This is a genomic window from Paenarthrobacter sp. 10L412 (assembly GCF_056395565.1).
The window spans coordinates 227,753-284,386 of sequence record NZ_JBFTJT010000007.1; the positions used below are offsets into that span (position 1 = coordinate 227,753).

General features: G+C 61.3%; 53 protein-coding genes, 1 tRNA gene, 1 other RNA gene and 1 riboswitch (2 of these 56 only partly in view). Of the genes, 31 read left to right on the forward strand and 24 right to left on the reverse strand.

Going from position 1 to position 56,634, the window contains the following annotated elements:
- A protein-coding gene (locus tag AC1DD7_RS11305) for a GH25 family lysozyme (protein WP_477515037.1) crosses the window boundary here: on the reverse strand, window positions 1–1,112 show its 5' end (the start). The gene continues 1,609 nt to the left of window position 1, outside the view; the window shows 1,112 of its 2,721 coding nt (coding positions 1–1,112); it begins with the start codon at window positions 1,110–1,112; the stop codon falls past the left edge of the window.
- Window positions 1,113–1,398: 286 nt separating this feature from the next.
- Here AC1DD7_RS11305 and AC1DD7_RS11310 point away from each other — a divergent pair, with 286 nt between their 5' ends.
- The 14 genes from AC1DD7_RS11310 to AC1DD7_RS11375 all read left to right on the forward strand — a co-directional run bounded on the left by AC1DD7_RS11310 (window position 1,399) and on the right by AC1DD7_RS11375 (window position 13,052).
- A complete protein-coding gene (locus tag AC1DD7_RS11310) occupies window positions 1,399–2,622 on the forward strand; it encodes a CpaF family protein (protein ID WP_477515038.1) in 1,224 nt (407 codons plus the stop codon).
- Window positions 2,622–3,479: a type II secretion system F family protein gene (locus AC1DD7_RS11315; RefSeq protein WP_477515039.1), complete on the forward strand. Its 858-nt coding sequence runs from the start codon at window positions 2,622–2,624 to the stop codon at window positions 3,477–3,479. Before AC1DD7_RS11310 ends, AC1DD7_RS11315 begins: the two co-directional genes overlap by 1 nt.
- On the forward strand, window positions 3,476–4,417 hold the full coding sequence (locus AC1DD7_RS11320; RefSeq protein ID WP_477515040.1) for a type II secretion system F family protein: 942 nt from the start codon (window positions 3,476–3,478) through the stop codon (window positions 4,415–4,417). Before AC1DD7_RS11315 ends, AC1DD7_RS11320 begins: the two co-directional genes overlap by 4 nt.
- Before the next feature lie 128 nt (window positions 4,418–4,545).
- Window positions 4,546–4,749, forward strand: a complete 204-nt coding sequence (locus AC1DD7_RS11325) for a hypothetical protein (RefSeq protein WP_477515041.1) — start codon at window positions 4,546–4,548, stop codon at window positions 4,747–4,749.
- 45 nt (window positions 4,750–4,794) lie between these two features.
- Complete coding sequence (locus tag AC1DD7_RS11330) at window positions 4,795–5,217, forward strand: TadE family protein (protein WP_477515180.1); 423 nt, start codon at window positions 4,795–4,797, stop codon at window positions 5,215–5,217.
- Window positions 5,218–5,278: 61 nt separating this feature from the next.
- Window positions 5,279–5,752, forward strand: a complete 474-nt coding sequence (locus AC1DD7_RS11335; protein ID WP_477515181.1) for a hypothetical protein — start codon at window positions 5,279–5,281, stop codon at window positions 5,750–5,752.
- A 70-nt stretch (window positions 5,753–5,822) separates the two neighbouring features.
- On the forward strand, window positions 5,823–6,233 hold the full coding sequence (locus tag AC1DD7_RS11340) for a pilus assembly protein TadG-related protein (RefSeq protein ID WP_477515042.1): 411 nt from the start codon (window positions 5,823–5,825) through the stop codon (window positions 6,231–6,233).
- Between the two features lie 86 nt (window positions 6,234–6,319).
- Window positions 6,320–7,435, forward strand: a complete 1,116-nt coding sequence (prfB, locus tag AC1DD7_RS11345; RefSeq protein WP_431115685.1) for a peptide chain release factor 2 — start codon at window positions 6,320–6,322, stop codon at window positions 7,433–7,435.
- Window positions 7,436–7,614: 179 nt separating this feature from the next.
- Window positions 7,615–8,379, forward strand: coding sequence for a cell division ATP-binding protein FtsE (gene ftsE, locus AC1DD7_RS11350; RefSeq protein WP_216924001.1), 765 nt, complete (start codon window positions 7,615–7,617; stop codon window positions 8,377–8,379).
- On the forward strand, window positions 8,376–9,290 hold the full coding sequence (gene ftsX, locus AC1DD7_RS11355) for a permease-like cell division protein FtsX (RefSeq protein WP_224164730.1): 915 nt from the start codon (window positions 8,376–8,378) through the stop codon (window positions 9,288–9,290). Before ftsE ends, ftsX begins: the two co-directional genes overlap by 4 nt.
- 55 nt (window positions 9,291–9,345) lie before the next feature.
- Window positions 9,346–10,758, forward strand: a complete 1,413-nt coding sequence (locus AC1DD7_RS11360) for a peptidoglycan DD-metalloendopeptidase family protein (protein WP_431120266.1) — start codon at window positions 9,346–9,348, stop codon at window positions 10,756–10,758.
- Window positions 10,759–10,841: 83 nt separating this feature from the next.
- Complete coding sequence (gene smpB, locus AC1DD7_RS11365; protein ID WP_026540087.1) at window positions 10,842–11,312, forward strand: SsrA-binding protein SmpB; 471 nt, start codon at window positions 10,842–10,844, stop codon at window positions 11,310–11,312.
- 131 nt (window positions 11,313–11,443) lie between these two features.
- Window positions 11,444–11,812: a transfer-messenger RNA gene (gene ssrA / locus AC1DD7_RS11370) on the forward strand.
- A gap of 226 nt (window positions 11,813–12,038) precedes the next feature.
- Entirely contained in the window at window positions 12,039–13,052 is a 1,014-nt protein-coding gene (locus AC1DD7_RS11375) for a S1C family serine protease (RefSeq protein ID WP_477515043.1), read from the forward strand.
- A 24-nt stretch (window positions 13,053–13,076) separates the two neighbouring features.
- On the opposite strand, the gene AC1DD7_RS11380 is transcribed toward AC1DD7_RS11375, so the two are convergent.
- Complete coding sequence (locus AC1DD7_RS11380; RefSeq protein ID WP_477515182.1) at window positions 13,077–13,406, reverse strand: hypothetical protein; 330 nt, start codon at window positions 13,404–13,406, stop codon at window positions 13,077–13,079.
- Between the two features lie 88 nt (window positions 13,407–13,494).
- Between AC1DD7_RS11380 and AC1DD7_RS11385 the strand changes: the two genes are divergently transcribed.
- Window positions 13,495–14,949, forward strand: a complete 1,455-nt coding sequence (locus tag AC1DD7_RS11385; protein WP_477515044.1) for an MFS transporter — start codon at window positions 13,495–13,497, stop codon at window positions 14,947–14,949.
- Window positions 14,950–14,967: 18 nt separating this feature from the next.
- Here AC1DD7_RS11385 and AC1DD7_RS11390 read toward each other — a convergent pair whose 3' ends face one another.
- From AC1DD7_RS11390 to AC1DD7_RS11420, 7 genes are all read right to left on the reverse strand, one after another.
- Window positions 14,968–15,681: a metal-dependent transcriptional regulator gene (locus AC1DD7_RS11390; RefSeq protein ID WP_477515045.1), complete on the reverse strand. Its 714-nt coding sequence runs from the start codon at window positions 15,679–15,681 to the stop codon at window positions 14,968–14,970.
- Window positions 15,682–15,690: 9 nt separating this feature from the next.
- Window positions 15,691–16,446 (reverse strand): class I SAM-dependent methyltransferase, encoded by a 756-nt coding sequence (locus AC1DD7_RS11395; RefSeq protein WP_477515183.1) that lies wholly within the window; start codon window positions 16,444–16,446, stop codon window positions 15,691–15,693.
- Between the two features lie 149 nt (window positions 16,447–16,595).
- Window positions 16,596–18,005 (reverse strand): aminotransferase class V-fold PLP-dependent enzyme, encoded by a 1,410-nt coding sequence (locus tag AC1DD7_RS11400; RefSeq protein WP_477515046.1) that lies wholly within the window; start codon window positions 18,003–18,005, stop codon window positions 16,596–16,598.
- Window positions 18,006–18,037: 32 nt separating this feature from the next.
- Window positions 18,038–18,151: riboswitch (SAM riboswitch) on the reverse strand.
- A gap of 182 nt (window positions 18,152–18,333) precedes the next feature.
- Window positions 18,334–19,146, reverse strand: coding sequence for a histidinol-phosphatase (hisN, locus tag AC1DD7_RS11405; protein WP_477515047.1), 813 nt, complete (start codon window positions 19,144–19,146; stop codon window positions 18,334–18,336).
- A 54-nt stretch (window positions 19,147–19,200) separates the two neighbouring features.
- Window positions 19,201–20,316 carry a ribosome small subunit-dependent GTPase A gene (gene rsgA / locus AC1DD7_RS11410; RefSeq protein ID WP_477515048.1) on the reverse strand — a complete coding sequence of 372 codons (1,116 nt, stop codon included), beginning with the start codon at window positions 20,314–20,316 and terminating at the stop codon, window positions 19,201–19,203.
- A 2-nt stretch (window positions 20,317–20,318) separates the two neighbouring features.
- Complete coding sequence (aroA, locus tag AC1DD7_RS11415; RefSeq protein WP_477515049.1) at window positions 20,319–21,707, reverse strand: 3-phosphoshikimate 1-carboxyvinyltransferase; 1,389 nt, start codon at window positions 21,705–21,707, stop codon at window positions 20,319–20,321.
- Between the two features lie 6 nt (window positions 21,708–21,713).
- The gene (locus tag AC1DD7_RS11420) at window positions 21,714–22,229 is read right to left on the reverse strand and encodes a DoxX family membrane protein (RefSeq protein WP_477515050.1); all 516 of its coding nucleotides are present in this window, start codon (window positions 22,227–22,229) and stop codon (window positions 21,714–21,716) included.
- A 193-nt stretch (window positions 22,230–22,422) separates the two neighbouring features.
- On the opposite strand from AC1DD7_RS11420, the gene AC1DD7_RS11425 reads away from it, so the two are divergent.
- Window positions 22,423–23,235, forward strand: coding sequence for a sigma-70 family RNA polymerase sigma factor (locus tag AC1DD7_RS11425; RefSeq protein ID WP_431115672.1), 813 nt, complete (start codon window positions 22,423–22,425; stop codon window positions 23,233–23,235).
- On the forward strand, window positions 23,232–23,492 hold the full coding sequence (gene rsrA / locus AC1DD7_RS11430; protein ID WP_216923992.1) for a mycothiol system anti-sigma-R factor: 261 nt from the start codon (window positions 23,232–23,234) through the stop codon (window positions 23,490–23,492). The genes AC1DD7_RS11425 and rsrA overlap by 4 nt, the downstream gene beginning before the upstream one ends.
- Window positions 23,493–23,619: 127 nt before the next feature.
- Here rsrA and AC1DD7_RS11435 read toward each other — a convergent pair whose 3' ends face one another.
- The 5 genes from AC1DD7_RS11435 to AC1DD7_RS11455 form a co-directional block, all read right to left on the reverse strand.
- A complete protein-coding gene (locus AC1DD7_RS11435) occupies window positions 23,620–23,694 on the reverse strand; it encodes a 50S ribosomal protein bL37 (RefSeq protein WP_369299106.1) in 75 nt (24 codons plus the stop codon).
- Window positions 23,695–23,785: 91 nt separating this feature from the next.
- A complete protein-coding gene (locus tag AC1DD7_RS11440; protein ID WP_477515051.1) occupies window positions 23,786–24,400 on the reverse strand; it encodes a PadR family transcriptional regulator in 615 nt (204 codons plus the stop codon).
- Window positions 24,400–25,248, reverse strand: coding sequence for a DUF4097 family beta strand repeat-containing protein (locus tag AC1DD7_RS11445; protein ID WP_477515052.1), 849 nt, complete (start codon window positions 25,246–25,248; stop codon window positions 24,400–24,402). The genes AC1DD7_RS11440 and AC1DD7_RS11445 overlap by 1 nt, the downstream gene beginning before the upstream one ends.
- Before the next feature lie 83 nt (window positions 25,249–25,331).
- Window positions 25,332–25,931, reverse strand: coding sequence for a GDSL-type esterase/lipase family protein (locus AC1DD7_RS11450; RefSeq protein WP_216923989.1), 600 nt, complete (start codon window positions 25,929–25,931; stop codon window positions 25,332–25,334).
- Between the two features lie 141 nt (window positions 25,932–26,072).
- Window positions 26,073–29,891 carry a multifunctional oxoglutarate decarboxylase/oxoglutarate dehydrogenase thiamine pyrophosphate-binding subunit/dihydrolipoyllysine-residue succinyltransferase subunit gene (locus AC1DD7_RS11455; RefSeq protein ID WP_477515053.1) on the reverse strand — a complete coding sequence of 1,273 codons (3,819 nt, stop codon included), beginning with the start codon at window positions 29,889–29,891 and terminating at the stop codon, window positions 26,073–26,075.
- A gap of 486 nt (window positions 29,892–30,377) precedes the next feature.
- On the opposite strand from AC1DD7_RS11455, the gene AC1DD7_RS11460 reads away from it, so the two are divergent.
- The 5 genes from AC1DD7_RS11460 (at window position 30,378) to AC1DD7_RS11480 (ending at window position 35,787) form a co-directional block, all read left to right on the forward strand.
- Window positions 30,378–31,730, forward strand: a complete 1,353-nt coding sequence (locus tag AC1DD7_RS11460) for a hemolysin family protein (protein WP_477515054.1) — start codon at window positions 30,378–30,380, stop codon at window positions 31,728–31,730.
- The gene (locus AC1DD7_RS11465; RefSeq protein WP_477515055.1) at window positions 31,727–32,800 is read left to right on the forward strand and encodes a hemolysin family protein; all 1,074 of its coding nucleotides are present in this window, start codon (window positions 31,727–31,729) and stop codon (window positions 32,798–32,800) included. Before AC1DD7_RS11460 ends, AC1DD7_RS11465 begins: the two co-directional genes overlap by 4 nt.
- Window positions 32,801–32,955: 155 nt before the next feature.
- Window positions 32,956–33,906: a metal ABC transporter solute-binding protein, Zn/Mn family gene (locus AC1DD7_RS11470; RefSeq protein ID WP_477515184.1), complete on the forward strand. Its 951-nt coding sequence runs from the start codon at window positions 32,956–32,958 to the stop codon at window positions 33,904–33,906.
- Window positions 33,907–34,059: 153 nt separating this feature from the next.
- The gene (locus AC1DD7_RS11475; protein WP_477515056.1) at window positions 34,060–34,893 is read left to right on the forward strand and encodes a metal ABC transporter ATP-binding protein; all 834 of its coding nucleotides are present in this window, start codon (window positions 34,060–34,062) and stop codon (window positions 34,891–34,893) included.
- Window positions 34,894–35,787: a metal ABC transporter permease gene (locus tag AC1DD7_RS11480; RefSeq protein ID WP_477515057.1), complete on the forward strand. Its 894-nt coding sequence runs from the start codon at window positions 34,894–34,896 to the stop codon at window positions 35,785–35,787.
- Here AC1DD7_RS11480 and AC1DD7_RS11485 read toward each other — a convergent pair.
- Entirely contained in the window at window positions 35,784–36,251 is a 468-nt protein-coding gene (locus AC1DD7_RS11485; protein WP_477515058.1) for a Fur family transcriptional regulator, read from the reverse strand. The two genes, AC1DD7_RS11480 and AC1DD7_RS11485, sit on opposite strands and share 4 nt — an antisense overlap.
- Window positions 36,252–36,345: 94 nt before the next feature.
- Here AC1DD7_RS11485 and AC1DD7_RS11490 point away from each other — a divergent pair, with 94 nt between their 5' ends.
- Window positions 36,346–37,023, forward strand: a complete 678-nt coding sequence (locus AC1DD7_RS11490) for an MBL fold metallo-hydrolase (RefSeq protein WP_477515059.1) — start codon at window positions 36,346–36,348, stop codon at window positions 37,021–37,023.
- Here the strand turns inward: AC1DD7_RS11490 and AC1DD7_RS11495 are convergent.
- Window positions 37,020–38,102, reverse strand: a complete 1,083-nt coding sequence (locus AC1DD7_RS11495; RefSeq protein WP_477515060.1) for a PLP-dependent cysteine synthase family protein — start codon at window positions 38,100–38,102, stop codon at window positions 37,020–37,022. The two genes, AC1DD7_RS11490 and AC1DD7_RS11495, sit on opposite strands and share 4 nt — an antisense overlap.
- A gap of 97 nt (window positions 38,103–38,199) precedes the next feature.
- Between AC1DD7_RS11495 and AC1DD7_RS11500 the strand changes: the two genes are divergently transcribed.
- Genes AC1DD7_RS11500 through AC1DD7_RS11510 form a run of 3 tightly spaced genes read left to right on the forward strand, consistent with a single transcriptional unit; the run spans window position 38,200 to window position 40,747 of the window.
- Window positions 38,200–39,129, forward strand: coding sequence for a sulfurtransferase (locus tag AC1DD7_RS11500; protein ID WP_477515061.1), 930 nt, complete (start codon window positions 38,200–38,202; stop codon window positions 39,127–39,129).
- Complete coding sequence (locus AC1DD7_RS11505) at window positions 39,126–40,322, forward strand: NAD(P)-dependent alcohol dehydrogenase (protein ID WP_477515062.1); 1,197 nt, start codon at window positions 39,126–39,128, stop codon at window positions 40,320–40,322. The genes AC1DD7_RS11500 and AC1DD7_RS11505 overlap by 4 nt, the downstream gene beginning before the upstream one ends.
- Window positions 40,319–40,747 (forward strand): HIT family protein, encoded by a 429-nt coding sequence (locus tag AC1DD7_RS11510; protein WP_477515063.1) that lies wholly within the window; start codon window positions 40,319–40,321, stop codon window positions 40,745–40,747. The genes AC1DD7_RS11505 and AC1DD7_RS11510 overlap by 4 nt, the downstream gene beginning before the upstream one ends.
- Window positions 40,748–40,750: 3 nt before the next feature.
- On the opposite strand, the gene hrpA is transcribed toward AC1DD7_RS11510, so the two are convergent.
- Both hrpA and AC1DD7_RS11520 read right to left on the reverse strand, forming a co-directional pair.
- Window positions 40,751–44,758, reverse strand: a complete 4,008-nt coding sequence (gene hrpA, locus AC1DD7_RS11515; protein WP_477515064.1) for an ATP-dependent RNA helicase HrpA — start codon at window positions 44,756–44,758, stop codon at window positions 40,751–40,753.
- Between the two features lie 252 nt (window positions 44,759–45,010).
- Window positions 45,011–45,181 carry a hypothetical protein gene (locus AC1DD7_RS11520; RefSeq protein ID WP_223946385.1) on the reverse strand — a complete coding sequence of 57 codons (171 nt, stop codon included), beginning with the start codon at window positions 45,179–45,181 and terminating at the stop codon, window positions 45,011–45,013.
- 81 nt (window positions 45,182–45,262) lie between these two features.
- Between AC1DD7_RS11520 and AC1DD7_RS11525 the strand changes: the two genes are divergently transcribed.
- Window positions 45,263–46,231, forward strand: a complete 969-nt coding sequence (locus tag AC1DD7_RS11525) for a GlxA family transcriptional regulator (protein WP_477515065.1) — start codon at window positions 45,263–45,265, stop codon at window positions 46,229–46,231.
- Here the strand turns inward: AC1DD7_RS11525 and AC1DD7_RS11530 are convergent.
- From AC1DD7_RS11530 to AC1DD7_RS11555, 6 genes are all read right to left on the reverse strand, one after another.
- A complete protein-coding gene (locus AC1DD7_RS11530; protein WP_223946383.1) occupies window positions 46,228–46,530 on the reverse strand; it encodes a protealysin inhibitor emfourin in 303 nt (100 codons plus the stop codon). The genes AC1DD7_RS11525 and AC1DD7_RS11530 overlap by 4 nt on opposite strands.
- 83 nt (window positions 46,531–46,613) lie before the next feature.
- Entirely contained in the window at window positions 46,614–47,630 is a 1,017-nt protein-coding gene (locus AC1DD7_RS11535; protein WP_477515185.1) for a M4 family metallopeptidase, read from the reverse strand.
- Window positions 47,631–47,838: 208 nt separating this feature from the next.
- A tRNA-Arg gene (locus tag AC1DD7_RS11540) sits at window positions 47,839–47,911 on the reverse strand.
- Between the two features lie 121 nt (window positions 47,912–48,032).
- On the reverse strand, window positions 48,033–49,535 hold the full coding sequence (locus AC1DD7_RS11545; protein WP_477515066.1) for an FAD-dependent oxidoreductase: 1,503 nt from the start codon (window positions 49,533–49,535) through the stop codon (window positions 48,033–48,035).
- Window positions 49,532–50,404, reverse strand: coding sequence for an FAD:protein FMN transferase (locus tag AC1DD7_RS11550; RefSeq protein WP_477515067.1), 873 nt, complete (start codon window positions 50,402–50,404; stop codon window positions 49,532–49,534). Before AC1DD7_RS11550 ends, AC1DD7_RS11545 begins: the two co-directional genes overlap by 4 nt.
- A gap of 5 nt (window positions 50,405–50,409) precedes the next feature.
- Window positions 50,410–50,886, reverse strand: a complete 477-nt coding sequence (locus tag AC1DD7_RS11555; RefSeq protein WP_477515068.1) for an FMN-binding protein — start codon at window positions 50,884–50,886, stop codon at window positions 50,410–50,412.
- A gap of 219 nt (window positions 50,887–51,105) precedes the next feature.
- Here AC1DD7_RS11555 and argS point away from each other — a divergent pair, with 219 nt between their 5' ends.
- The 4 genes in view from argS to thrC are tightly spaced (at most 4 nt apart) and all read left to right on the forward strand, a layout consistent with a single transcriptional unit that may run on beyond the window.
- Window positions 51,106–52,755: an arginine--tRNA ligase gene (argS, locus tag AC1DD7_RS11560; protein WP_477515069.1), complete on the forward strand. Its 1,650-nt coding sequence runs from the start codon at window positions 51,106–51,108 to the stop codon at window positions 52,753–52,755.
- Between the two features lie 4 nt (window positions 52,756–52,759).
- The gene (lysA, locus tag AC1DD7_RS11565) at window positions 52,760–54,244 is read left to right on the forward strand and encodes a diaminopimelate decarboxylase (protein WP_477515070.1); all 1,485 of its coding nucleotides are present in this window, start codon (window positions 52,760–52,762) and stop codon (window positions 54,242–54,244) included.
- Window positions 54,237–55,553, forward strand: a complete 1,317-nt coding sequence (locus AC1DD7_RS11570) for a homoserine dehydrogenase (protein ID WP_477515071.1) — start codon at window positions 54,237–54,239, stop codon at window positions 55,551–55,553. Before lysA ends, AC1DD7_RS11570 begins: the two co-directional genes overlap by 8 nt.
- Window positions 55,554–56,634: the 5' portion of a threonine synthase gene (thrC, locus tag AC1DD7_RS11575; protein ID WP_431115644.1), read on the forward strand. The gene runs 23 nt beyond the window's last position; the window shows 1,081 of its 1,104 coding nt (coding positions 1–1,081); its start codon is at window positions 55,554–55,556; its stop codon lies off the right edge, out of view.

The following is a 56,634-nucleotide window of genomic DNA, read 5'->3' on the forward strand; positions in this document are numbered from 1 at the left end:
GTGTAGTCGCCCCAGCTGGCGGGCAAGGATCCAGGAGAGTTCGTGGGGTTGTTCCAGTATGAGGCGATCCACAGCGGGTAACTCCCGAACGTGGAGTTGCCTACGCACGTATTCCACCAATCCGTGGTGCTGTAAATGACCGGAAAGCGCCCCGTCAGGGCTTTGACCGTGTTGCCGAAATCGGCAGCCCACTGTCCAAGTTGTGCCTTGGACATGTTGTAGCAGGTGTTGCCGAAGTAGAAGCCGTTGATGGTACGTCCGGCGTAGGGGTTGTATTCGATGTCCAGGACTGGAGGAAGTGTGTAACCGTCAGCTGTCCATCCGCCGCCATTTGCCACGAAGTATCTCGCTTGGTCCGCACCCGAAGACCAGTTGGGGATGGCAAAGTGATAGGCGCCTCGAACCATGCCGACGTTGCGGGAGCCGTCATATTGCTGTGCATAGTTTTCGTTCAGGTAATAGTTGCCCTCGGAGGCCTTTACGTAAGCCCAACGGGATCCTTGGTTCCATTGGCTTTGCCAGTTCACGTTGCCCTGGTGCGCGCTGACGTCCTGTCCATGGATACCGATGGTTGGCCTCCAGTGACCTGGATCGGCGTCCATCGGCACCACCTGTCCCACGGTGCGTGAGCCAGCAGGCCCTGAATTTCCGCTGCCTTGCTTTGCCGCTATGACCCTGGGTGAGCGCTGACCCATTTCTGCCCCGCCCGCCGGAATCGCAGCGCGCATTGCTGCCTTCATGGTCTCGGCATCCGGAGCATTGCCAGGCATCACCTTGGTGCTTGGCAGCGCAGCTGGATCGTCCACAGCCGGGCCGACGGCCGGCTGCGGAGCGACAGCAGGTGAAGGCTCGACGGCGGTGGGCACCTGCGGCTGGTTGGTCACCGTCCGGGCGCTGTCCTCGGGGACGGCCCCGGAGTCCGTCGATGGTTGAAGTGGACTCGGCGCTGGCGACTTCTGTTCGGCGATGGGGGCTGGCGCTGGCCGGGGGCCGGAATCCTCCGCCCATGCAGGACCGCCGGGAAAAGTCCCTGCAAGGAGGGCCAGGCAAAGGGCGATTCCAGTCCTTGCCAGCGGCATGCGATGGACCGACTCTATGGGGGTTCTTGTCATATCCAATTCCGGCCCTGTGCCGCGGTTCAGCGGCGCATGGTGTGGCTTGCTGACAAGCTCCGGGGCGGGCGCCTGCGCATGGGACCAAAGGCCAGCTCCTAACGGGCTTTACCCTAACATTCGGAAACTGGAGTGACTAGTGGTACAGGCGATGCTGGAGGGACTCTTGTTCCAATAGTTATCCACAAGCCCCCAAGCAGGACTTGGCCCTCGATAGCGGCTCCCTTAGCGTAGGTCACTCGAGATACGCCTCTCGGATACGGACACGAAGGTTTTTGGGGGAAATATGGAGGCCGTTGGGATTGTGGAGGGTGAGGTCCGCGAACTTATCAGACGCCGCGGCTTGGACCCCTTCGAACAGACCGCGGAAGTCCGACGCTTGGTTGAGGACGCGGTCAACGACTACGACGAAAGGGCTCTCCTTGGACCTCTTCCGCCATTGGGACATCTGGAAACCGCCCGCAGGCACGTCTTTGACGCCGTAGCGGGATTCGGTCCGCTGCAGCCGTTCCTGGATGATCCTGGAATTGAGGAAATTTGGATCAACGCGCCCCACGAAATTTATGTCGCGCGTAATGGGGAGTCCGAGCTGACGGGAATCACCCTGAGCGAGCAGCAAATCCGGGACCTCGTCGAACGGATGCTCAAGAGCTCGGGGCGGCGGCTGGACTTGTCGTCACCGTTCGTGGATGCGGCCCTGCCGGACGGGTCACGGTTGCATGTTGCTATTCCGGACGTGACCAGGAAGCACTGGGCTGTCAACATCAGAAAGTTCATCGCCAGGGCGAACCGGCTTGAGCATCTCGTCGAGTTGGGAAGCCTCACACCCCAATCTGCCAGGTTCCTTGGTGCAGCCGTTGCAAGCGGACTCAACATCCTCGTTTCCGGTGCCACCCAGGCAGGGAAGACCACTATGTTGAACTGCCTTGCAGCAAGCATTGGCTCACGTGAGCGCGTAGTAACCGTTGAAGAGATCTTTGAATTGCAACTCCCTCTGCGCGACGTCGTGGGTCTCCAATGCAGGCAACCGAACCTGGAAGGTCATGGAGAAATTCCGTTGCGAAGGCTCGTTAAGGAAGCCCTTCGCATGAGACCTGACCGCTTGGTGGTTGGCGAAGTCCGCGAAGCCGAAAGCCTGGACATGCTGATTGCGTTGAATTCCGGGCTGCCTGGCATGTGCACAGTCCATGCGAATTCGGCCCATGACGCCGTCACCAAGATTTGCACCCTGCCTTTGCTGGCCGGGGCGAACATTTCCAGTGCATTCGTCCTTCCCACAGTTGCCTCGTGCATTGACCTGGTGGTGCACTGTGCCCGGCAGGCCAATGGGCGCAGGCAGGTAACGGAAATCCTGTCGTTGGGGCGCCGCGTGGAAAACGGGGTCATCGAATCCTCGGTGGTGTTCCGCATGCTTGAAGGGCAGCTGCAGCCCAAAGCCAACTCCATGCCGGCGGTCGATAAGTTTGCCGTGGCTGGTTTTGATGTTGCCGCGCTGCTGGAGCTGAACTGATGGCCCCGCTATTGGGGATCCTTTGCGGCGGTGGAGCAATGCTTATCTGGTGGTCCACCTGGGAGCATCCGCCAAACGTCCGGGCCAGAGAACCCCGGCCACGACGACTGGAACTTCTCTTGCTCTCGGCGGGCATAGAAAAGGTCACTGGTGCGGGCCTCCTTCTCAGTTGCACTGGATGCGGAGTCATTGCGATGCTCCTGTTCTTCGTTGTGACCGCGTCATTGCCCGTCTGCCTTTGTTTCGGACTCTTTGGCGCTTGGATTCCTTTTGGCCTCGTGCGTCGACGGGCGCGGAAACGCCGTGCCAGCCTCCGCCAACTGTGGCCCGATGTTGTTGACCACCTCAGATCCGCCATTCGCGCAGGCCTGGCTTTGCCAGAGGCCTTGATCCAACTTGGGCACAACGGGCCGGACGAACTGCGGGGCCTGTTCCTGGATTTTGGTGCCGACTATAGGTCGGGCGGTCAGTTCGATGCGGCTGTAAACAAACTCAAGGACCGCCTGGCAGATCCGGTGGCTGACCGGATCATCGAGGCACTACGCATGACGCGGGAAGTGGGTGGCTCCGACCTTGGGCGGATGTTGGGTACGTTGGCAGGGTTTCTTCGGGAAAGCGCCCGGACGCGCAGCGAACTCGAGGCCAGGCAGTCCTGGACCGTAAACGGTGCCCGGCTTGCTGTCGCAGCACCCTGGATAGTCTTGGTGGTCATGGCCGGTAGACCTGAAGCCATGCTTGCCTACAACTCCGGAATCGGGGCCGTGGTGCTGCTCGGCGGACTTCTTGTCTCGGTTTTGTGTTACGCAGTCATGCTGCGTATTGGGGCATTACCCGAGGATGAACGGGTCCTGCGATGAGCACTTCGACCGCCACCGCAACACTCCTCGGATTACTCCTGGGCGGAGGGACATGGTTGATTCTGGTGCGGCTTCCCTTCATGCGCGGCAGGACATTCGCGGAGCGCATTGACCCTCAGCTTAAGTCGCAGAATCTCGAGTCGCGCCTCCTCCGGGCGCCTACGCATAATCTGACACCCTTTGGACCATTGGAACGCATTCTCCGCCCAGTTATCCAAGACGGAATTGGCTACTTGTCCCGTTTTAACAGTGGCGGCCCAGCCTTGCGAAAGAGACTGGCTCGAGCCGGGTCCGCGAAAAGCGTGGTGGATTTCAGGGCGGAGCAACTGGTGTGGGCCGCAGGCGGCTTCCTGCTTGCCGTGATCGGCGTAGGGCTGGGTGCTGCCTCCGGACGATTCAGCCCGCTTCCATCACTGGTGTCGGTAATCGGGGCTGCCTTTTGTGGATACGTGCTCCGCGATTTCGTGCTTGGCCAAAAGATTAAGCGCCGCGAATCGGTGATTCTCGCGGAGTTTCCCAGCCTTGCCGAACTCATGGCCCTGGCCGTCGCCGCCGGAGAGAGCGCAGTGGGCGCGATGGACAGGATCTCCCGTACCTCCACCGGCGAGCTCGCCAAAGAATTCACCGCGGTTCTGTCCGATACGAGATCAGGAAAATCTCTGGTCCAAGCACTCCAGGCGTTCTCTGCCCGAACACAACTGCCGCCCCTCGTCCGATTCGTCGACGGATTAGTGGTGGCCGTGGAGCGGGGGACTCCGTTGGCCGATGTACTTCGGGCACAAGCTGCCGATGTTCGCGACGCTGCGAAGCGGGAGCTGATGGAATCAGCCGGTCGAAAAGAAATCGGCATGATGGTGCCCCTGGTATTCGGGGTCCTTCCACTAACGGTCATTTTTGCGGCGTTTCCTGCACTCGCCGCTTTGCAGTTGAGCCTTTGACGGGACCAAGCCGGGTTCATTAGCCCATGACCTTTGTCCGCCCGTCGCACATTGCCAGCAATACAAACACACACACATTGGGGAAAATAATGAAGAAGTATGGACGATCGATTTCTGCCGCAAACACGATGACTTGGCCCTTTTTCTCCTGGGCCTTCGCCGTGCAGGCGCGAAATGCGGCATCACAGCTGGAACACGGTGAGCGCGGTGACGTCCCCGGGTGGGTGATGATCACCTTGATGTCCGCAATATTGGTCGCGGGGCTCCTCGCAATTGCATCGCCAGCATTGGCGGACCTCTTCACGCAGGCCATGGCCAAGGTGGGCAGCTAGGAGATGGGGCAGGCGTGGTCCCGCAGGCAAAATCACGCACTCTGCCTGCCCTGTGCATTTCAAAATCCCTGCGCATTTGAAAGTCCCTGTGCACTCAAAAGTGGGGAACGAGGTTCCGCCGTTATCGATTTCGTGATGATTGCTGCGCTGCTGACGTTGCTGTTCATGGCGATCGTCCAGCTCACGCTTGTCCTTCATGTCCGAAACACACTTGTTGATGCCGCCGCGTCCGGAGCGCGATATGGAACCCTTGCCGATCGAACGGCTACGGACGCGGAGGCCAGGACTTCCGAACTGATCGAAACGGCGCTCAATGGAGATTTCGCGGCAGACGTGACCACCGCTGAAAGGAATCTGGAGGGAATTCGGGCATTGGAAGTGACCGTGAGGGCGCCTATGCCAGTCGTGGGGCTTATCGGACCGGGCGGAGTCATGGAGGTTGCCGGACATGCTGCCCTTCCAAAGTGATGTCCTGACTCCGGCGCCGTTTCCCGCTTCGACAATGAACCGCCGTAGGCATCGACTGAAGATGGCTTTGCAGTTGGTGTTCGGACCATATCAAGACATATCTGCAGTGGGTGCCGACGTCGAAAGGCAACGCGGCAGTGCCATCGTGGAGTTTACGTTCCTGGCACTGTTGCTCATGGTCCCGGTTGTCTATTTCCTGGTAACCGTGGGCCAAATCCAAGGCGGATCCTTCGCGGTGGTGGGTGCGGCGGATCAGGCGGCCAAGGTCTTTGTGTCCCAAACTGAACCCGCCCTCGCGAGGACCAGCGCAGAACAGAGCGTCCTCCTGGCGTTGAAGGATTACGGCTACCCGGCGCAAGCGGCCGAAATGGAGATCACGTGCGACCGGTCAGACTGCCTTTCGGCTGGCGCAGCAGTGACAGTTTGGGTTCGACTGACTGTCCCTTTGCCGATGGTTCCGTTTGGCGACTCGCTACAACTTAACGCTGCCGTGCTCAATGCCTCTGCAACACAAGTCGTGGGCCGCTTTCAGTGAATCGTCAACGTGAAGAGGAGCCGTAAAGATGGCGATGGGGCGGATAGGGCGCAAAGAGGAAGAGGGACAGATGACCGTGCTGATCGTAGGCTTCGTACTTCTGGCACTCCTGTTGGCCGCGGTGGTGATGGCTACTTCGGCGATTTACCTGGAGCACAAAAAACTTCTGTCCTTGGCCGATGGCGCCGCACTTGCTGCTGCAGATTCGTACGTCGTGGGTGACATCGAAGGAAGCAGTGTGCCCTCGGCGTCGCTGGTGGACGAGCGGGTGCTGGGCGCGGTTGATCTGTACCTGGGAAACAGCGAAGCCTTCTCCGTGCACGATCACTTGGAAGTTTCTCCTGAAACGGGAAGTTCACCCGGCGGTACGGCGGTGGTGGTCTTAAGGGCGATCGCCCATCCGCCCTTGGTCACCTTCCTGCTGCCTGAGGGAATCCCTGTTGAAGCAAGATCCACGGCCAGATCCCGGCTCACCCAATAACGACATAACGCAATGACGCAATCATACGGACGCAATGACGGCGCCCAGTCGGGGGAGTCCGGCTGATAGCGTACGCTGGAAAGACCATGGCTGAGATTGATTTTCCCGCAGAAATCCGCGCGCTTCGCGCCACTTACAGTTCCATCGAGAACGTCACCGATGTTGATGCCTTGAAGGCAGAAATCGCCGAATTGAGTGAGCAGGCTGGCGCGCCGGACCTTTGGGATGACCCCGCATCGGCGCAAGTTGTCACTTCGCGCTTATCCCACCGGCAAGCAGAAGTGGAGCGCTTGTCCAAGCTTGCCTCACGCATTGACGACCTCGAAGTACTGGTGGAGCTCGGCCAGGACGAGGGCGACGAAGCCTCAATGGCCGAGGCAGCCAAAGAGCTGGCTTCTATTCGCAAGGCCCTCGCCGAGCTCGAAATCGTCACCCTGTTGTCCGGCGAATACGACGAGCGGGAAGCCGTAGTGACCATCAGGGCAGGAGCCGGTGGTGTCGACGCTGCCGACTTCGCCGAAATGCTGATGCGTATGTACCTGCGGTGGGCGGAGCGCCACGGATACCCCACTACCGTGATGGACACGTCCTATGCTGAAGAAGCAGGCCTGAAGTCCGCCACGTTTGAGGTCAAGGCGCCGTACGCATTCGGCACCCTCAGCGTCGAGGCGGGCACACACCGCCTGGTCCGTATCAGCCCCTTTGACAACCAGGGCCGCCGGCAGACCTCGTTCGCCGCCGTCGAAGTCATCCCGCTGATTGAACAGACCGACTCAATCGAGATTCCGGACAACGAAATCCGCGTGGACGTCTTCAGGTCTTCAGGACCAGGAGGCCAGTCGGTCAATACGACCGACTCCGCCGTGCGCCTGACACACATTCCCACGGGCATCGTCGTGTCAATGCAAAATGAAAAGTCGCAGCTTCAAAACCGGGCAGCTGCCTTGCGTGTGCTCCAGTCGCGGTTGCTGCTTGTTAAGAAGGAACAGCAGGACGCTGAAAAGAAAGCCTTGGCCGGTGATGTCAAGGCGTCTTGGGGAGACCAGATGCGCTCCTATGTGCTCAATCCTTACCAGATGGTCAAGGACCTGCGCACGGAACACGAAGTAGGCAACACTTCGGCTGTCCTGGACGGCGACATCGATGACTTCATCGACGCCGGTATCCGTTGGCGCACTGGCAACCGTAACGCTGCCAGCTAGGGTCTCAGTCCGCGTTCCGGGGGCGTCGGATTCCACGACACGCCCCCGAAACCCCCGGAATCCCGGCTGCTGCGTGCGTATAGTCGAGTGGCCGGTGCTCTCACTTCCCCCATCGAAAGCCCGCGCTCCGGCTGTTGGACTGGGCGAGTACGTCATGTCCGGCGGGGTTCTAAAGGGCCATGATCAGATTTGAGAATGTCACCAAGGTCTACGAGCAGAATGCCCGACCGGCGCTCGATTCTGTCAGCCTTGAGATCAACCGCGGTGAATTCACCTTCCTGGTGGGCGCCTCAGGCTCAGGAAAATCCACCTTCCTGAGATTGATCCTGAAGGAAGACAAAGCATCCTCAGGTTCGGTTTACGTTGCCGGCCAGAACGTGGCCAACATTTCGAGCTGGCGAGTCCCCAAGCTTCGCCGGGGTATCGGTGTGGTCTTCCAGGATTTCCGTCTTCTACCGCAGAAGAATGTCTTCGCGAACGTGGCGTTTGCCATGCAGGTCATCGGCAAGAGCCGCTCCATTATCCGGGAGACGGTTCCTGAGGTATTGAAGACCGTTGGCCTTGAGGGCAAGGAAAAGCGGATGCCTCACGAACTTTCAGGTGGCGAGCAGCAGCGTGTGGCGATTGCCCGCGCCGTCGTCAACCGCCCAGGCATTCTCCTTGCGGACGAACCCACCGGGAACCTTGACCCCATTACGTCCATGGGAATCATGGGAGTCCTGGACAAGATCAACCAGAACGGCACCACTGTGGTCATGGCTACCCACGACGACGACATCGTTAATGAAATGCGCCGCCGCGTGGTGGAGCTCAAGAATGGCAAGGTCATCCGTGACGAAGCGAAGGCACTGTACACGTCCATGATTCCGGTTGTGGGTGAATCGCGGCGGCTGAAGGACGCCAGTGGCGAGGAACTCAACCGCGCGCAGGGGGCACAGCTGTGAGGCTCCTTTTCATCCTCGGGGAGATCGGCAGCGGCCTGCGCCGCAACCTGTCCATGGTGATCTCGGTCGTCTTGGTGACCTTTGTTTCCCTGACGTTCGTTGGCGCAGCCGGAATGCTGCAGATGCAGATCAACCAGATGAAGGGCTACTGGTACGACAAAGTCCAGGTTGCGGTCTTCCTCTGCAACGATGGCTCGACGGCGGTTGGTTGCGCCTCGGGGCCGGCCACCAAGGAACAGCAGGACAATCTTCAGGCAATGTTGGAGTCTCCCGCAGTCAAGCAGTACATCAACGACTTCCAATTCGAATCCCAGGCCGAGGCCTACAAGCACTTCAAAGAGCAGTTCTCCAATTCGCCGATTGTTGATTCCGTGTCTGAGGACCAGTTGCCGGCCTCGTTCCGTATCAACATGAAGAACCCCGAGAAGTACCAGATCATCAGCGAAACATTTTCCTCGCAACCTGGCGTAGAGACGGTGAGTGACCAGCGCCAGGTGTTGGAGCGGATCTTCTCCTGGATGAACGGCGCTTCTGTGGCCGCGATGGGTGTGGCGGCGGTGATGATCTTCTGCGCGGTGCTTCTGATAACCACCACGATCCGGCTCTCGGCGTTCAGCCGGCGCCGGGAAACGGGGATCATGCGCCTGGTGGGCGCCTCGAAGACAGTGATCCAGTTGCCGTTCATCCTGGAGGGTGTGATCGCCGCTGTTGTCGGGGCCTTGTTGGCCTCCGTGACGCTGTGGCTGATGGCACACTTCTGGCTCAATGGTGATCTCTCCAGGCAATTCCTTAACACTCCCTTCATCTCATCGACGCAGGTCCTGGTGATCGCGCCGGTGCTGATTGCGCTCGGCGGCGGCTTGGCCGGGATATCCTCCTTGTTGACCCTCCGGCGTTACCTGAAGGTTTAGTGATGAAGGACGGGCGGCTGCGAACCACTGTGCTGACAAGCGAAAAGGACTCATGATGACCACGTTGGACCAGAACTCCCTGCGTCGGCGCCTTGCGTCCGGCCAAGCCAGGATTCTTGGTGGCGTGCTCGCCCTGGGCCTCGCTGTGAGCCTCCTGTCCGGTGTACCTACGGCCCATGCGGACAGCCTGGACGACCAGCAGGCTGCACTCGAGGCTGAATCCGCGCGCGTCCAAGCGTCCTTGGAGTTTGTGGACTCGAAGATCGCCAAGGCCGCGGGCGATCTTGTCATCTACCAAGGACGTCTCCCGGGCGCCCAGCAGGCACTTCTGGAAGCGCAGGGCCGCGTGGCCAGTGCTGTCAAGGAAGTTGAGGCATTGGCTGCCCGGGTGGAGCTCGCCCAGCAGAACAAAGCCAAAATCACTGAGCAGCTTGAGAGTGACAAGCAGAAGATCACCGATACGAAGAAACTGATCGGCCAAATCGCCTCACAGGCCTACAAATCCGGGGGCGTGCCCACCAACATCGCCCTGCTCTTCGGATCCAACGAGTCCGGCAGCCTGACAGAATCCATGGACCTCGCCGATCAGGCCATGCGCAGCCAGAACGCTGCAATGACCAAGCTGACCCAACAGAACGCCACCAACGTAAACTCCCAGGCCCGGCTGGCCGCCGTCGAGGCTGAGATCCAGGACCTGAAGGCCAAAGCCGACGCCGCGCTTGAGCGGGAGAAGGCTGCGCGCGACGAGGCTGCGAGCAAGAAAGCCGAAGTCGACAAGCTCATCGAGGACACCACCCGCCTGAATGGACAACTACAGGCGGCCAAGCCCGGCATTGAAGCCGATCTTGCCCGCGTGAAGGCCGAACAGGACTCTGTTGCAGCCGAAATCGTAGAGAGGGACCGCAAGCTTCGGGAGGCGTGGGAGGCGGAGCAGCGTCGCCTCGCCGCAGAGGCAGCTGCTGCTGCGGCCGCCGCAGCAGCTGCGCAAGGAAGGCCGGCACCCCCCGAGCAACCGTATGTCCCGCCGGTGGGTTCGCCTTCCGCGTTTGGTTTGCGACACCCCTTCGCCAGCTACGTACCCATCACGTCAGGATTCGGCTGGCGGGCAACCCCGCCCGGAACCATCGATTTCTATGGCACGGGTGGTTACATGCACACCGGCATCGACTTCGGTGCAGCCTGCGGTACTCCTGTTTATGCTGCAGCTGCCGGTACTGTCTTCAACTCTGGTTGGAACTCGGCAGACGGCGGTGGATGGCGGGTGAAGCTGTCCCACGGCGTGGTGCAGGGCAACTCCCTGACGACCATTTACTATCACAACAGCAGCATTGTGGTGGCCAACGGGCAGCAAGTATCGCAGGGGCAACTCATTGCGTACTCGGGTAGCACGGGTAACTCCACGGGGTGCCACGCACACTTCGAAACCTGGCTGAACGGCGCCGCAGTGGATCCGATGACCCTCCTCTAGTAGCCCGTCCCTTCGTCAGGGACCAGGGCCCGCGGGCTCTGGCGTACACTAGTTGAAATCCGCATCTAACAAGGAGTTCTACCGTGCCCAAGGAAAGTGGCCGTAAGGTAGTGGCCACCAATCGGAAGGCCCGGCATAACTACCATGTCCTGGATACCTATGAGGCTGGCATTGCGCTGATGGGTACCGAAGTGAAATCCCTCCGTGAAGGCCACGCCTCCATGGTGGACGGCTTTTGTACCTTCTACAATGACGAACTGTGGATGGAGGGCATCCACATCCCTGAGTATCACCAGGGGAGCTGGACCAACCATGCCGCGCGCCGCCGTCGTAAGCTTTTGCTTCACCGCGAAGAGCTGGACAAGATCTCCCAAAAGATCCGCGAATCCGGCTTCACCGTGGTGCCGTTGCAGCTTTACTTCCTGGACGGTCGGGCAAAGGTTGAAATAGCAATAGCACGAGGTAAAAAGGACTACGACAAGCGCCAAACGCTGCGTGAGCAGCAGGATAAGCGCGAATCGTTGCGCGAACTGCGGGAGCGCAACCGCCGCTAGGTTTGGATGCAGGTGCTCCCGCCCAGGGCTTGTGTCGCGGGAATGATCTTCCGGGTGCATGCGTTATGATGGATAGTCCGGTAGGTATTTGATCGCTTGATGAATGCCTTGCCGGTTTGGTAACAAAATACGGGGATGATCGGTTTCGACGATGTTAGTCGCGACAGGTGAAGCGGGCCGAGGATGCAGAATTATCTCGTAAACGCTGTCTGCAAACCAATAAGTGCCGAATCTAAGCGCACTGACTTCGCTCTCGCTGCCTAAGCAGTAAGACAGTCCGTCAGCCCGGGGTTGCTATCGCCCCGGTTCCTGGCGTCATTTAGATAGCCACTGCTGTTTGCCTTCGTCATTGAGGTAAACGGGACTTTTAGATGACTGGGCCCGGATCAGCCACCTGTTTGCAGGATGGCTGGGGCCGAGAAAATCCGACGCAAACTGCGCCCGGAGAAGCCCTGACAAAACGACATCGGACGGGGGTTCAATTCCCCCCATCTCCACCGGAAGGCCCTCGGATCCCAGTGATCCGGGGGCTTTTTCTTTGTCCGAACACGCCACGCATGCCGTTCACCCACGGCGTAGGGGAACGAGGACTAGCCACCCTGTCCTGGCCGTTGTACAGGGTAGGCACTGAACTGTACTGGACAGGCACTGAACCGTACTCGATAGGCAAAGAACCTGGACTGGAACCGGACAGGACGTGCACGGCACCGCGGTAGCAGGAGGCATGTGATGAGTACCGAACCAGAGTTTGAAATTCCGGATGACGGCCGGGATTCAGAGGCGACTACGGAGCGGGATGACGACGCGGCCTTGGACGCTTACTCGCAGATCGTCATTCGGGTTGCGGAGTCTGTCACGCCGCACGTGGCCGCTATCGAGATGACGAGTGCGCGTCGGAACGGGCAACTGCGTGTGGGCAGCGGATCGGCCGTGGTCTTCACCGGTGACGGGTATATGCTCACCAATGCCCATGTCGTGGCAGGCATCCAGTCCGGAAGAGCGGTGTTTGCCAATGGCAAGCAGACCGACGTGGAGCTCGTGGGGGCGGACCCGCTGTCTGACCTGGCCGTCGTCCGTGGTCTCAAACCCACCCCGCCACCCGCCATCTTGGGTAACGCCGATTCGCTAAGGGTTGGCCAGCTGGTGATCGCGGTGGGCAATCCGCTGGGCCTTGCGGGATCCGTGACTGCCGGCGTGGTCAGCGGCCTGGGACGATCCATCCCCGTCCGTGCAGGGGATCACCGCCGGGTGATTGAGGATGTCATCCAGACTGACGCGGCCCTTAACCCGGGCAACTCTGGTGGCGCCCTGGCCGACACCCGGGGCCGCATCGTAGGAATCAACACGGCCATTGCTGGTCTGGGCCTTGGACTCGCCGTACCTATTAATAGGACAACCCAGCGAATTATCGCCTCCCTGCTCAAGGATGGGAGGGTGCGCCGTGCCTACTTGGGTTTGGTGAGTACGCCGATCCCGCTCGATGCCAGTGCGGTGGTGCGGACTGGCCAGAAAGAGGGGCTGCGCGTCGTGGAAGTCATTGCCGGCTCACCTGCGGAATTATCGGGGCTCCAGCCAGGGGACCTGGTGCTTCGGGCCCAGGGCAGGGCTGTATCCAGTGCAGAGAGTTTGCAGAAGCTGCTGTTTGCCGAGGCCATAGGCGAACCATTCCCGTTGACTGTGATGCGTGACGGCAAAACGGTACAGCTGATAGCCGTTCCGTCGGAGATGAGCCAGCAATGACGGGCCAGCAACAATGAGACGAGCCTAGGCCTGATCCTCGCGGACGTCGACCACACCCACAAAGCGGCTGCCGACCCCTTCATATTCGCTGCGCACGTCACCAAGGAACAGTTCCGGCAGTTCACTGTTTTTGTGGTGTCCGCAAAAGACGAACGAGAAGTCTGGCCACCACTTTTTGGGCCGCACCGCCTCTGAGTACCCGCACACTGCGCAGCTCAGGTGGACCCAAACGGGCCGTTTGCCCGTGCGGTTGGCACGTGACTGGACCAGCCAGGCTGGTGGATTGTCCTGGATGCTACGAAGTTCGGCTTCTGAGAGCCGTGACGGGATGCCGTGGCGCTGGGCCATTTCCATGGAGATATCAAGGGCCAATGCTGCGTCACGTCTACTAATCACTGTTTAACGATACGGGACTTCGCCATGGACGAATGCCGCGTAGGCTGTGCACATGACGGATGCTGTGGCTTTGCTGCCGAGAACGCCGCTTCAAAAACGGGTGCTCGTTGTGGCAATTGTGGCTTCTTTCATCGCCATTCTGGATGGTTTCGTGGTGAACCTTGCCCTCCCGGCCATTGGACGCGAACTTGGCGGTGGCTTGGTTATCCAGCAATGGGTGGTGGATGCCTATCTGTTGACCCTCGGGGCCCTCATCCTGGTGGCCGGTTCATTATCGGATCACTTTGGCCGGGCACGGATCCTCGAATGGGGACTGGCGGGCTTTGCCCTGACGTCGGTGATGTGTGGCCTGGCCTGGAACGGGGAAGTCCTGGTGGTGTCCCGCGCACTTCAAGGTATTGCAGGCGCCCTCCTGGTGCCCAGTTCGTTGGCTATGATCATTACCTCCTTCTCCGGGCCTTCCCAGTCCAAAGCGATCGGCCAGTGGTCCGGCTGGACGAGTGCCGCCGCCATCGTAGGGCCACTCATTGGCGGGGTTTCCGTGGACATGCTGTCGTGGCGGGTGATCTTCTTCATCAACGTAATTCCCGCCGTCGCGATTTGGCCTCTGCTCGCGGGCCTTCGGGCCTCGGATGCGGCCAGGGACAAGAGCAAGGGAATCGACTACCTCGGCGCTGTTCTGGCCATGATCGGACTGGGTGGTCCCGTCTATGCGTTCATTGAACAGGGCCGGATGGGTTGGATGAGCGTCCAGGTGTGGCTGCCGCTCCTGGCCGGTGTGGTGGCGATGGTGTTGTTCCTGGTCCACGAGGCAAGGACCAGGGAGCCGATGTTGCCGTTGAGGCTGTTTGCCATAAGGAACTTTGGCTGGGGCAACCTTGCCACGCTTGCGATCTACGGCGGGATATCGCTGGGATTCTTCGTCCTGGGCATCTATCTCCAGCAGGTTGGAGGCATGGGGGCTACCATCGCGGGAATCGCTTTGCTCCCAGCGACCGTCATCCTGATGCTGATTGCGTCCTACTTCGGAGGGCTGGCAGGAAAATATGGTCCTCGATGGTTCATGACTGTGGGGCCGCTGTTATGCGGTGTGGGCTTTCTGATGTCCCTCTCCATCCAAGAGCCCCTGAACTACTGGACCCAGGTGCTGCCGGGGCAGATCGTCTTTGGCGTGGGACTCACCACCCTCGTAGCACCACTCACGGCAGCGATTCTAGGCGCGGTACCGCAGGAAGAGGCCGGGATTGGTTCGGCCGTCAACAACGCCGTGGCCCGTATTGCCGGCCTTATCTGCATTGCCTTTGCCGGCCTGATCGTTGGTCCTGTGTTCACACGGCAAGGTTTGTACAACGCCTTGGTTGTCACAGCGGCACTGTTCGTCGTCGGCGCGGTGGCGTCCGCCGTCGGGATCCGCAATCCCCTTCCCGAAGCGGCAGTTACCGCTGACAGTGCACCGGATACAGCGTCCGACGACGGCGGGTCGGCCGACGAGCGCAGCTAACCGATGCGCTGGGCACAGTTAGCGCGCGGGAAGCACGCAGCCTTCGTGGACTTCAGCGCTCTGGACCCAAAGCGCCGCTGTAACCTCGTCCGCGAGATCGAATTCGCGGCGTTGGGGTCCGCTGCCAATCCGAACAACCAGGGCTCCACCGAATGGTTTGCGCCCCACCACCTCCACAGGAGCGTCCAAGGTGATCTCTTCCGACGCGAGATAGCGAAGAAGATCAGGATTTTCGTCGCTGATCCGGGTGATGCGGCCTGAGTGGCCTTCATCCAACTCGATCATGCGGTAGGCGTGAGGGAGCTCCACCGATCCGTCAGCCGAGGGAATTGGGTCGCCGTGCGGATCCCGGAGGGGATGGCCAAGCTTGGCGGCCATGCGTTCGATGAAGGTATCGGACACCGCGTGCTCCAACATCTCAGCTTCATCATGGACTTCGTCCCAGCTGTAACCGAGTTCCTCAACGAGGTAAGTCTCAATGAGGCGATGACGCCGGACCATAGACAGTGCAAGGCGCATGCCCTCCGGAGTCAGCCTGATGGCACTGTAGGGTTGGTGGTCCACCAAGCCCTGGTCCTTGAGTTTGCGGACCATTTCAGACACCGAGGAATTGGCAACGCCAAGCCGCAGGGCAAGCTGCGAGGACGTAATCGGTTTGTCCTGCCACTCCGTATAGGAGTAGATGACCTTGACGTAGTCCTCGATCGAGGAGGAGGGCGTACTGGTCTTCACACACCAAGCCTACCGTGGCGGGGCGCCGTGGATCTTGCGGGCCCGCCACGTAGTGGTCAGGTACGGCAATCCAAGGAGTTGGCCGGGGGCATGGCCGAGATGATCGTAGAGGTACCATTCCAGGTTGCCCATGACCTTTGAGCGGGTGGCTTCATTTGCGCGGAGGTAGTAGCTGCGCGATTTTGTGAGCTCCATGATGTCCTCCGGTGACACGGCGTCCTCCCAGCTGGTGAGATGACTCGTCAAGTCCATGAATTCCGGTCCGATAACTGGCCGGAAGCCGGGCTTGTGCACATCTCCGGCGTGCATGATGCGTGACAACCGGTGAACCCAGGGCACCGAAGTGTCCAGTTGGTTCCATATCAGGCCGAGTACTCCGTGGGGCCGGAGGATCCGGGCGATTTCCGTGCTCGCTTTCATCGGGTCACACCAATGCCATGCCTGGGCAACGCTGACGACGTCGAATGCTGAGTCCGCCAGCCCTGTTGCCTCGGCCGTTCCCTCCAACGCCTCAACGCCGGGATAGGACTTTCGAAGTTGCTCCAGCATGTCTGTGGAAGGATCGACGGCGGCCACCTGCAGACCGCGGTCCACGAGCAGGGCCGTAAACTTGCCTGTGCCTGCACCAATATCCGCGGCGGTCTTCGCTCCAGGAGGAAGAAGCCAATCCACTGAGTCTGTGGGATAGCCGGGCCGAACGCGATCGTAGTGTTCGCCGCCGTCCTGGAAGCTCTGGCCCAGTTCGTGGCGGCGCGTGGCATGCAGCTTGGGACCACCTGGCCTGCCAGCGCTGCCGGAAACACCTCCGCCGGAAACAACGCCGCCGGAAACACTGCCGGAAGGCACGGCCACGCACAGACTCCTTTACCGCGAACGCCAGTTACCCTACGAATTTACCGCACAGTACGCGTGTTTCAGTCAATCGTGCAGGGTGCAGCCCCTGCGGTGCCCGGGGTGTTTGGAGCCCATTCCGGATAGATGCGGTGGTCGTTGGCCGGTACCCAGCGGCCTTCGTCCACTACATAGTCCCAACCGAGCCCTGTGCGCTTGAGTTCTTCGATACCAGCCAAGAGTCGTGTGGCATCCTCCAAGCGGGAGCCCACGCCGAAGCTGGCGCGCAGTGAGCCGGAAGGGAGTCCTAGCCGCTTGAGCAGGGGATGGGCGCAGAAGCGGCCGTCCCGAAGTCCTACACCGTGTTCGGCGGCGAGGTAGGCGGCCACCAGTCCGGCGTCGAATCCTTCCACCGAGAAATTGACCACGCCGATGGTGTCCTCGGAGTCGCTGAAGATCCGGTGGACGGTCACGCCGTCGATTGCTTCAAGTCCCTGTACGAGGTAGGAGCGGATGGCAGCTTCATGGGCATGCCAGGCATCCTGGTCCAAGCCGGCAAGCACCTGCGTCGCGCGGGCCAATGTTGCCGCGCCGAGGACGTTGGGGGAGCCGCCCTCGTGGCGTGCGGGACCTGAGGCCCAGCTGACCGAGTCCAGGCGGGCTTCACGAACAGCGCCACCACCGGCAAGGTGGGGAGTGCCGGCGTCGAGCCAGTCAGGACGGCCCACAACAACACCGGCGCCGAACGGAGCGTAGAGCTTATGCCCGGAGAACACGATGTAGTCGACGTCTGCCTCGGTGATGTTGATGCGGCGGTGCGGGGCAAGCTGTGCAGCGTCCACCACAATCCGGGCACCGTATTCGTGTGCAAGTGCTGCGAGTTCGGCGATCGGCAGGATTTCACCGGTCACGTTCGAGGCCCCGGTGACCGCCAGCAATGACACGCCGCCTTGACTGAGTTCCTCGCGGAGCTTGGCCAGGGTAGCTGTCAGTGTCGAAGCAGCTACGACACTGCGGTGGGGGACGCCCTGCCAGGGAAGGAGGTTGGCATGGTGCTCGATGTCCAGGTATAGGACCTCGCCCGTTGGCTTTCCGTCCAGTTGCGGGAGGCAGCCCGCCAACAGGTTCAGCGAGTCCGTGGTGTTCCGGGTGAAGATGACGGAATCGTCGGGACGGCCGCCGACGAATTCGCGGACGATGTCGCGGGAGTTCTCGTAGACCGAGGTGCTGATCTGGGAAGCGTAGCCCGCGCCGCGGTGGACACTGGCGTAGTAGGGGAGGATCTCGTTGAGATACGCAGAAACGATTGTCAGCGCTGGAGCGGATGCTCCGTAGTCGAGGTTGGCATAACGGACGTGGCCACCCTGGATCAAGGGAGCTTGCAGCTCCGCGCCCGTGACGGCGGCCAGTGGCCTGCCTGCAGCGGCTTCGTGCGCTGCTTCTTCGACCACAAGGGACGGCAGAACGGTGGAGTTGAACGTAGCAGTGCTCATGGGACCTCACTCAAGAGGGACCCCCCTGTGGGGATCCGCGCTTGCCGTATCCGTTCCGGACCGGCCAGGTCGTCACCCGGGGCACCCCACCGCGAATGGAGGGTTGCCGGCCAGCAAACCGGGGTTTAGCGCTGGCACTCGTGACCTGTAAAGAGGTTAGGTCACGCATCTGGCCTGCTCCAAAGTCGCTTCGCTTTGTTAAGCACATTGTTACGACGGGTCCGGAAACTGGGCTTTGGGCGAAGAAAAGACGGCGGATGCCCCGAAAAGGAGGCGTCCGCCGTCGAAAATTCTATGCAAAGCCGGTTGGCTTGTTGGTGCCGCTGGGTCAGAGGAGGTCATCCAGGGCAGGGTTTAGCCGCTTGAGGACCTCTGAATGCAGGATGGAGTTGGTGGCCAGGGCATTGCCGCCAAAGGGGCCGTCCTCGCCTTCCAGCGAGGTGAAACGGCCGCCGGCTTCCGTCACGATGGGCACCAGCGCTGCCATGTCGTAAAGGTTCAACTCTGGCTCGCAGGCGATATCCACGGCCCCCTCGGCAACCAGGCAATAGGACCAGAAGTCGCCATAGGCGCGCGTGCGCCAGATGTCTTCCGTCAACCCCAGGAACTCGTCCAGATTGCCGCGTTCCTTCCAACCGGAGAGGCTGGAATATGACATTGAGGCATCCGCCAACCGCGAAACGTTTGACACCTTGAGCCGGGTGGCTGACGCCAGGGAGCGGCCCATGTAGGCCCCCATGTCCTTTGCTGCCCACCAGCGCTTGCCCAGTGCGGGAGCGCTGACAACTCCAACGACCGGCTCGCCTTCGTCAACCAGTGCGATCAGGGTGGCCCACACGGGAACGCCCCGAACGAAGTTCTTGGTTCCGTCGATGGGGTCGATGATCCAACGCCGGGAGCCATGGCCGCTGCTGCCGAACTCCTCGCCGAGGACGGCGTCACGGGGGCGCGAGCGCGACAGTTGGCCACGGATGGCTTCTTCCGCAGCCTTGTCGGCATCCGTCACGGGCGTGAGGTCAGGCTTGGTCTCGACCTGCAGATCCAGAGCCTTGAAGCGGTCCATGGTTTGGGCGTCCACGGAATCCGCCAGCACGTGGGCCAGTCGAAGGTCGTCGTTGTAGCTGGAAACGGGTTGGGTCATGCCACCAAACTATCGTGAAACGTTCCGTGCAGCTGGGATGTGGAGCACCAATGCTTAGTTGACGGTACCCAGTTCCTTGGTCTCTTTGGCTTCCAATCGAGGGTCCGCGCCCAGCAGTCGCCGGAGCGAAGACAAGCGGGCCACTCCGGAAGGACCGGCATGTCCCTCGTTCACCCACGCGTCCAGGCCGCAATTGATGGCGCTGGCATCGTGCTTGCAGCCGCGGTCGCAAGCTTCCGTGCCCGGTTCCAAATCGGGGAAGGAATGCAGGATGCGGTCGGGGTCCACGTGCGCCAGTCCGAAGGAGCGGATACCGGGGGTATCGATGATCCAGCTGCCTGGAGGCGCGTCTGCCAGTTTCAGGGCCAACGCCGACGACGACGTGTGCCGGCCCCGCCCGGTGACGGCGTTGACACCACCGGTAGCCCGTTCGGCTCCGGTCAGGGCATTAACCATGGTGGACTTGCCGACGCCCGAATGGCCCAGCATGACAGTCACTTTTCCATCAAGGTGGGCCCGCAATTCGGCAACGGCTCGGCTGTCCAGCCGCGCGGACAGTCCGTCGTCCGAGCGGGCATCAATTCCGGACGCTTCATCATCTGCCGTACGGCTGATGATGATGGGAAAGTCCAGGCTGAGATAATTGGACAACAGCTCGGCGGGGTCCTTGACGTCTGCTTTGGTGACGAGCAGCAGCGGCTCGATCCCGGCGTCGTAGGCTGCAACCAAGGCGCGGTCAATAAAGCCGGTTCGGGGCTCCGGATTGGCCGCGGCGACCACCACCACAAGTTGGTCTGCGTTGGCCACCACCACTCTTTCGATGGGGTCGGTATCATCAGCGCTGCGCCGGAGCAGTGTTTTGCGCTCCTCTATGCGGACCAGCCGCGCAAGGGTGTCCGGCTCTCCCGATACATCGCCCACCAAGGCGACGAAATCGCCGGGGACTACGGGGTTTCGTCGCAGTTCACGCGCGCGTGCAGCGATGATAATGCGTTCATCCGAGGAGTCTTCCCCAACGATGGCGGTGTAGCGCCCGCGGTCTACCGTGATGATCCGGCCGATGACCGCGTCATCATGACTGGGGCGGTCTTTGGTGCGGGGTCTTGATCCTTTTTTGTTGGGACGGATCCGGACGTCGGATTCGTCCCAGGAGCTTGCGTCGCGGCCCATGGTCAGTTGCTGGCCTCACTGGTGACGGTTTCGTCGTCGCCTGTGCCGTGCTGCAGCATGGCCTCCCACATCTGGGGAAATTCGGGCATCGTCTTGGACGTGGTAGCGATATCCTCCACCTGAACGCCCTCAACGGCGAGCCCTAAAATAGCTCCCGCCGTCGCCATGCGGTGATCGGCGTAGCTGTGGACGACGCCTGGGTGCAAAGTGGCCGGGCGGATAATGAGGCCGTCGGCTGTTTCTTCTGCATCTCCGCCGAGCCGATTGATTTCAGCGGCCAGCGCGGCGAGCCGATCGGTTTCATGGCCACGAAGGTGCGCGATGCCGGTCAGTCGTGAAGGACCTGTAGCCAGTGCGCACAGCGCAGCGACCGTGGGCGCGAGCTCACTCGTTTCATCGAAGTCGGCGCCCTTGATTTCAGGTCCGCCCTTCACGGTGAGCGTACCGTTTTCGAGTGTCACGGTGGCACCCATCTCAACCAGGATGGTACGCCACAGATCGCCCACCTGGGTGGTTTGGGTGGGCCAGTTGGGGATCCTGACGGTTCCATGGGTCGCGAGGGCTGCGGCAAGGAACGGGCCGGCGTTGGAAAGGTCCTGTTCGATCCGCTGGTCAAAAGCATGAATGGGGCCAGGCGCGACTCGCCAGTGGTTGGGCACCGAATCGTCCACCTTGACGCCGACTCCACGAAGGACGGCAACGGTCATATTGATGTGGTCCAGGCTGGGGACCGGCTTGCCGACGTGTTCCAGGTGAAGGCCTTCGGTGAAACGGGCGCCCACCAGCAGCAAGGCCGACACGAACTGGGACGATGCGCTGGCATCGATCACCAGGTGGCCGCCCCGAACCTCGCCAGTGCCATCCACCGAGAAGGGAAGGGCCGACGGCGTCCTGCCGCCCTCGGTGGCGACAGGAACTCCGAGCGCGAGCAGTGCTTCGATGATGGTCCCCATGGGCCGCTTACGGGCATGGGGATCGCCGTCGAACGTGGTTGGACCATTGCGTAGCGCAGCTAAAGGTGGAACGAACCGCATGACAGTACCGGCAAGGCCGCAATCGATGGCAGTCTCCGCGCCCGAAGCTGAAGGATCCATGGGCGTGATTTCAAGGTCCGGTCCATAATCACCGTCGCCGGGTACCTCGGTAACGGTGGCACCCAGCTGCCTGAGCGCCTGAATCATCAGGACGGAATCGCGGGAGTGAAGGGGGGCTCGCAGCCGGGAAGGGCCGTCGGCCAATGCTGCAAGGACCAGGAAACGGTTGGTGAGCGATTTTGAGCCCGGCACCGTCACTGTGGCATCCACTGGCCTGGTGGCGTACGGAGCGGCCCAGAGGGGCAGGGTGTCGACCGAGTGTGTTGAACCCGTGTTTGCTGCGGTGGTACCTGTCATGCTTCCTTATGCTCCAACTGCGTTGTCTACGGCCTTGCGTACTGCTTTGTCTGCCCGCTTGAGCTGCTTGCCGGTGGCCTTCTTGGCATCGGCTGCCAGGTGTTCAGCCCGCCATGCAAGGCTCGGGCGGCCTTCAGTGTCCACAGAGGCCAGCAAAACGCCGCCGGTCAGGGAAATGTTCTTCAAGAGTTGGGCCCGGCGGGCGTTCCGGCCTTCCTTCGTGCTGATGTCGGCTGAGCGCCACTCCACATAGGAGTTCAGTGCGGACGTCAACGCCAGAACCGTTGCCGCGAAGCGGGAGAGTTTGCCAAGGCCAAGCAATGCGCCGGCGCCCAGCTGCGCACCACCGATTACCCGTGCCAGGACTTTCTCGTCAGTCGGGAAGGGCAGCGACTCCGAGGCGCGGCGAAGGACCGGGGACAATTGCCTGGCAGTGTCGTCCGCGTTCTTGAGCTTGTCCAGACCTGCGATGACAAAGCTGGACGCGAGCATCGGCCGCGCGAGAAAACGGATAACAGACATGTCTTGCCTCCTGGATGGCTTGTCATGATATTTCATGACGTTATTCACTAAGTGCTGTGTTCAAGGGGTGCAGTCTGCTCTAGTCTTGCACCTTTGCGGAATATTTACCCAGCGGCTGCCGTTGTGAACAACAAGCACGGTGAAGACCGGGCCGCGGCATGGTGTTGCCGCTTCGCTGAACGGAGTGGGTTTTTTGACCTTGGTTAAGGACCGCGTGGGTCTGCTGGAGGCTGGCTATCCTGCACAGCGGGATTCCCGGAAGCTGACAGTAGACTTGGCAACGATGAGCACCATTGAACCGGCCGCAGCGGCCATGTACGAAGCAGCCGACTCGTCCCCCGGGGACAGCACAGCCGACGCATCGGTACCAGCCGACGTCGATGTCACCACGGAAACTCCCGAACAGCGGCGGGAGCGTTTCGAGCGCGACGCCATGCAGTACGTGGACCAGCTGTATTCAGCGGCGATGAGGATGGCGCGGAATCCCTCCGATGCCGAGGACCTCGTTCAAGAGGCTTACACCAAGGCGTTTTCGGCTTTTCACCAGTACAAGCCGGGGACCAACCTCAAGGCCTGGCTCTACCGGATCCTGACGAACACCTACATCAACCTCTATCGGAAGCGGCAGCGTGAACCGCTGCAGTCCAACTCGGACACGATTGAGGATTGGCAGTTGGCAAAGGCTGAGTCGCACACCTCGTCCGGGTTGCGCTCCGCAGAGGCTGAAGCCCTGGACCACCTGCCGGATTCCGATGTCAAGAGCGCGTTGCAGGCCATCCCGGAGGAATTCCGGTTGGCTGTCTACTTCGCCGACGTCGAGGGATACGCCTACAAACAGATTTCCGAAATCATGAACACCCCGATCGGCACAGTCATGTCGCGCTTGCACCGCGGCCGGAAGATGCTGCGGGACATGCTGGCGGATTACGCCGCAGAACGGGGCTTCAAGGCCCACACCGAAGACCAGGCCGCGGCCGGGAGCAACAATCAGGAGAAAGAGCAATGAGCGACTGCCAGGGATTGGGCGATTGCGACGATACACGGATGCAGCGGATCTATGAGTACCTCGACGGCGCACTGACCCGCGAGGACCTCACAGAGATCAAGCAGCACTTGGACACCTGCGAGGAATGTGCCGAGCAGTATGACCTTGAGTGCCTTATCCGCACCATGGTCAAGCGTTCATGCACGGAGTCCGCGCCGGAGAACCTCAAGAACTCAATACTTGACCGGATCCACTCCATCAAGCCGGTGGAAGCGTGAGCCAACGCCGCTGATCCAGCAATGGGCCAGCAATGGTCCAGGTAAAAGGCTCACAAACGCCAAGGGCCCCGGAAACCGTATGGTTTCCGGGGCCCTCGCTGTTAAGCCTTGACGCTAAGCCGATGGCTTAGGTGTTGGGACGCTTGCCGTGGTTCGCGCCGCCGCGCTTACGGTCACGACGCTTACGTGCACGCTTGCTCATAGCTGGCCTCCTTCAATGATTGATACTCAATAGAGCTGCCCTCCAGTTTCGCACATCCGGGCGTTCGCTCGCGAACCGGGTTGGACGATTGTCAGCTCCGCAGGGAATTCCTAATGGAGATGCGGGCTTGGTCCAACACTGCACGCACTGTCTCGAGGGTTACGGGATTCAACGGGTACGAGGCGCTGTGTTGACGCAACTCCACGCGGATGTCATCGCGGAATGATTGGACCAGGAGCTCGGCCTCTTTGAGCATTCGGTGGCCCTCAGGAGAAAAGCCTGCGGTCCTGCTTTGGAAGGTGGCGGCTGTCGCAGTGCTGCGCGCGGCCTCAGCCGTAGCGGCGAGATCCGCCTTCAGCCCACGCATGTTGGTTCTGATGTCTTCCCGCAGGTTATCGGCCAGTCGCCGCACGGAGGCTGAGATATTATCCTCGACGTCGGCAAGCTCCTCCCGCCGTCGGTTCAGTTCCGCCAGCCCTGCTTCGGTGACGAAGTACTTGGTGCGGCGGCCCTCGGTCTCGGTTGCTACAAGGCCTTCCTCTTCCAGCTTCCCGAGGCGCGGATAAATTGTCCCGGCGCTGGGGGAGTAGGTACCGCCGAAACGGTCCCCCAGGGCCTTGATGAGCTCATATCCATGCTTGGGTCCTGACTCAAGCAGTGCCAGAAGGTACAAGCGCAGGGCGCCATGCGCAAAAACAGGAGGCATCAGAGACCCGCCTCCCCAAGGACCGGGTGGTCATTTCCCGAGGCCGGTTCTGTGCCGTGCAGGATGTAGGTCTTGCCGGAGACTGTATTGGTCCGCACCAGCATGAGCCTCTCATCCGGACCAACAATCGTCTGCACTTTGCTTCCCGGCTGGGCATACATCTGGTCATCAATGATGACGGTGCCGCTGGCGGACTTGGCAACGATGTCCAGGCCGACGTCGTGCGGCAGCCGGATGGTCAGGTCCCCTGACACCGAATTGGCTCCGAGGTCGTTGGTGTAGTCGTGGAGGTCGAAGCTGAGGTCCCCGCTCACGGTGTTTGCCCTGACGTTCTTGAACTTGCCCGAAGCGGTGACTTCACCTGAAACGCTCTTGGCGGTCAGGACGCCGTCGTGGTTTCTGGCGATGACTTCGCCGCTGACTGTGTTGACGTGCAATTCACCGCTGGTGCCGTCGGCCACGACGGAGCCCGAAACTGTGTTGAGCCGGATCCGTCCATTGACGCCGGAGACCATGCCATCGCCGTTTACTGTTCCCGCTTCGACGTCCACTCCACGCGGAAGTGCGATCCCGACCACCACCGAGTTGGTGCTTGTGTTGTTGACGGTACCCATCAGGTTTCGGAACCATCCTTGTGGTCCTTGGAGTTGGTGGCGTACCTCCAGACGGCCGTTCACCAGCGTAATGGTCAGGGGGTCGCCGCTGATCTCGCTGACCTCGATCCGGACGAAGGGTTCGTCGTGGGTGACGACGTCGAACCTGCCCTTGACTATTCCAAGTTTGAGCGAGCGGACATCGTCCACATCAATTGTTTGTGGGCCCGTCACGGTCCAAAGTTCGTCAGACATGATCCCTCCAAATTGCGATATATCGCGTTGATGAAAACACGATATATCGTGAGTGAGGGGAACGCAATGGTTTGCGGGGAGGGCTACTCCGGCTGGGCGATGTTAAGCCACTGGAACCAGCCGCGGTGCAGCACGAGCCAGGCAATCAATCCGTAGCCGGCCTGTCCAGGTGTTCCCCCATTGGCTGCGAGGTCCGTCCTCCACTGCTCGTGGTTCAGCAATGGAGAGAAAGTGTCAACGTAGTGGTGGTTGCGGCGGGTAGTGACATCGGCAAAGGCTGTGTTCAAATCGGCCAGGCGTTTGTTGCGCGCCGGATCAAGAGTGGGTGGAGGGCCCACCACGAACACTTCAACGCCACTGTGCGAGGCACCATCAAGAATGTTGGCAAGGTTCAAACGGCTTCGCGCCGTGGAAAGCCCGAACTCCAGGTCACGGCCGGAGAGTCCTATGACCAGCCGGTTCTCGTGCGAGTCGCTGAAACGGCGGCCGGCTTCGTCCTGCCATCGCGAGGCCAATCCCTCCGTGCCTTCCATGGGGCAGGGGAGTGAGAAGCTTTCCACCACCACGGTGTCCTGGGGCGTACGGGCCAGCACTCTTCCCAGCCAACCCAGGGCGCGGGGGTCACCCAAACCGGCGAGCAATTCATCTCCTACAGCCGCAATGCGCAGCTTCCTGTCTTCCACGGTTACCTCTTCACACTCGTTACGGTCCTTGCACGGCTTTTGGATCTGCGGCCGGCTTGATGAACCGGGTACCTGTCCCATTAAACAGAACTGCCCGGCCGGAGGTGCATTGACAGCACCTCCGGCCGGGCAGTTTTTTGGCTACTTGCGTTCGAACGCCTGCTTGATCAAGGCATCCTGCTCGGCAGCGTGGCGCTTCATGGAGCCTGCGGCGGTGGACGCAGACGCCGGACGCGACACGAGGCGGAGCCTGCGATCCAGCTCCGGTGCCAGGTTCAGGCCCATGAACGGCCACGGACCCTGGTTGGCGGGCTCATCCTGGGCCCAGACGATGTCAGCGTTAGGGTACTTGGCGAGCTCTGCATCAATTTCAGCCTTCGGCAGCGGGTACAGCTGCTCCACGCGGATGATCGCAGTCGAGGTGTCCCCGGACTTCTGTCGGTTGGACAGGAGGTCGTAGTACAGGCGGCCGGAGACCAGGATGACCCGGTCCACGTTTGCAGCTTCTACCTCGGGATCACTGATGACTGGCCTGAAGCCGCCCGTCGTGAAGTCCTCGACGGCGGACGCGGCGCCCTTGAGACGCAGCAACTGCTTCGGCGTGAAGATGATCAACGGCTTGCGGGGACGGCTGTAGGCCTGGCGACGCAGCAGGTGGAAGTGCGAAGCTGCCGTGGTGGGGTTGGCCACAATCATGTTGTCCTCGGCACAGAGCTGCAGGAAGCGCTCGATGCGTGCGGATGAGTGGTCAGGCCCCTGGCCTTCGTAGCCGTGCGGCAGCATCAGGACGAGCGAGGAACGCTGGCCCCACTTTTGCTCAGCGGAGGAAATGAATTCATCGATGATGGTCTGAGCGCCATTGACGAAGTCACCGAACTGGGCTTCCCATAGCACGAGGGCGTCGGGACGCTCCACCGAGTATCCGTATTCAAAGCCCATGGCTGCATATTCGGACAGCAGTGAGTCATAGATCCACAGCTTGGCCTGGTTGTCCGAGAGGTTGCCCAGGGGCAGCCACTCATTGCCATTGGCGCGGTCGTGGAACACTGCGTGACGCTGCACGAAGGTACCGCGGCGCGAGTCCTGGCCAGCCAGCCGGACGGGAACGCCCTCCATGATCAGCGAGCCGAAGGCCGCGATCTCGCCAAAGCCCCAGTCAATGCCACCTTCACGGGACATTTGCTCACGCTTCTCCAGAAGCTGCTTGAGCTTCGAGTGAACCGTGAAGCCCTCCGGGATCTCCAGGTGAGCCTTGCCGATGCGGGCAAGGGTCTCGGGGGAGATGGCGGTGGAAGCCGGTGAATTGGTTCCGAAGTCCGCCTGCTGGGCAATCGGGCGCTCGATGTCCGAGACAGCGGCAGAGTCAGCAGTGATGATCGGGATGGGGGAGGTCTGCGCCGCATGCGTCTCAGCAAAGACCCGCTCAAGGCGTTCCTGGTAGTCGCGGAGCAGTTGCTCAGCTTCTTCCTCGGTGATGTCGCCACGACCGATCAGCGATTCCGTGTACAGCTTACGTACGGAGCGCTTGGCCTCGATCAGGTTGTACATCAGGGGCTGCGTCATCGAGGGGTCGTCGCCCTCGTTGTGACCACGGCGGCGGTAGCACACCATGTCGATGACAACGTCCTTGTGGAAGCGCTGGCGGAACTCGTAGGCGAGCTGCGCAACACGCACCACGGCTTCGGGGTCGTCGCCATTCACGTGGAACACGGGGGCCTGGATCATCTTGGCAACATCCGTGGAGTACGTCGATGAACGCGAAGAGGACGGTGCCGTGGTGAAGCCAACCTGGTTGTTCACGATCACGTGGATGGTGCCACCGGTGCGGTAACCACGCAGCTGGGAAAGGTTGAGGGTTTCAGCAACAACACCCTGGCCTGCGAATGCAGCGTCACCGTGGACCATGATGGGCAGGACCGGGAAGGACTCGCCCTGGTCCAGGCGGTCCTGCTTGGCGCGGACGATGCCCTCGAGCACGGAGTCGACTGCTTCAAGGTGGGACGGGTTGGCGGCGAGGTAGACCTTGGTCTGCTTGCCGTTGTCCGAGGTGAAGGTGCCTTCAGTACCGAGGTGGTACTTGACATCGCCGGATCCCTGGACAGAGCGGGGGTCCTGGGTGCCTTCGAATTCACGGAACACCTGGGCGTAGGTCTTGCCTGCGATGTTGGTGAGCACGTTCAGGCGGCCACGGTGGGCCATGCCGATCGCGACTTCGTCCAGGCCGTCGTCGGCAGCGTCGGAGATGACTGCGTCAAGGAGCGGAATAAGCGACTCGCCGCCTTCGAGGGAGAAGCGCTTCTGCCCGACGAACTTGGTCTGGAGGAAGGTCTCGAAAGCCTCGGCTGCGTTGAGCTTGGAAACGATGCGCAGCTGCTCTTCGCGGCTCGGCTTGGAGTACGGGTGCTCCAGCTGGTCCTGGAACCACTTACGCTCCGCAGGCTCCTGGATGTGCATGTACTCGATGCCCGTAGTGCGGCAGTAGGCATCCCGGAGTACTCCAAGGATGTCGCGGAACTTCAGCTGCGGCTTGCCGCCGAAGCCACCTGTGGGCCATTCGCGGTCCAGGTCCCAGAGCGTGAGGCCGTAGGTCAGGACATCAAGGTCAGGGTGCTTGCGCTGTACGTATTCCAGGGGATCCGTGTCTGCCATCAGGTGGCCACGCACACGGTAGGAGTGGATGAGCTGCTGGATGCGGGCAACCTTGTTGATCTCATCTGCAGGGTCAACCTGGAGGTCAGGGCTCCAGCGGACGGGCTCGTACGGAATGCGGAGGGCTTCGAAGATTTCGTCGTAGAAGTTCTGCGCACCAAGGAGGAGCTGGTGGACCAGCTTAAGGAACTCGCCGCTGCCTGCGCCCTGGATGACCCGGTGGTCGTAGGTGGAGGTCAGTGTGAGGATCTTGCTGATGGCGTTCTGGGCAATGATCTTCTCGCTGGCACCCTGGAACTCGGCCGGGTAGTCAAGGGCACCGACGCCGATGATGGCTGCCTGTCCCTTGGACAGACGTGGTACTGAGTGAACCGTGCCGATGCCGCCGGGGTTGGTCAGGGAGACCGTGGTGCCGGCGTGGTCGTCCGCCGTGAGCTTGCCGTTGCGGGCTCGCTTGATGAGGTCCTCGTACGTGTGCCAGAACTCTGCAAAGTCCATGGTCTCGGCCTTCTTGATGTTGGGAACCATCAAGAGGCGGGTGCCATCGGGCTTGGGCATGTCAATGGCGATGCCAAAGTTGACATGGGCGGGCTGGACAGCGCTCGGCTTGCCATCAATTTCGTCGTAGTAGACGTTCATTGACGGGAACTGGGAGAGAGCGCGGACCACCGCGTAGCCAATGAGGTGGGTGAAGGACACCTTGCCGCCGCGGGCACGTGCAAGGTTGGAGTTGATGACAACGCGGTTGTCGATCAGCAACTTGGCAGGAACTGCCCGCACGCTCGTGGCGGTAGGCACCTCAAGGCTGGTCACCATGTTGGTGGCGATGGCCTTCGCCGGTCCGCGGAGGACAGAAACGACGTCTTCCTCAGGAGCGGTGGGCGCCTTGGTGCTCTTGGGCAGCTGGGCAGGAATCGGTTGTGCGGCGTTGCCGCCGACGGGCTTCTTTGCTCCGTCCTTGGCAACTGTAGCCGGGGCTTTCTTCGCCGGAGCCGCAACCGCCGCTTCACCGGAAGCAGCAGCGGCAGTGGTGGTCGCAGGGGCAGCTTCGGGAGCGGCCGGCGCCGGTGCCGGTGCCGCTTCAGCCGGAGCTACGACGGGAAGTACTTGGGTGGGGGGATTGGCAGCGGCTGGGGCTGCGGAGGTTCCGTTGGAAGAAGTGCCGTCACCGGTATCGAAGGATTCGAAGAGCGGCCACCACTTGGCGTCGACCGAATTCTTGTCCTGCTGGTACCGCTCGTACAGTTCGTCAACGAGCCACTCGTTTCCGCCAAATTCCTCTGGTAGACGGTGGCTGGGCTGCTCTGGCACTTGAAATACGCCTCTTCCATGAGTTTTGATTTCCCGCTGGCCAAGGTTGCTTTTCCGCAACAATGCACCAGGGTCCGGGTCCCGCGAACTCAGACCTTTGTCAGTCTAGTTAGGATCGTTGGTTAACTGCCAATAGTGGTGACCTAAATCATGTTGAGGCCGACGTAATGCCGAGACACTCATTTTCCTTCAAGCGCGTGACCACTGCATGGGCCCGCGGTACCAGCCCTGTAGACTGAAACCCTTATGGACAGTAAATCTAGGTGCCGGCCTGGGAACTGTCGGGGGAGCCGATCAGGCAACTCCGCACAGCGCGCCCCTCGAGCCGGCAACACCCGTTCACATGCCCATCACGCGCCGGCCTTCCTAGCCGGTGGCGCCACGGACCATGCGTCTGCGGCACCCGATCAGCCTCCGCCGGGGCGAATCTCCCCCTTGAGGGCAAGTTCCGCACTGCAAGCGCCTGCCCTTGGAGGGAAGCGCTAAGTGGAATGGTTTCTCCTCCTTGCCGGCTTTGCCCTGATTCTTGGCACCGGCTTCTTTGTAGCAGTTGAGTTTTCCCTCGTTGCCCTGGACCAGGCGAGCGTTCAGCGCGCAGTTGACAACGGCGACCACGGTGCAGCTCCGCTGCTGAAATGCTTGAAGTCCCTGTCCACCCAGCTTTCCAGCTGCCAACTTGGCATTACGCTGACCACGCTCTTGACGGGTTTTGTCATGGAGCCATCTGTGGGACAGCTCCTGGTGGGGCCACTGGGCCTCCTTGGCCTCACTCCGGAAGTCGCACATTCCATAGCCCTTGTTATCGCAATGGCCTTCGCCACTCTCTTGTCGATGCTCCTGGGCGAGCTGGTGCCCAAGAACATGGCCATCGCCCTGGCATTCCCGCTGGGCAAGAAGCTTGCCCGTCCGCAACTGATGTTCACGGCCGTCTTCAAGCCGGCCATTGTGGTGCTGAACGGCTTCTCCAACAAGGTGCTGAACTTATTCGGACTTGAAGCGAAAGAGGAAATCTCGGGAGCGCGGACTCCCGCGGAGCTGGCTTCCCTTGTGCGACGTTCCGCGGAGCTGGGCACATTGGACGCCGGCACTGCAAACTTCGTGGCGAGAACCCTGAATTTCTCGGGGCGCACTGCAGCGGACGTCATGACGCCGCGCATCCGGATGGAAACGATTGATGCTGACCAGCCTGTGAGCGATATCCTCGACGCCGCGCGGCGAACCGGATACTCCCGTTTCCCGGTGATCGGAGATTCGGCTGACGACATCCGCGGAGTGGTCCATATCAAGAAAGCAGTGGCCGTGCCCGCAGATCGTCGGGCGAAGCTTCAGGCCGGGGCCATCATGACGGACGTACTTCGCGTTCCTGAGACCATCCATCTCGATGCCCTCCTGTCGGAACTGCGCGAAGGAAACCTGCAACTGGCCGTCGTTCTCGATGAATATGGTGGCACTGCCGGGATCGCTACGCTCGAAGACCTGGTTGAGGAGATCGTGGGCGAAGTCTCCGACGAACACGACAAAATCCGTCCGGGCCTTTTGCAGAGCGCGTCCGGCGACTGGTACTTCCCTGGACTGTTGAGGCCGGATGAAGTGTCCGAACAAATCGCCAACCTGACCGTCCCCGATGAAGCTGCCTACGAAACTGTTGGCGGTTATGTGATGAGCAAGCTTGGCCGCATCGCAAAGGTGGGTGATGTGGTGGAGGCCGGCGGGGGCACGCTAACCGTGACACGGATGGACGGCCGGAGAATTGACCGGATCTGTTTCCACCACATTGAGGAAGACGAAGCGACGCTTGAGGACACCCGGAACGACCGCCATGAGGCAGGTACCGTATGAGTGACTGGGCAGGAATAGCCTGGCTCGTGGTTCTCTTGATCGGCAATGCCTTCTTCGTGGGCGCTGAATTCGCTGTGATGTCCGCACGCCGCAGCCAGATCGAGCCCTTGGCGGAGGCGGGGTCGAAGCGGGCGCAAACTACCTTGCGGGCCATGGAAAGCGTGTCGCTGATGCTGGCCTGCGCACAGTTGGGCATCACGGTCTGCTCGCTCCTGATCCTTCAGGTTGCCGAACCGGCCATCCATCACTTGTTGGCGGAACCGCTTGAGATGGTTGGCGTCCCGATGGAACTTGCGGATGTCATCGCCTTTGCGATTGCACTCCTTTTCGTCACGTTCCTGCACGTAACGTTCGGAGAGATGGTCCCCAAGAACATCTCGGTGTCTGTAGCAGACAAGGCGGCACTGCTGCTGGCACCGCCGCTGGTGTTTATCGGACGCGTGGTCAAACCGGTGATCTGGACCCTCAACTGGCTTGCTAACCACATCCTCCGATTGATGAAGATCGAACCCAAGGATGAAGTGTCATCCTCGTTCACCCTCGAGGAAGTCCAGTCGATCGTCCAGGAATCCACGCGGCATGGCTTGGTGGACGACGACACTGGTTTGCTCAGCGGTGCCCTGGAATTCTCTGAACATACGGCGTCCCACATCATGGTTCCGTTGGACAAGCTGGTGGTCCTGAGGACAGCGTCGACTCCCGTCGAGTTGGAAAAGGCGGTCAGCCGCACCGGCTTCTCGCGTTTCCCCACGGTGGACGACGACGGCGAACTCGCCGGATACCTGCACGTCAAGGACATCCTCTCCATACCTGAGGAGGGTCGCCGCCATCCGATTGCCGAGGGGCGGATCCGTTCCCTGGCGAACCTCTCCCCGGAGGATGAGATTGAGCAGGCGATGTCTGTGATGCAGCGGACGGGATCGCATCTGGCCCGTGTAGTTGGACCCGGAGGCGCGACGCAGGGCGTGTTGTTCCTTGAGGACGTGATCGAGCAGTTGGTGGGCGAGATCCGCGATGCTACCCAGGCGACGGGGATCCGCCGTCTGGGTGGTCCGCAGACCCAGCAATAGCGGGAAATCGTGGCTGGCGCCCGCCCCGGTGGTCGGCGCCAGCCCTGCTAAATAGGAATCATTCCCATTTAGGGCTAAACTGAACCCGACCAGTAAATGTTCTTGATTCTCATTTGAGTAGATCCGAGGTTTCCGTGCGTCGTTCCGTCGCCCGCATGTCGTTGGCCGCTTCTGTAGGCCTTTCCGCCCTGTTGCTTTCATCCTGTGCCGGTAACGCCGGGGCAGGAGCCCCGTCCTCATCGTCGGGAGCCATTGAAGTGGTGACCTCCACGAATGTTTACGGAGACGTCGTGAAGGCCATTGGCGGGGACAAGGTCAACGTGAATGCGATCATCACCAAGACGAGCCAGGACCCGCATTCCTACGAAGCCAGTGCGCAAGACAAGCTGGTCATCTCCAAAGCCAGGCTCGTGGTGGAAAACGGCGGAGGCTATGACGAATTCCTCCACAAAATCGCCGATGAGACCAACGTCGGCCACGAAAATATGATCAGCGCCGTTGAGGTCTCGGGGTTGGCTCCGGAAGAGGAAAGCCACAGCGAAGCTGCGTCCTCCGAAGAGGGCCACAACCATGACCACGGCGAGTTCAACGAGCACGTCTGGTACAGCCTGGACACGATGGGCAAATTCGCTGACGCGGTTGCCAGCAAGCTCGGCAGCCTGGACGCTGCCTCTGCTTCGACCTTTACTGCCAACGCCAACACGTTCAAAGCGAAGCTGACAGAGCTCAACGGGAAGCTTGCGGCCCTCAAGGAAGGCAACGACCACACTCCTGTGGCGATCACAGAACCCGTTCCTTTGTACCTGCTGGCAGCGGCCGGATTGGAGAACAAGACTCCCGAGGCCTACAGTGCAGCGATTGAAGAGGGAACCGATGTCCCGGCGTCGGTCCTGAAAGAAACCACAGACCTGGTGGGCTCCGGAGGTGTCCGGCTGCTGGCATACAACGAACAGACGGAAGGTCGGCAGACCGAGTCCGTAAAGCGGGCTGCCGGGACTGCGGGCGTGCCGGTAGTGAACTTCACCGAAACCTTGCCGGAGGGCAAGGACTACGTGCAGTGGATGACAGAGAACGTGGAATCCATCACGGCAGCGCTCAAGAAGTAGATTTCCTGACAACCCATTGCGGTGGGGGCCCCGTCGGCGTCCTAAGATATTCAGGATGGCTGCGGGGCCCTCTGTCTCTGACCAGCACAGAATCCTGTACCAGCACAGACGCCACTGTAAGGTGCCACCACTAGTTGCGTTCGCCAGCAACGCATGAATCGAGGACAACTTTTGACACCCGTAGTGAGCCTCCGCGGAGCGAGCCTTCAGTTCGGCAAGAGGACACTCTGGCGCGATCTTGATCTCGACATACATCCGGGGGAGTTCTTTGCCGTCCTCGGACCCAACGGCAGCGGTAAGACCAGCTTCCTGAAGGTCCTCTTGGGGCTTCAGGAACTGAAATCAGGAACGGTTGCCTTGGGCGGGCATCCGGTGGAGCGGGGAAGCAAGCGGATCGGTTACATTCCCCAACAAAAATCCTTCGCGCCGGATACGCCTTTGCGTGCACGTGACCTGGTAGGGCTGGGCATTGACGGCCACCGGTGGGGTATGCGGTTGTCTTCGAGGAAGGTGAACCAGCGGATCGATGAACTGCTGGAGTTGGTGGGAGCCTCGGACTACGCGAAAGTGCCGGTGGGGCAGCTATCCGGTGGGGAGCAACAACGGCTTCGGGTGGCCCAGGCCCTGGCTACCGAACCGCAGGTGCTCCTTTGTGATGAACCGTTGCTGTCCTTGGACCTGCATCATCAGCAGGGCGTCAGTGCACTCATTAACGAGCAGTGCCATGCCCGGAACAGTGCGGTCGTTTTCGTAACCCACGAAATCAATCCCGTGATCGACTACGTAGATCGCGTGCTCTACCTGGCCGGCGGCCATTTCCGCGTGGGGACGCCACAGGAAGTCATGACCACTGAAGTTTTGTCCGAGCTGTACAAGAGCCACGTGGAAGTCATCCACACCAACGGAAGGATCGTCGTCGTCGGGCTGCCGGACGCCACCACGCACTTCCACGACGACGCGCACGCCACGGCTGGGCAGGAGTTCTAAATGGACCTCAATGGAATCCTGCAGACCATCTTCAACTTTGAGAACTACGGCGAATTGCTGGCACTGGTTCAAAACTCCATTTGGGCCGGGGCTGTCCTGGGACTTCTCGGCGGACTCGTCGGCACGTTCGTGATGAAGCGGGACCTGGCCTTCGCCGTCCACGGCATCTCTGAACTGTCCTTTGCAGGTGCCGCTTTTGCCCTGCTGATCGGTGCCGATATCATTTTCGGCTCGCTGATCGGCTCAGTGGCTGCGGCACTGCTGCTGGGACTCATGGGTGTGAGGGCCCGGGACAAGAACTCGATCATCGGCGTGATCATGCCGTTCGGGCTTGGCCTGGGCATCTTGTTCCTTGCCCTGTACGAGGGCCGTGCCGCGAATAAATTCGGTTTGCTCACCGGCCAGATCGTTTCCGTGGACACTGTCCAGCTTCAGGCACTCGCTGGAACGGCGGTCCTGGTGATGCTTGCCCTCGCGGCGATCTGGCGCCCGCTCAGTTTTGCCAGCGTGGACCCTGAAATGGCTGAAGCGCGTGGTGTTCCCGTTCGCGGCCTGGCGATCGGCTTCATGGTGCTGCTGGGGGTCAGTGTGGCTTTGTCCATCCAAATTGTGGGCGCACTGCTGGTTTTGGCGCTGCTCATCACACCGGCCGCTGCCGCACTCCGGGTTACCACTTCGCCACGCCTGGTGGTGCTTTTGAGTGTTGTTTTCGCGACTGCTGCCACTGTGGGTGGAATTCTGCTTGCCCTGGGCAGCCGGATACCCATCAGCCCCTATGTCACCACGTTGTCATTCCTTATTTACGTGGTGTGCCGTGTGATCGGGCGGGTGCGGGCCAACCGTGGCCTCAACGGCCGCGTATCACGGGAGCAGCCTGCCGGCGGCGCTCTTTAGAGCTTTCCGGCGGCCTTCCTGGCTGTGCATTCAGGGCACAGTCCGAAGATCTCCACGGTGTGCGCCACCTCGGTGAAACCATGCTCAGCGGCTGTGCGGGCAGCCCAGGTCTCAACCGCGGGGGCCTCAACTTCCACAGCCTTGCCGCAGTTCCGGCACAGCAAGTGGTGGTGGTGTCCAGTGACGGTGCAGCGGCGGTAGACGGCTTCGCCCTCCCCGTTGCGCAGGACGTCAATGAGGCCGTCGTCGGCAAGTGACTGCAGGATGCGGTAGGCCGTGGCAAGGGATACGGAGATGCCCTTGTTCTGCAGGAGGCGGTACAGTTCCTGGGTGCTGACGAAGTCGTCCAATTCATCCAGCGCGGCGCTGACAGCCAGGCGTTGCTTGGTGACGCGCTGCTCCTTGACGCCTGTTACCGCCGGCGAGGCCGGGCCGGTCGTGACGGAATTGGTGCCTTGTGGCATTGAAAGACTCACTTCCCTGGAAACGCTGGCAAACCCCAATTTTACCAGTAGGGGAGGCTTGGAAACTGTCGGCGGCCGCCCCTAGGCTGTCACCATGAAGCTCACCAAGTTCACGCATGCCTGTGTCCGGTTGGAGAAGGACCGGCGGGTCCTGGTCATCGATCCCGGCACCTTCTCTGAGTCCGAAGAGGCGCTGGCAGGTGCGAACGCTGTCCTTGTAACGCATGAGCACAACGACCATATTGATCGGCCGGCCGTGCTGGCGGCCCTGCGCAGCAACGCTTCGCTTGAGGTCTATGCGCCAGCAGGTGTTGCAAAGTCCCTCACCGAGGATGCAGGGGTGGACGCAGCTGGATCCGAAACGTTGGCCAATCGCATCCATGCGGTCGAACCGGGGTCCGATTTCGAGGCAGCGGGGTTCCCGGTGCGAACCTTCGGCGGCCAGCATGCCGTTATCCATGCCCAGATTCCCGTGGTGTCCAACATCGGCTACCTGGTGGATGGGAACGTCTTCCACCCCGGTGATTCATTCGTGGTTCCGGACGGTATCAACGTCCAGACGCTCCTGGTGCCCATCCATGCGCCATGGTCCAAAGTGGGGGAAGTGGTGGATTTTGTTATCTCTGTGCGCGCGCCCAAAGCGTTCCCCGTCCATGATGGTCTGCTTAACGAGCTGGGCCGGGGGATCGTGGAAGGCCACGTCACACGGATCGGTGCCCGTTACGGAACCACCTATACGCGGCTCGCACCCCGTGAGTCAGTAGAGGTCTAACCGGTCCACGCGCCGGTTTCGTGGAAGTGGTCCAAGACCGCTTCGTACGGTGCAGGGTCCAGTCCTTTGCTGGCCAGCCATCCGGCGTCGTTATAGCTGCCGACGTAGCGGTCGCCGCCGTCGCACATGAGTGAGACTATGCTTCCCTTTCGCCCTTCCGAGACCATCTTGGCCACGAGTTGCCAGACGCCCCAAAGGTTGGTGCCCGTAGAGGGCCCTGCATGCAATCCGGTGAGCTTGCGCAGGTGTCGCATGGCCGCCACAGAGGCGGCGTCGGGGACTTGGATCATGTGGTCGATGACAGCCGGGACGAAGCTCGGCTCCGCGCGGGGACGGCCGATGCCTTCGATGCGGGACGGCAAACCCGTGGCCGCGGCAGCATTGCCATCCCGCCATGCCGGGTAGAACGCAGAGTTCTCCGGGTCCACCACTGCCAGGCAAGTGCTGTGCCTGTTGTATCGCAGGTAGCGGCCGATGGTCGCGCTCGTGCCGCCGGTTCCCGCGCCCACCACGATCCACTCGGGAACCGGATGCTCCTCGAGGGAGAGCTGCTGGAAGATTGATTCAGCGATGTTGTTGTTGCCCCTCCAGTCCGTGGCGCGCTCGGCGAAGGTGAACTGGTCCATGTAGTAGCCGCCAGACGTTTTCGCCGTCTCCTCCGCCACGGCGTAAACCTCTGAAGCATGATCCACCAAGAGGCAGGCGCCCCCGAATTCCTCGATGAGGGCGATCTTTTCCGGGCTGGTGGTCTTGGTCATGACAGCGATAAACGGCAAGCCAATGAGCCGGGCGAAGTAGGCTTCGGAGACCGCGGTGCTGCCACTGGAGGCTTCGACGATAGTGGTGCCCTCCGTGATCCAGCCGTTGACCAGGCCGTAGAGGAACAGTGAACGGGCCAGGCGATGTTTGAGGCTGCCTGATCGGTGCGTCGACTCATCCTTGAGGTAGAGATTCACTCCCCAATGCTCGGGCAGTGGGACTGCGTAGAGGTGCGTATCTGCCGAACGGTTGTTCTCAGCTTCGATCTTGCGGATGGCCTCGCTGGCCCAAACCCTGTCCTGAATGCATGAATTGCTCACCGGACAAGCGTACCGGCGGGGTGTGGAACACAAGACTAGGCTGGAAGACTGGCATGGGTAGCAGAGCGCCCACGCAGGCTTGGCTGAAGGAGAGCAGATGACCATTCTGATGGACGCGTCCGAAGTACACCGGCGGCTCGCGGCGGGGGAGCGCACCGTGCTCCTGGACGTGCGTTGGGTCCTGGGCAGGACGGATGGGCACAGCCAATACTTGGAAGGCCACCTGCCAGGAGCGGTTTTCGTGGATCTGCCCAGTGAACTCGCGGACCACGCACAGCCTTCCCTGGGCCGGCATCCCCTTCCCTCTCTTGATCGCTTCCAGCTTGCCGCGCGGCGCTGGGGGATCAACGACGGCGACACCGTGGTTGCTTACGACAACAGCGGCAGTATGGCCGCGGCCCGCGCTTGGTGGATGCTGAGGAATGCAGGCGTGGAAGCCGTTTACCTGCTCGACGGCGGACTGGCTGCCTGGCGTGCGGCAGGTCACCCCATGGAGGCAGGCGAGGTGACGTCCGCCGTCGGGAATGTCACTCTGACCGAGGGCAAAATGCCCACGATCACCCAGGAGGAAGTCGCGCACTGGCATGAGCACGGCGTACTGCTGGATGCGCGCGCCGGGGAACGTTACAGGGGCGAAATCGAACCGATCGACCCCCGTGCCGGCCACATTCCGGGCGCTGTCAGCGCACCGACCACCGAAAACCTCACCGCGGAAGGAACGTTCCTGTCAGCGGAGGAACTGCGCAGGCGCTTCGCTGGATTGGGAGCGGATGGCCCGGGCAACGTTGCAGTCTATTGTGGGTCCGGCGTCACGGCTGCTCACCAGGTTGCCGCCCTGGAAATTGCCGGACACACTGCGGCACTCTTCCCTGGGTCGTTCTCGCAATGGTCAAACAATGCCGCGAATGCCGTGGCCGTTGGCAGTGAACCATTCGAGGACGACAACGTGGGGAACGTTGAGGATGCTCCTGGCGCCCTCGGCCAAAGTGGCACGGGCACCGCTGCCGGGAGTAGCGTCGGATCATGACCCCTGGACGTCCCGTGCCCCCGCCCCTGGCAAAGCCAATTCCTCTGGACACAGCGAAGCCAATTCCCATGGACACAGCGAAGCCTGTTCCTGCACAGTCATCGGATCCGGCAGGTTCCACACTCGCCGCCGCGTTTGGCGCCACTTCCCCGGACAGCGGGTTGGTACCGCTGACTGTCGCGCGCCGTGCGCCCAAGGAAGACGATGTGGAGATCGCGATCGAGTTTTGCGGTCTTTGCCACTCCGATGTTCATGCAACACGTGGCGAATGGCGTTTGCCGCCCTATCCGCTGGTTCCGGGCCATGAGATCGTCGGCCGGGTAACGCGGGTGGGTGCTGCTGTGCAGAATTTTGCTCCGGGTGACCGTGTCGGTGTTGGCTGCATGGTGGATTCCTGCCGGGAGTGCGAGAGCTGCCTGGATGGGTTGGAACAGTATTGCGAGCGGGGCAATGTTGGCACCTATGGAGTGGTGGACCCGCGCAATGGCGACGCAATAACCCAAGGCGGATATTCGACGTCGGTGGTGGTTGACCGGCGCTTCGTGGTGCGTATTCCTGAAGCCCTGGACGCCGCAGCAGCCGCTCCTCTGCTGTGCGCCGGAATCACCACATATTCGCCGTTGAGATATTTCGACGTCGAAGAGGGAGACTCGGTGGGAGTAGTGGGCTTGGGCGGCTTGGGCCATATGGCCGTCAAGATCGCCAAGGCCATGGGCGCGGAGGTTACCGTGTTCACCACCTCTGAAGCGAAGTTCGACGCCGCACGGGAACTCGGAGCGGACCACGTGGTGTTGTCCAAGGACGCTGAGGCCATGGCGGGTGCGAACCGCAGTATCGATGTCATCATTGACACTGTGGCCGCGCCGCACGATCTCAACCCCTACTTCCGCACGCTGCGGCTTGATGGGGCTCTCTTCCAGCTTGGACTCCCGGCCGATGACATGCCGCCCGTCAGTCCGGGGCTGCTCATACGCCGTCGCCTGGCCTATGCAGGTTCGCTGATTGGTGGGATCGAGGAAACCCAGGAAATGCTTGATTTCTGCGCCGCGCATGGGGTTGCCAGCGACATTGAGATCGTAGGGGCCGAACAACTCAACGAAGCCTACGACCGTATGGTGGCCGGCGACGTAAAGTACCGATTTGTACTGGACACCGCAACACTTCAGGGACCGTCAGAAAGGGCAGATGCATGAGCACGCTGTTCACCAAAATCATCAACGGGGAAATCCCGGGCCGTTTCGTGTGGAAGGACGAGGACGTCGTGGCCTTCCTGACAATCGCTCCGATCACGCCGGGACACACACTGGTGGTGCCTCGTGAGGAAGTGGATTCCTGGACGCACGCCAGCCCGGAGCTTTTGGCCAAGGTCATGGACGTTGCCCAGAGCATCGGCAAGGTCCAGGAGGAGCTCTTCAGCGCCAAGCGCGTGGGTGTCCTGATGGAAGGCTTCGAGGTGGACCACTTGCACGTGCACATCTGGCCCGCCTATTCGATGGCGGACTTTGAGGTACACAACGTGGACCATAATCCGGATCCTGCCGTCATGGATGCCACGGCTGTGAAGCTGCGCGGGGCCTTGCGGGCTGCCGGCCACGGGGACTTCGTACCAGAAGACTAACCGTCAGGCCGGTGCCAAGGCCTGGTTCAGCACCGTTCGGATGCGCTTCTCGGAGACAGAGTAGGACGTGCCTAACTCGACGGCGAAGAGACTTACACGCAGTTCCTCGATCATCCAGCGCACCCGGGTTAATTCCGCACCTGCCCGGCGTCCTGGGAGCAACGCTGATACGGCGTCGTCGTAGTCGTCCTCCAGGGCCTGAACGATGGCCATATTCAGTCCGTCGCGCTGAACGTTGCCCGGGAGCTTCTCCAGCCGCTTCTCGATCGCCTGCAGGTACCGCGGAAGCTGGCTCAGCTGCGCGCAGCCCGTCTGTGCCACAAAGCCCGGAAAGACCAACTGTTCCAGCTGGCTTTTCATGTCATTGAGGGCACTGATGAGCGGCAGGCTGGCACTGGACTTCAGCTGCTTCTGGATCCGGCGGGTGCTGGCCAGGATGCGTTCGACGACGGCCGTCACCGTAAATACGGTATCGATCAGCTCAGCGCGGACTACTTCATACAAAGCATCGAAGGCTTCCTTATCCCAAGGCAGTGCTTCCGGGGTCAGTTTGTCGATGGCGGCGAGGGCGCAGTCTGCGATCAGGGCACTGACCGAGCCGTGCGGGTTTTGGCTGAAAGTCAGCTTTTCGGTGTTGCTGAGATGCTCCAGCACGTACCGGTCCGGTGAGGGAATCCGAAGTGCCAGGAGTCGGATCACGCCACCACGCATGGCCGCTTCCTGCTCCTGCTGGCTTTGGAACACGCGCAGGGCTACAGACGTACCCTCATCCACGATCGCCGGGTAGCCGGTGACGGCGTGGCCCTTGACCGTTCGGGTGACCTGGCGTTGCACGGTCCCGAAGTCCCACTCGGTGATACCAGTGCGTTCGGCCACCACTCCATGAACAGGATGGACGTCAGGGTGGACACCGGCACGGCCATCAGGACTGTTGAGGGTCCCGGCCCCGGTACTGGCAGTCTTGCCGTTTGAGGCGCCTGGCGCTCCGGCTCTTGTGCCAGCCTTGCCGGGGGCCGTCGTCGCAGGTGTAGCACCGAGCGATTCGGCGATTGCCCGACGTGTGGCCGGGGCCAGTTTTTCCTGCAGTTGGGCGAGGTCCTTGCCTTCGTCGAGGACCTTGCCCTTGCTGTCCACCACCTTAAAGCTCACGCGAAGGTGGGGAGGCACGGCTTCCCAGTTCCATGATCCCGGTGGAATGACGTGTCCGCGGAGCCGGCGAAGGACCAGTTCCAAGGAGGGCTCGAGCTCGTCAGTGGCGGGATCGAAGTCTCTTTCCAAGGCCTCCGTAGCCTGCCGGGCGACGTCAGGGGCAGGCACAAAATTCTTCCGAACCTGCTTGGGGAGGGATTTGATAAGCGCCGTGACCAGTTCTACGCGTTGTCCCGGAATCTGCCACCGGAACGGTGCGTCGTCGAGTTGGTTCAGGAACAACACGGGAACTTCGGCGGTGACACCGTCCGAAGGATTCGGAGCAGACCCAGGAGCCACGGGATGGAACTCGTAGCTCAGTGGAAGTTCGAAGCCCTTGTGCAGCCACGTTTTGGGGTAGGCGGAATCATCGAGGGCCTCGGCGTCCTCGCTCATCAAAAGCGACTGATCGAAGTCCAGCAGGGTTGGATCGGCTTGGCGGGCGTCCTTCCACCACTTATCGAAATGCCGTTCAGACACGACGTCCTTGCCCACCCGGGCGTCATAGAACTCGAACAGGGTCTGGTCATCCACCAGGATGTCCCGCCGGCGCATCCTGGTTTCAAGCTCCTCGATCTCCTGCAGGAGCGCGCGGTTGCGGTGGAAGAACTTGTGATGGGTCTTCCACTCGCCTTCCACCAGCGCGTGGCGGATGAAGAGTTCACGGGACAATTCCGGATCGATGCGGCCGTAGTTGACCCGACGGTTCGGGATGATGGGCACGCCGTACAGCGTGACTTTCTCATGGGCCATGACGGCCCCTTGCCGGGAGGACCAATGGGGCTCGCTGTAAGAGCGTTTCACGAGGTCCGGGGCTACCTGCTCCACCCACAAAGGATCGAACCTGGCAGCGACCCGTGCCCACAAGCGGCTGGTTTCCACCAACTCGGCGGCCATGACGAATGCAGGCGATTTTTTGAACAAGGCAGAACCGGGGAAGATCGCGAAGCGGCTGCCGCGGGCGCCGGCATATTCGCGCTTGCGCTCATCAAGAAGGCCGATGTGGCTCAGCAACCCTGACAGCAGGCTGATGTGAATTCCCTCGTGGTTGCCCACTGGATCAGCTTCACGCTTATTGTCCAGCGTGATACCCAAGGGCTTGGCGAGTTGGCGGAGTTGGGTGAAAAGGTCCTGCCACTCCCTGACGCGAAGATAGTTGATGAATTCGTTGCGGCAAAGACGGCGGAACTGGGTTGAGGACAGCTCGCGTTGCTTTTCCTGGATGTAGTTCCAGAGGTTAAGGAAACCAGTGAAGTCCGAGTTCTCATCGCGGAACCGCGCATGCTTCTCGGCAGCGAGTTGCTGCTTGTCGGTGGGCCGTTCGCGCGGATCCTGGATGGTAAGGGCTGCTGCCAGGATCATCACTTCGCGGACACAACCGCGTTTGCCGGCTTCGACAATCATGCGGCCGAGCCGTGGGTCAACCGGCAGCTGGGCCAGTTTCTGCCCGACAGCGGTCAGGCCACTGCCGCTCCGACGGTTACCGCGGGGATCCTTGGACGCAGGCGTGCTCGAAGTTGCCGGGCTGAGGGCGCCGAGCTCGCGAAGGAGGGTGACGCCGTCGTTAATAGCGCGCGAATCAGGCGGTTCGACGAACGGGAAGTTCTCAACATCCTTGGGACCGCGGGCAACGCCCATGGCCGTCATCTGCAGAATGACGGCGGCCAGGTTGGTCCGCAGGATTTCCGGGTCCGTGAACTGCGGACGGGACTCAAAGTCTTCTTCTGAGTAGAGACGGATGGCGATGCCCTCGGAAACGCGGCCACACCGTCCGGATCGCTGGTTGGCCGAGGCCTGGGATACACGTTCGATGGGCAGGCGCTGGACCTTGGTCCGGTGCGAATACCGGGAGATACGGGCCGTGCCGGTGTCGATCACGTATTTGATGCCGGGGACAGTCAGCGAGGTTTCGGCAACGTTGGTGGCGAGGATGATGCGCCGCTTTCCACCGGGATTGAATACGCGGTGCTGCTCCTGCAGGCTCAACCTGGCAAAGAGGGGCAGGACTTCCGTGCCGGCGAGGCGTCGGTTGGTCTGGATGCGCCCATTGATGGCCTCGGCAGCGTCGCGGATTTCCCGTTCGCCGGAGAAGAACACGAGGATATCGCCCGGTGCTTCCTTTGCCAGTTCGTCCACGGCGTCACAGACCGCATCCAGCGGGTCCCGGTCCTCTTCCAGTTCGTCATCGGAACCGTCTTCGTCGGCGCCGGCAGGCTGTGACAAGGGCCGGTATCGGATCTCCACCGGGTAGGTGCGGCCGGAAACCTCGATGATGGGGGCGGGGGATTCCTCCGTGCCAAAGTGCTTGGCGAAGCGTTCAGGATCGATCGTGGCCGAGGTGATGATAATTTTCAGGTCCGGGCGCTGGGGGAGTACCCGTTTCAGATAGCCCAGGATGAAGTCGATGTTGAGGCTGCGCTCGTGGGCCTCGTCAATGATGATGGTGCTGTACTTGCGCAGGAGTTTATCCCGTTGGATCTCTGCCAGGAGGATGCCATCGGTCATGAGTTTGATCTTGGTCGATGCGCTGACCTCGCCAGTGAACCGGACCTGGAAGCCGACTTCCTGGCCGATCTCGACGTCCAACTCGGACGCGATGCGCTCCGCAACAGTCCTGGCCGCCAGTCGTCGTGGCTGCGTGTGGCCGATCAGGCCTTTGTCGCCCAGGCCCAGTTCCAAACACATCTTGGGGATCTGGGTAGTTTTGCCCGAGCCGGTTTCGCCGGCAATGATGGTCACCTGGTTTGCGGCGATCGCCGCCATCAGATCCTCGCGGCGCTCGGATACCGGCAGCTCAGCGGGGTAGGAAATATGAAGTGTCATGGCTGCTGCCAGTCTACTGTGGCTTCCCGTCAACGTCCGCTGTCCCTGTCACATGTCCGGCAGCTCATCTATCCGGCAGCCCAAATGTCCGGCAGCCTCACCGCTGCCCGCCAGGCGAAATACTGCAAGCCGTGCGCACAGAGACTCGGGCATAAGGACGCCCGTCGTTCAGGAAATCCTGGTGAATTCCGTGAAGGACGGGCGTCGGATGGACAAGCCTTGGCTGACTGCTTTCAGTGGGCTGGCGGGCGGCTAGTAGATGCGGGGGTTCCAGTAGGGAGTACTGGGAGCGTCGAAGGCGCTCCAGGGTTCCTTGGAGTTGATGGGTGGGTTGTGGCCGCGTCCGTCCTTCAGGAGGGCGGTAACGGTGGCTGCGACGGCGGTGATAAGGACGATGAAGAGGATGATTCCGAAAATTTCCATGCCTTCAGTCTTCTCTTGCCGGCAGCCAAGAAACAGTGGCAGAAATGCCCCATTTAGACAATTTTCTGCCACACTGGAGATATGTTGAAATCAGTGGCCGTGATAGTTGTCCCCGACTTCTCGATCTTCGAGTTCGGCACCGCGTTTGAGGTCTTCGGCATCGACAGGTCCGACCGCGGCGCAGGCGTACCTGCTTTCGACTTCAGGGTGTGCGCGCCGGAGCCGGGAGACATCCGCATGAAGTCCGGGCTCTCGCTGCATGTCAACCACGGCCTGGAAGCCGCGGCTGATGCGGACCTGGTGATCATGGCGCCCTTCGGGAGGGACCAGGAGATGCCGGAATCTGTCCTGGATGCACTCCGGGCGGCCCACGCCCGGGGCGCATGGGTGATGTCCATTTGCTCAGGCGCCTACGCGTTGGCCCGGGCCGGGCTGCTTGATGGGCGCCGATGCACCACCCATTGGCATTACTCACAGGATCTGGCGAATCGCTACCCTGCGGCAGTGGTGGATGAGAACGTCCTCTATGTACAGGACGGAACCATCATTACCAGCGCAGGAACTGCCGCCGGAATCGATGCCTGCCTCCATCTTGTGCGTGTGGAGCTGGGAGCCAACGTGGCTGCCGCGATCGCGCGCGACATGGTAGTTCCGCCCCATCGCGACGGCGGCCAGGCCCAGTTCATTGACCGGCCAATGCCCCGCTGTGGTTCAGCGCCCATGGAGGAACTCCTTCGATGGATGGTTGAACACCTCGACGAAGAACACAGTGTGAACGAGCTGGCTGCTCGGCTGCATATGTCGCCCAGAACGTTCGCTCGCCGCTTCAGGGCGGAAACGGGGACTACTCCGGCGGCTTGGTTGAACTCCCAGCGGGTGCTGCGGGCCCAGGAACTCCTGGAGTCCACGGAGCTGAACATCGATGAGATTGCGCGGGAAGCAGGATTCGGGCATTCCGTCCTGCTGCGCCACCATTTCACGAAGGTGTTGGATACGAGTCCCCAGAGCTACCGACGGGCCTTCCGCGGGCAGCTGGCCGAGGCGATCTAGCGGCGGGCCCCCAGGCGGCCACGGGACTCGGAACCTTCAGCCTTGGCACACTCCACCAGTTCCTGCCAGGGCCCGGTGACCGCTCGCTCGGGTAGCGTCGCCCGCCGTTGGCCTGCCCTGATGGAGTACATGAACCGATCCGGTTCGTTCACCGTCCTGGCTTGGCTCTTCGCCTCGTCCCAGGGACATGCCTCAACGATCGGCATCCAGCGCTCTTTGTCATCATCAGACACTGCCTCCACGCTCCAGACGCGTGTCATCGCGGCTATGCCCCCACTGCGCTGGACGGTGATTTTCATGACCGGCTACTTCTCGTTTGACGTACTGGCGGCAAGCCAACGACGGCGGGACTACCCGGGGCCGGACGGTCCCGCCGGCTGGTCTAAACCTTGACCTTCACAGTCTCCCACGCCTTCAGGACGGCGTCATGCTCTACGGAGCCAACGCCAAAAAGTTCTTCCGCGGTAGCCGCAGTGGTCTTGGCGAACTTGCCAAAAGTGCAAGCTGGCGTCAGCGACCCGCTGGTGAGTGTCCCATACCAGATCTGCCCAGGCACACCCCATGCGTTGCCACCCAGCTCGGAGGCAACAAGGTAGAACGCCCTGTTGGGGATGCCCGAATTGATGTGCACTCCGCCGTTGTCTGCACTGGTCCGGACATACGTGTCCATGGAGTCCGGCTGCGGGTCCTTGCCCAGGATGTCGTCGTCGTAGGCGGTGCCCGGGGCCTTCATCGAGCGCAAGGCCGCACCTTGGACCTTGTCGGTAAAAAGGCCCTCGCCGATCAGCCAGCTTGCTTGCTCGGTAGTTTCGTTCTTCAGGTACTGCTCCACAAGGACACCGAAGACGTCTGACATGGACTCGTTCAGGGCGCCTGCCTGGTTGCGGTAATTGAGCCCTGCCGTAAATTGCGTGACCCCATGAGCCAGTTCGTGGCCGATGACGCTGACGGACTTGGTGAAGCGCTGGAAAATCTCCCCGTCGCCATCCCCGAAGACCATCTGGTTGCCATCCCAAAAGGCATTGTCGTACAGATTGCCGTAGTGAACGGTAGCGTCCAGGGCCAGGCCGGCGCCATCGATGGAGTCCCGGCCGAAGATCTCGGCATATAGTCGGTGCGTGCTGCCCAAACCGTCATAGGCCTCATCGGCAGCGGCGTCCCCAACAGGCGCAGTGCCTTCCTTGCGGACCACCCGGCCGGGCAGGTTTTCCGAGGTATCGGCATCGTAGATAGTGCGCTTTGGTGGGCCGGGCTTTGCCGCCACTGCACTGGGGGGAGTAGAGGGTGCAGGGGCGGCACGAACCGCCTGGAGGTCCTTGATGTGCAGGAGTGACTCCTTGGCGGCACGGGCAACAGCCCAAAGCCGTGGTTCACTCTGGGCGGCAATCCTTCGAAGCATGTAAGGCGGAACGATTGAACAAATCACGGCAACCCCTTTGGCTCTTGGCGACTGGCAACTGTGATCAGCCTAGGAGCGGGGGCTGACAATTTTGGGGTGTTCGCCCGGCAAGCCCTGAACTGATAGCGACGACCCGGGTTGCAGTGACGGGAGTGGGAGCCGGAACGCAAAAAATACCCCGCCAGTTGGACTGGCGGGGTACCGTGTGTGCCCTCGATAGGATTCGAACCTACGGCCTTCTGCTCCGGAGGCAGACGCTCTATCCCCTGAGCTACGAGGGCATCCGGGGTTCCCTCCGTTGCCGGTGGGACGTCCTAGAGCTTAGCAGCCACCGAGCCCCAAAAGAAAACGCGGTCATGATCTTTAGTGCCCTGCACCTTACGGCGCTGCGGTACCCGCAGCTCAGTACCCGGCAAACGAGTCAACATGTACCCGCCGCGCACCTGCACCGCGCGCCGCGGCACGAAGGGAATCCACGCTCGCCGGGGAACCGGAGACATAAACCTCGCGGGCACCGATGTCCGGTACCAGCTCCTTCAGGCGCTGTGCATCGATCCTGGAGGTGCCGGCGTCGTGCATGAAATCGGGGGGAGTGGAGCCATCCGCGAGCCGGGCGATCACCTTTGCCCCGGATGCCTCCAATTGCTCACAAGCGGCGAGTTCATCGCGCCCTTGGGCAAGGTAAAGGACCACGGTATCGCGGGATGCGGCGTCCGATGCAAGGTGGGAAAGGAAAGGCGTGATGCCGATACCTGCGGCAATCAGCAGGACCGGTGTGGCGGCGTCGCGCGGGAGCACGAAGTCTCCGCCAACGGCTGTGGCGGAAATCATGTCACCAGGCTTTAGCGCCAACAACGTCTTCTTGGCAGTGGACAAGGGCTCGGCCGTTCCAACGCCGAAGGTCACTTCTGGAGCACCCGGGGCGCTGGTGATGCTGAAGACGCGGCGGCGGCCCTTGCCGTCGGACCCCGAATGCGGAAGGTTCAGCTCCATGAATTGCCCGGCCGCATGGCGGACGGGGCGCCGTGGATCGAAGCGGAACTCCTTGGTCCCCGGTGTCAGGGGCCGGGATCCCTTGAATGTCAGTTCCACGCGGCCCCGCTGGCCCAGGAAGAAAGCGATGAGGTTCCCCACCAGGAGCGCGAGTTCAGGGGAGTTGGCCACGAAGCCCAGGTTGTAAGGAACCGCAAAGACAACGCCGACGACGCCGGCAAGCGCCAATTGCTGCCAACGGCGTGGAGGGAGCGTGAGCGGCTCGGTAAGCATGAAGCCGACAAAGAAGAGCAGGGGACGCTGGGCCAACGGCTGCCACAGGGCCTGGCCGAAGGTCATGCCGCGGCCCAACAATTCGACACAGACGATGCCGGTGGCCACCAGCAGGAAAACTGTTGCCATCAGCATTTTCCGTGTTCGGTACAAGACCGCCAGGACGCCAGGGACAAGGAGCCACAACATGGCAGGCGTTGCGGCCCACCACGTGGCTATGTTCAGTCCGGTCAAGCCCGTGATGAAAGCCCCCGCGGCCGCCGGGTTGAAAATGTGACGCCCACGGAAAGCCAAAGCATACTTCGACGCACTGGCCAGGACACAAGCCAGTGCAACACCCACCATGTCAGTGGCGACGAATGTGGGCCAGAACAGGAAATACAGGAGCAAGCCGGTAATGAGCGAAGACTCCGAATGTGGCGTGGTCCGGAAAAGCAAGGCCAGCAGGCGGTTCGATCCATAGGTAAGCCCCAGGCACACGCATAAGTGGACCAGCATCTGTGGCAGGCCGAATGTCAGCCACCCCAAGACGTTCAGGAGCAGGCTGTAGGCCACCAGCACCCCGAGAACCCACAAAATCAAGCGGTACATGGTGAAGCGGCCCAACCAGGTGTCCAATCGCGACTTCATGGCATTCATGTGAACAGTCTCCCCTCAAAACCAGCCGAAAATGTGGCAGTCCCATTCGAAAACACCCGTAGCCAGGAAAAATCGAACTCAGCCTCAAGTGCGGCAGGTTCCACCATGAAGAGTGCCGTGGCCAAGGCATCTGCCACCATCGCGCTCGCGGCCATGGTCCACGTGGCCACTGTGGTTTGGATGGGTTGCCCCGTGATTCCGTCCAGTACATGGTGCAGCCCGTCGCCCCAGGCCCGGCGGTTGGACGCGGAAGCGCAGAGGGCGGAATTGTCCAATTCCACAAAGCCGATTGCCTGCTTCGGGTTATAAGGATGCTCCAAGGCCACAGTGACGGGCATGCTTCCGGCATGCAGCATGTCCCCGCTGCCATCCACCAGGAAGTCCAGGTAGCCAGCTGAATGGAGGACCTCACCGAGCAGGTCCACGAGCTGTCCTTTTCCGGCGGCGCCAACGTCCAATACCAGCGGAACCTTGCCCGATACCGTGGTTCCCGACCATTCCAGGACGTCTTCCCACTTGGCAGCACCCTCAGGAGCGCCTGAAGGAACCAGGGTGTAGCCCGCATCATAACCAAGACGGTTCAAGCTACTGCCAATCAGGGGTGTCATGGAGCCGCCACTGATCCGGTACAGCGCCTCGTAGACGTCGTGGAGGGCCACAGCGTGCCCGGGCAAGGAAATGCTTCCGGGACCGCGCTCCAGGGCGGACACCAAGGAATCCGGCCTGAACCGCGAATACGTGTGGTCATAATCCGCCACTGTTGCAAGCAGTTGGCGCTGCACATCCGGCGCAAGCCTCGACGACGTCGAAATCTCCCAGTGCGTACCGATCCCTTCGAAGCTAAAGCGGCTCCAGCCCGGATGCGGCATGGCTGCTACTTTGCCTGGGACTTGATCTGCTTCACGGCATCGTTGAAGCCGCCGGAGGTCAAGGAGGAACCGGCCACCTTGGAAACGTTGAGTTCGTCGATGTCTTTGCCAACGATCTGTGCCGCGATACCGCTGGCAAACTCGCCTTGGAACTTCTTGGTATTGGGGTTGGAGGGGTGGACGGTGATATTCACTGCCTCCACCTTGTCCCCGGCCAGCTTGAGCTCAACGCCAACCGTCTCCTGGCCGTTCGGCGATGTATATGTTCCATCGGCGCTGTACGTGCCGTCCTTGTACGTGGAGTCACCCTTTCCAGCCGAAGTGGAGGAAGAAGGACTGCCAGTGGAAGCCTGGCCACCATTCTGGGTTGCAGGTGTCTGGGTTGACGGGGCTTCCGTTGTGGGGGCACAGGCGGCCGCGGTCCCGATGATGGAGACGCTGGCGAACCCGACGTAGAGGCTCTTGCGGAGTGGCGTAGTCATGTTCTGCTCGTTTCAACTGGACAAGATGCGGTCAACGGATGGTTTCGGTCTCTGGACGACCGATAAAAGCCACCTCTTACGTCTTCACAACGTAGAAATCAGCGTAATGGTTCAGTCTGTGAGTGCCGCCAGCCGTCCATGTATAGGTGCTGTGTCCAAGATATCCACAAAAACGAGCCTTAATTCCTCGAGTTCGCGGGCCCCCGGTAGGCTGGATGGGTGACTCCCGAAGAACTCTCTGCTGCCATATCCACCTGCCTTAAGGATGCCGTCTCCGCCGGCGAAATCGCCTTGGCGGAATCCGCTGTCCCCGACGACGTCCGGGTGGAGCGCCCCAAGAACAGGGACCACGGAGACTGGGCCACCAATATTGCCCTGCAATTGGCTAAGCAAGCCGGCACAAATCCGCGCGAGTTCGCGGGAATCCTCAGCCACCGCCTTCAGGAAATCGCCGGCGTGACCGGAGTGGAAATCGCAGGACCCGGCTTCCTGAACATCACCGTTGACGCTGCAACGGCAGGCGCGCTCGCCAAGGCAATCGTTGAGGCCGGTTCCACCTACGGAACCAACCAGGCGCTCGCAGGACATGTTGTGAACATGGAATTCGTTTCCGCCAACCCCACGGGTCCCCTTCACATCGGCCATACCCGGTGGGCCGCCCTGGGCGACGCGATCGCGCGCGTGCTGCGGGCTTCTGGAGCCGACGTCACCGCCGAGTACTACATCAACGACGCCGGTTCGCAGATGAACGTCTTCGCCAACTCAGTCCTTTCCCGGCTCCACGGCCGGGGCGTCCCCGAGGGCGGCTACCCCGGTGAGTACATTCGCGAACTCGGCGATGAAGTACTCAAAGCGCACCCCGATATCCGTGAACTCACGGACGAGGCTGCCCTGCCGGTCATCCGTGCCGCTGCCTACGAGGCACAGATGGCCGATATCAAAGCAACGCTGGCAGATTTCGGCGTGGAGTTCGACGTCTTCTTCTCCGAGAAGGAACTGCACGACGCCGGTGCCATTGAATCTGCCGTTGCCCGCCTCCGCGAACAGGGCCATGTGTTCGACGACGGCGGCGCCGTTTGGTTGCGCACCACTGACTTCGGCGATGACAAAGACCGCGTCATGATCCGCGCGAACGGAGAACCGACTTATTTCGCCGCCGATGCCGCGTACTACCTCTCCAAGAAGGACCGCGGTTTCACCGAGAAGATTTACCTTCTTGGTGCCGATCACCACGGCTACATCAATCGCCTGAAGGCTATTGCGGCGTGCGCGGGCGACGATCCCGAAGTAAACATTGAGGTTCTCATTGGACAGTTGGTGTCCGTCAACGGCGCCAAGTTGTCCAAACGCGCGGGGAACATCATTGAACTCAAGGACCTCATTTCCTGGTTGGGCAAGGACGCAGTGCGCTACTCCCTTGCCCGGTTCCCTGCCGACTCGCCGCTGACACTGGACCCGGAACTGCTCAAGAAGAACAGCAACGAGAACCCAGTGTTCTATGTGCAATACGCCCATGCCCGCTCCAGGGGAACCGCGCGCAATGCCGCCGAGGCGGGGGTGGACCGATCTGTGTTCGACGCATCGCTGCTGGATCACGCCACGGAGAACGAGCTTCTCTCCTACCTCGGCAGCTACCCCTCCATCGTGGCCAAAGCAGCCGAGCTCCGCGAACCGCACCGCGTTGCCCGCCATCTTGAAGTTATCGCCGGTGCCTACCACCGCTGGTACGACGCCTGCCGTGTCTCGCCGCTGGGCGAGGAACCCGTGCTGGACGTGAACCGGACTCGTCTCTGGCTCAACGACGCCACCAGCCAGGTGCTTGCCAACGGACTCGGACTGCTGGGCGTTTCCGCGCCGGAACGGATGTAAGGCCATGAGCACAAACACCGCACCAAATTCACCCCAGGCCTCTCCGCTTGCCCCTGACTGGCTGGCCGTCCCCGAGGACCTTAACGTCCTTCAGGCACCGATGTGGGCAGCCGGCGTGGAGAAGAACGACGCCGGTGAGGTCACCATTGACGGGATTTCAGTCAGCGACCTCAAGGCGCAATTCGGCACGCCACTCTTTGTGATGAGCGAATCTGACTTCCGCGCGCGTGCCCGTGCTTTCAAGGACGCCTTCGACGACGCTTTCGCAGACATCTGCGGGGGAGTGGATGTCTACTATGCGGGCAAGTCCTTTCTGTGCACATCAGTAGCACGATGGGTGGCCGAGGAAGGCCTTCGCCTGGACACCTGTTCCGGAGGCGAACTGGCCGTTGCTGCCCGGGCAGGAATCCCGGGGGCCAAGCTGGGCCTGCACGGCAACAACAAGTCCGACGCCGAGATCAACCGGGCGCTGGATATGAGGGTGGGCCGCATCGTGGTGGACAGCCTCGATGAATTGGAACGGGTAGCCAAGATTGCGTCCAGCCGCGGCGAAACCGCCAAGGTCATGCTGCGCCTCACGCCAGGGGTGCATGCCCACACCCACGAATTCATCGCCACAGCGCACGAGGACCAGAAGTTTGGCCTCTCCATGGCTGAGGACTCCACCGAGGAAGCTGGCCTGTCTGCCGCTGAGGAAGCCGTTGCAGCCGCGACGTCGTACCCGAGCGTGGAACTCCTGGGGTTGCACTGTCACATCGGTTCCCAGATCTTCGAGGCGGACGGATTCGCGCTGGCTGCGGAGAAGCTCCTCGGTTTTCAGGCAGCGATGCAGGCCAAATACTCCATCATCCTGCCGGAATTGGACCTCGGGGGCGGCTACGGTATCGCCTATACGCCAGTGGACACCCCCCGCCCTCCAGCGGAAATCGCGCAGGCGATGGCCGCCGTCGTGCGTTCAAAGTGCGCGGAACTCGGCATCGAAGCGCCCCGTGTTTCCATCGAACCCGGACGCGCGATCGTCGGGAGCACCACGTTCACTTTGTATGAGGTAGGCACGCTTAAAACTGTTCGCGTGGACGTTCCGGGCACCGAAACAGGTTCTGAGAACGTTACGTATCCGCGTCGGTATGTGTCGGTGGACGGAGGAATGAGCGACAACGCCCGTCCGGTGCTTTACGACGCGGATTATTCGGCGATTTTGGCTTCCCGTGACTCCGATGCAGCTCCGCAACTGTCCCGCGTAGTGGGCAAACATTGCGAGAGCGGCGACATAGTTGTTAGAGATGTATATCTGCCCGCGGATGTGGCAGCCGGTGATTTGCTCGCAGTACCGGGTACCGGCGCCTATTGCTGGGCCCTCTCCAGCAACTACAACTACCTGGCCCGGCCTGGCGTTGTCGCTGTGCGCGACGGAGCCGCCAGGCTCATTGTCCGCGGGGAAACCGAAGAAGATCTCTTGAACCGCGACATGGGAGTGGCGAATGTCTGAAGTGCGAACCCTGAAGGTGGCCCTGCTGGGCTGTGGCAATGTAGGGGCCCAGGTCGCGCGCATTCTTATTGACGACGCCGAGGCACTGGCCGCCCGCAGTGGTGCCCGCCTCGAGCTGTCCGGTATTGCCGTGCGCAACATCGACTCGCCGCGCGACGTCGAACTGCCCCGTGAACTCTTTACCACGGACGCCGAGACCCTCGTCAAGGACGCAGACCTCGTCATCGAGCTCATGGGCGGCATTGAACCCGCACGTACGCTCATCGTCACCGCCATCCAGAATGGCGCCTGCGTTGTCACCGGTAACAAGGCGCTGCTCGCGCAGGACGGCCCCACTCTCTACGAAGAGGCTGACAAGGCCGGCGTTCAGCTGTCCTACGAAGCCGCCGTTGCCGGTGCCATTCCCATTCTGCGCCCGATCCGCGACAGCCTCTCCGGCGATCGCATTACGAGGGTTCTCGGGATCGTGAACGGGACCACCAACTTCATCCTTGACCAGATGGACAGCACTGGCGCGCAGTTTGCAGACGCCCTTGCCGAAGCCCAGCGCCTCGGTTACGCCGAAGCTGACCCCACTGCCGACGTTGAGGGCCATGACGCAGCTGCCAAGGCTGCGATCCTGGCATCGTTGTCCTTCCATACAAGGTTCTCCCTGGACGACGTCTACTGCGAGGGGATCACCAAGGTCAGTGCCGCGGACATCGCTTCGGCCAAGGAAGCCGGCTTCGTCATCAAGCTTTTGGCCATCGCCGAGAAAATCGAAGCCTCAGAGAACGGCAGCGGAATCTCGGTGCGCGTGCACCCCACCCTCCTGCCACGCGAACACCCGCTGGCAGCCGTCCGCGGTGCGTTCAACGCGGTCTTCATCGAAGCCGAAAACGCTGGTGAACTGATGTTCTATGGCCAGGGGGCCGGGGGGACTCCCACTGCCTCTGCTGTGTTGGGTGACCTTGTCTCCGCTGCCAGGCGCCTGGTCCTCGGCGGTCCCGGCCGCACGGAAACAACTACCGGGCATGTTCCGGCACTTTCCATTGATGCCTCCAACACCAGCTATTACATCGGTCTGGATGTAGCAGACCAAGCAGGTGTGCTGGCTCGCATCGCCCATATTTTTGCGGAGAACGGCGTATCCATCGAGATCATGCGTCAAACGATCCACCGCGACTCCGCCTCGAATGTTGAGTCGGCTGAGCTGAAAATCGTGACGCACCGTGCATCCGAAGCTGCACTCGCAGCAACCGTCGAGGCCATCAAGGGCCTGGACGTGATCAATTCTGTGACATCCGTACTGCGGGTAGAAGGGGTCTAAGTGGCTCACCAATGGCGCGGAGTAATCCGCGAATACGCTGATCGTTTGCCTGTAACGGAAGCCACCAAGGTCATCACCCTCGGCGAGGGCGGCACCCCGCTCGTCCACGCACAGAAGCTTTCCGAGCTGACCGGCTCGCAGGTGTACCTGAAGGTCGAGGGCATGAACCCCACGGGTTCCTTCAAGGACCGCGGCATGACCATGGCTATGACGGCGGCCGTCGAAGCCGGCGCCAAAGCTGTTGTATGTGCTTCCACCGGAAACACCTCGGCCTCGGCCGCGGCATACGCAACGGCCGCAGGCCTCAAGTGCGCTGTGCTGGTCCCCGAAGGCAAGATCTCCATGGGTAAGCTCAGCCAGGCGATTGCGCACGGCGCCACGCTGCTGCAGGTGGACGGCAACTTCGACAACTGCCTGGACATCGCCCGCAAGCTTGGGGAGTCCTACCCGGTCTTCCTGGTGAACTCGGTCAACCCTGCCCGTATCCAGGGCCAGAAGACGGGTGCCTTCGAAGTTGTGGACTCCCTGGGCGATGCCCCGGATATCCATGTTCTGCCTGTCGGCAACGCCGGTAACATCACTGCCTACTGGAAGGGATACAAGGAGTACTCCGCTCCCTTCGAGACCGCCAACGGCACGCTGCCGGCCGTCTCCACCAAGACACCCATCATGTGGGGTTTCCAGGCTGCCGGTGCAGCGCCGTTCGTTGCAGGGCACCCGATCACTGAACCGGACACTATCGCCACTGCCATCCGCATCGGCAACCCGGCATCTTGGGACACGGCGATCGCTGCCCGCGACGAATCCGGTGGCCTGATTGAAGCTGTCACGGATGAGGAAATCCTGGACGCCCACCGTTGGCTCTCTTCCAAGGAAGGCGTCTTTGTGGAGCCCGGCTCTGCTGCCGGCGTGGCAGGCCTGATCAAGAAGCACGCTGCTGGTGAGGTTCCGTCCGGCAAGACCATCGTCATCACCGTTACCGGCCACGGACTGAAGGACCCCCAGTGGGCCCTCCGCACGGAGGACGGCAGCGATGTGCAGCCGGTCAAGGTTTCCAATGACGTCGTCACCGTTGCCGCGG

What these genes read in the sequence shown, in the direction of transcription:
- AC1DD7_RS11310 (WP_477515038.1), top strand. Translation starts at nt 1,399, where the DNA reads ATGGAGGCCGTTGGGATTGTGGAGGGTGAGGTCCGCGAACTTATCAGA.
- AC1DD7_RS11315 (WP_477515039.1), top strand. Translation starts at nt 2,622, where the DNA reads ATGGCCCCGCTATTGGGGATCCTTTGCGGCGGTGGAGCAATGCTTATC.
- AC1DD7_RS11320 (WP_477515040.1), top strand. Translation starts at nt 3,476, where the DNA reads ATGAGCACTTCGACCGCCACCGCAACACTCCTCGGATTACTCCTGGGC.
- AC1DD7_RS11325 (WP_477515041.1), top strand. Translation starts at nt 4,546, where the DNA reads ATGACTTGGCCCTTTTTCTCCTGGGCCTTCGCCGTGCAGGCGCGAAAT.
- AC1DD7_RS11335 (WP_477515181.1), top strand. Translation starts at nt 5,279, where the DNA reads ATGGCTTTGCAGTTGGTGTTCGGACCATATCAAGACATATCTGCAGTG.
- AC1DD7_RS11340 (WP_477515042.1), top strand. Translation starts at nt 5,823, where the DNA reads ATGACCGTGCTGATCGTAGGCTTCGTACTTCTGGCACTCCTGTTGGCC.
- prfB (WP_431115685.1), top strand. Translation starts at nt 6,320, where the DNA reads ATGGCTGAGATTGATTTTCCCGCAGAAATCCGCGCGCTTCGCGCCACT.
- ftsE (WP_216924001.1), top strand. Translation starts at nt 7,615, where the DNA reads ATGATCAGATTTGAGAATGTCACCAAGGTCTACGAGCAGAATGCCCGA.
- AC1DD7_RS11360 (WP_431120266.1), top strand. Translation starts at nt 9,346, where the DNA reads ATGACCACGTTGGACCAGAACTCCCTGCGTCGGCGCCTTGCGTCCGGC.
- AC1DD7_RS11380 (WP_477515182.1), bottom strand. Translation starts at nt 13,406, where the DNA reads ATGGAAATGGCCCAGCGCCACGGCATCCCGTCACGGCTCTCAGAAGCC.
- AC1DD7_RS11400 (WP_477515046.1), bottom strand. Translation starts at nt 18,005, where the DNA reads ATGAGCACTGCTACGTTCAACTCCACCGTTCTGCCGTCCCTTGTGGTC.
- hisN (WP_477515047.1), bottom strand. Translation starts at nt 19,146, where the DNA reads ATGACCCAACCCGTTTCCAGCTACAACGACGACCTTCGACTGGCCCAC.
- rsgA (WP_477515048.1), bottom strand. Translation starts at nt 20,316, where the DNA reads ATGGGCCGCGACGCAAGCTCCTGGGACGAATCCGACGTCCGGATCCGT.
- aroA (WP_477515049.1), bottom strand. Translation starts at nt 21,707, where the DNA reads ATGACAGGTACCACCGCAGCAAACACGGGTTCAACACACTCGGTCGAC.
- AC1DD7_RS11420 (WP_477515050.1), bottom strand. Translation starts at nt 22,229, where the DNA reads ATGTCTGTTATCCGTTTTCTCGCGCGGCCGATGCTCGCGTCCAGCTTT.
- rsrA (WP_216923992.1), top strand. Translation starts at nt 23,232, where the DNA reads ATGAGCGACTGCCAGGGATTGGGCGATTGCGACGATACACGGATGCAG.
- AC1DD7_RS11440 (WP_477515051.1), bottom strand. Translation starts at nt 24,400, where the DNA reads ATGCCTCCTGTTTTTGCGCATGGCGCCCTGCGCTTGTACCTTCTGGCA.
- AC1DD7_RS11445 (WP_477515052.1), bottom strand. Translation starts at nt 25,248, where the DNA reads ATGTCTGACGAACTTTGGACCGTGACGGGCCCACAAACAATTGATGTG.
- AC1DD7_RS11465 (WP_477515055.1), top strand. Translation starts at nt 31,727, where the DNA reads ATGAGTGACTGGGCAGGAATAGCCTGGCTCGTGGTTCTCTTGATCGGC.
- AC1DD7_RS11470 (WP_477515184.1), top strand. Translation starts at nt 32,956, where the DNA reads ATGTCGTTGGCCGCTTCTGTAGGCCTTTCCGCCCTGTTGCTTTCATCC.
- AC1DD7_RS11475 (WP_477515056.1), top strand. Translation starts at nt 34,060, where the DNA reads ATGAATCGAGGACAACTTTTGACACCCGTAGTGAGCCTCCGCGGAGCG.
- AC1DD7_RS11480 (WP_477515057.1), top strand. Translation starts at nt 34,894, where the DNA reads ATGGACCTCAATGGAATCCTGCAGACCATCTTCAACTTTGAGAACTAC.
- AC1DD7_RS11485 (WP_477515058.1), bottom strand. Translation starts at nt 36,251, where the DNA reads ATGCCACAAGGCACCAATTCCGTCACGACCGGCCCGGCCTCGCCGGCG.
- AC1DD7_RS11490 (WP_477515059.1), top strand. Translation starts at nt 36,346, where the DNA reads ATGAAGCTCACCAAGTTCACGCATGCCTGTGTCCGGTTGGAGAAGGAC.
- AC1DD7_RS11500 (WP_477515061.1), top strand. Translation starts at nt 38,200, where the DNA reads ATGACCATTCTGATGGACGCGTCCGAAGTACACCGGCGGCTCGCGGCG.
- AC1DD7_RS11505 (WP_477515062.1), top strand. Translation starts at nt 39,126, where the DNA reads ATGACCCCTGGACGTCCCGTGCCCCCGCCCCTGGCAAAGCCAATTCCT.
- AC1DD7_RS11510 (WP_477515063.1), top strand. Translation starts at nt 40,319, where the DNA reads ATGAGCACGCTGTTCACCAAAATCATCAACGGGGAAATCCCGGGCCGT.
- hrpA (WP_477515064.1), bottom strand. Translation starts at nt 44,758, where the DNA reads ATGACACTTCATATTTCCTACCCCGCTGAGCTGCCGGTATCCGAGCGC.
- AC1DD7_RS11520 (WP_223946385.1), bottom strand. Translation starts at nt 45,181, where the DNA reads ATGGAAATTTTCGGAATCATCCTCTTCATCGTCCTTATCACCGCCGTC.
- AC1DD7_RS11525 (WP_477515065.1), top strand. Translation starts at nt 45,263, where the DNA reads ATGTTGAAATCAGTGGCCGTGATAGTTGTCCCCGACTTCTCGATCTTC.
- AC1DD7_RS11530 (WP_223946383.1), bottom strand. Translation starts at nt 46,530, where the DNA reads ATGAAAATCACCGTCCAGCGCAGTGGGGGCATAGCCGCGATGACACGC.
- AC1DD7_RS11535 (WP_477515185.1), bottom strand. Translation starts at nt 47,630, where the DNA reads ATGCTTCGAAGGATTGCCGCCCAGAGTGAACCACGGCTTTGGGCTGTT.
- AC1DD7_RS11545 (WP_477515066.1), bottom strand. Translation starts at nt 49,535, where the DNA reads ATGAATGCCATGAAGTCGCGATTGGACACCTGGTTGGGCCGCTTCACC.
- AC1DD7_RS11550 (WP_477515067.1), bottom strand. Translation starts at nt 50,404, where the DNA reads ATGCCGCATCCGGGCTGGAGCCGCTTTAGCTTCGAAGGGATCGGTACG.
- AC1DD7_RS11555 (WP_477515068.1), bottom strand. Translation starts at nt 50,886, where the DNA reads ATGACTACGCCACTCCGCAAGAGCCTCTACGTCGGGTTCGCCAGCGTC.
- lysA (WP_477515070.1), top strand. Translation starts at nt 52,760, where the DNA reads ATGAGCACAAACACCGCACCAAATTCACCCCAGGCCTCTCCGCTTGCC.
- AC1DD7_RS11570 (WP_477515071.1), top strand. Translation starts at nt 54,237, where the DNA reads ATGTCTGAAGTGCGAACCCTGAAGGTGGCCCTGCTGGGCTGTGGCAAT.